We start from the raw sequence: 56,604 nt of genomic DNA, 5'->3' as shown, positions 1-56,604 counted from the left end.
CGTGACCGAGCCGATCGGCACCTCCGCCGTCTCGAAGCCGGGCCAGAGGCTCGAGAACATCGAGCGGCTGACCTCGCCGTGCAGCGTCGAGACGCCGTTGGAGCGCTGCGCGAGCCGCAGGCCCATGTACGCCATGTTGAACGCCGTCCCGGAGTCCCCCGGCTCGGCGCCCAGCGCGAGCACGTCCTCGACCTGCACGCCCGGCAGCAGCTCCGTCGAGAAGTACTCCTCGATCATCCCGCGGTCGAAGCGGTCGATGCCCGCCGGAACCGGAGTGTGCGTGGTGAAGACCGTGCTCGCCCGCACCACCTGGAGAGCCTGATCGAAGTCCAGGCCCGCCCCGATCAGACCGGAGATGCGCTCCAGCCCCTGGAAGCCGGCGTGCCCCTCGTTGGTGTGGAACACCTCCGGAAGGACGCCTCCCGAGACCTCTGCCCAGAGCTCGAGCGCGCGGACCCCGCCGATGCCCAGCAGCAGCTCCTGCAGCAGGCGGTGCTCGCCCCCGCCGCCGTAGAGGCGGTCGGTGACGGAGCGGAGCGAGTCCTCGTTCTCGGGGATGTCGGTGTCGAGCAGGAGGAGGGTCACCCGGCCGACCTCCGCGCGCCAGACCCGGGCGTAGAGCGCGCGGCCCTCGGGGAGCGCCAGCACGATGCGGGCGGGCGAGCCGTCGGCGAGCCGGACGACGCGCAGCGGCAGCCCGTCGGGGTCGAGCGAGGGGTAGGACTCGAGCTGCCAGCCGTCGGCGGAGAGCTTCTGCGAGAAGTAGCCCGACCGGTAGAAGAGGCCCACGCCGGTGAGCGGCACGCCCAGGTCCGAAGAGGCCTTCAGGTGGTCGCCGGCGAGGATGCCGAGTCCGCCGGAGTACTGCGGCAGCGCCGCCGCGATGCCGAACTCCGGCGAGAAGTAGGCGATCGAGCGCGGGGCCGACTCCGCGAGCGACTGATACCACCGCGGCTCGGTGCGATAGCGCTCCAGCTCGTCGCGGAGGCGCCACGCCTCGTCGACGAAGCCCTGGTCCCCCGCCAACTCGGAGAGGCGCTCCGGGCTCACCGCTCCGAGCAGAGCAGTGGGGTCCGCTCCCCCGCGCCGCCACAGCTCGGGATCGACCCGCTCGAACAGCCGCCGGGCGGGCTCGTGCCAGGCCCAGCGCAGATTGCCCGCCAGATCGCCCAGAGCCGAGAGCTCGGGCGGGAGGACGGAGCGGACGATGAAGCGGCGGATCGCCTTCACGGCACCCCTCGACTCTCTGCGGACCCCGGAGCGCCCGGTCGCGGAGCACCGGGGCGGTCGCGCTCGGTCACCCTAGCGGACCCCGGCCACCGCGGATCGGCGGGACGCGGACCCGCCCCGACGCTCCGGGACGCGCTCCCCTGGTCCGTTCGCACAGGCCCGAGCGCGGGCGCAAGCGTCGTGTGCGAGCCGCCGCCGGTCGCTACTGTCGTGACGTGGCTCAGATACCTTTCGGCAAGGCTCAGAACGGCAAGGACGCACGGCGAGCGGGTCGCGGACGCGCACCCCAGGAGGCGTCGGCGCCTCCCGAGACGGCCGCTCCGGCCCCCGCTGCCGCCCCCGAGGCGACTCCTGCTCCCCCGGCGGCCGACAGCGCACCGGCCGCCCCGGTGACCGCCGACGCACCCGACGCGTCGCCGGCGCCCGCGACGACCGGCAGCGGCTACCGCGTCCGCGCCGAGCGCCTGCCGATCATCGACCCGCAGCCGCGGCTCGAGGACGACCGCTGGCCCGCGAAGGCGTTCGTCGGCGAGGTCGTCCCGTTCGCCGCCACGGCCTTCCGGGAGGGGCACGACCTGATCGGTGTCGACCTCCTGCTGAGCTCGCCGTCCGGGGCCGAGTCGGAGCACCGCATGTCGCTCCTCGCGACCGGCACCGACCGCTACGGGCGTCTCGTGGCCCTCGACGAGGAGGGCGATTGGAGCTACCGGATCCGCGCCTACGCCGACGACTGGGCGACCTGGCTGCACACCGCCGAGGTCAAGATCCCGGCCGGCCTGGACATCGACGTCACCTTCGCCATCGGCGAGGGCCTGCTGCGCAGCGGCGCCGACGACGCCTCGCGGCCCGACGGCGAGCGCGGCCTGCTCTCCGACACCGCCGCCCGCGTCGGCGACACCTCCCTGAGCGCCGAGGAGCGCCTCGCTGCGGCGACCGATCCCGCCGTCCACGGCGCGCTCGACGCCCGCCCGGTGATGAGCCTCAGCAGCGTCTCGGAGCCGCGCACCGTGCACGTGGAGCGCACCCGCGCCGGCGTCGGCGCCTGGTACGAGTTCTTCCCCCGCTCCGAGGGCGCGGTGCGCCACGAGGACGGGACCGTGACCAGCGGATCCTTCCGCACCGCGATCGACCGCCTCCCCGCCGTGGCCGCGATGGGCTTCGACGTGCTCTACCTGCCGCCGATCCACCCCATCGGCCGCTCCTTCCGCAAGGGCCCGAACAACACCCTCGACGCCGGCGAGAGCGACCCCGGCTCGCCGTGGGCGATCGGCTCGGCCGAGGGCGGGCACGACGCGATCCACCCGGACCTCGGCACCGAGGACGACTTCCGCGCCTTCCACGCCGCGGTCGAGGACGCGGGCCTCGAGCTCGCCCTCGACTTCGCCCTGCAGGCCTCGCCCGACCACCCCTGGGTGACCAGCCACCCCGAGTGGTTCACGACACTCCCCGACGGCTCGATCGCCTACGCCGAGAACCCGCCGAAGAAGTACCAGGACATCTACCCGATCAACTTCGACAACGACCCGGAGGGCATCCGCCAGGAGTCGCTGCGGGTCCTGCGCCACTGGATCGACCTGGGCGTGCGCATCTTCCGCGTCGACAACCCCCACACGAAGCCGCTCGACTTCTGGGAGTGGATCATCCACGAGGTCAACGCCGAGCACCCCGAGGTCGTCTTCCTCGCGGAGGCGTTCACGCGCCCCGCGATCATGCGCGCGCTCGGCAAGGTCGGCTTCCAGCAGTCGTACTCGTACTTCACCTGGCGCAACACGAAGGAGGAGCTCGGCGAGTTCTTCACGAGCATCTCCCACGAGACGGCCGACTACATGCGGCCGAACCTCTTCGTGAACACCCCGGACATCCTCACCGAGTACCTCCAGTACGGCGGCCGCTCGGCCTACAAGGTGAGGGCGGCCCTGGCCGCGACCGCGTCCCCGCTGTGGGGGGTCTACGCCGGCTACGAGCTGGTCGAGAACGTCGCTCGGCCCGGCGCCGAGGAGAACATCGACAACGAGAAGTACGAGTACAAGACGCGCGACTGGGCCGGCGCCGAGGAGTCGGGCCGCTCGCTGGCGCCGTACATCACGCGCCTCAACGAGATCCGGCGCTCGCACCCCGCGCTCGGGCAGCTGCGGAACCTGCACGTGCACGGCAGCGACGACGACGCGATCCTCGTCTACTCCAAGCACCTGCAGGCCGCGTTCACGGGCACCGGGACCGACGACACGATCATCGTCGTCGTCAACACCGACCCGCACTCGGCGCGCGAGACCACGGTCCACCTCGACCTGCCCGCGATCGGCCTCGACTGGAGCGCGACCTTCGAGGTCGAGGACCTGATCACCGGCGCCGTCTGGACCTGGGGCAGCGACGACTACGTGCGGCTCGACTCGTTCGTCGAGCCCGTGCACATCCTGAGCGTGAAGGCGGACGAGCGATGAGCGGAAACACTCCCGAGGGCACGAACCCCGCCGAGGAGGCGGGCCTCGGCGCGCACGCCGAGACGGTCCCGACGACGGGCACCAGCTCGGCGACCACCTCCGGCCACGGCGCGCACGTCGCCGACGCGGCGCCGGACGCTCCTCAGCACCCCGGAGCGGACGGCGAGAACGCGCGGAGCTACGCGGTCGAGACGGTCCCGGAGGCGCCGCAGCCGGTCGCGGCCGACGACGCCGAGGGCGAGGAGCCCGACGCCGACGAGGACGCGGTCTCCGCTCCGGTCGGCAGCGCCGCCGAGGACGCGGTCCACGACCACACGGACTCCGTCGCCGCCGACAGCGCCGCTCCCGTCGAGAGGACCGCCGGCAGCGTCGAGTCGACCGCGGATCCCGCGTCCGCCTCGGGCCCCGTCGACGGCACCGCGGCGATCGCGCTGCCCGACATCCCCGAGTGGGTGCTCCAGCAGCTCGCCACCGGCAGCAACGCGCTCCCCCACGACGTCCTGGGCCAGCACCTCGTCGCAGCGCCCGGGGTCTCCGACCCGGTGACGGTCGTCCGCGTGCGCCGCCCGCTCGCCGAGAAGGTCGCCGTGGTGCTCTCCACCGGCGCGCGCGTCGAGCTCAGCCACCTCAGCGACGGGATCTGGCAGGGCTTCCACGTCCTCGGTCCGCAGGCCTACACCGTCGAGGCCCGCTACGACGGCGGCGGCGAGTGGACCGCGGAGGACCCCTACCGCTTCTCGAAGACGGTCGGCGACTTCGACCTCTACCTCATCGGAGAGGGCCGCCACGAGCGGCTCTGGGAGGCGCTCGGCGCCCGCCACCGCGAGCACGAGGGGGTCTGGGGCACGAGCTTCGCCGTCTGGGCCCCGCACGCCCAGGCCGCTCGGGTCGTCGGCGACTTCAACGACTGGAACGGCGAGGGCCACTCCCTCCGCAACCTCGGCACGACCGGGGTCTGGGAGATCTTCGTGCCGGGCGTCGAGCCCGGAGCCTCCTACAAGTTCGACCTGCTGTCGCGCGACGGCCACTGGGTCCGCAAGGCCGACCCGATGGCCCGCGCCACAGAGGTGCCGCCCGCGACCGCCTCGAAGGTCCCCGTCTCGCACCACCAGTGGGGCGACTCCGGCTGGATGGAGAAGCGCGCCTCGGTCGATCCGCACACGCAGCCGCTCAGCGTCTACGAGATGCACCTCGGCTCCTGGCGTCCCGGACTGGGCTACCGCGACCTCGCGGACCCGCTGATCGAGTACGTCACCGAGCTCGGCTTCACGCACGTCGAGTTCATGCCGCTCGCCGAGCACCCGTTCGGCGGGTCCTGGGGCTACCAGGTCACCGGCTACTACGCCGCCTCGAGCCGCTTCGGCACGGCCGACGACCTCAAGTACCTGATCGACCGCCTGCACCAGGCCGGCATCGGCGTCATCGTCGACTGGGTGCCCGGGCACTTCCCCAAGGACGACTTCGCCCTCGCCCGCTTCGACGGCGAGCCGCTCTACGAGCACCCGGACTGGCGGCGCGGCGAGCAGATGGACTGGGGCACCTACGTCTTCGACTTCGGGCACACCCAGGTGCGCAACTTCCTCGTCGCGAACGCCCTGTTCTGGCTCGAGGAGTTCCACGTCGACGCCCTGCGCGTGGACGCCGTCGCCTCGATGCTGTACCTCGACTACTCCCGCAAGGAGGGCGAGTGGCTGCCGAACCAGTACGGCGGACGCGAGCACCTCGAGGCGATCAGCTTCCTCCAGGAGGTCAACGCCACGGCCTACAAGCTCCACCCGGGCATCATGATGATCGCCGAGGAGTCGACGAGCTGGCCCGGCGTCACCCAGCCCACCAGCTCCGGCGGCCTCGGCTTCGGGCTCAAGTGGAACATGGGCTGGATGCACGACTCGCTCGACTACATGGCGAACGACCCGCTCTGGCGCCAGTACCACCTGGGCGAGATCACCTTCTCGTTCGTCTACGCCTTCAGCGAGAAGTTCGTCCTGCCGATCAGCCACGACGAGGTCGTGCACGGCAAGGGCTCGCTGATCCAGAAGATGCCGGGCGACCACTGGCAGCAGCTCGCCAACGTGCGCGCCTACCTCGCCTTCATGTGGGCGCACCCCGGCAAGCAGCTGCTCTTCATGGGCCAGGAGTTCGGCCAGTACTCCGAGTGGAGCGAGGAGCGGGGTCTGGACTGGTGGATCCTCGACCAGCCGAGCCACCGCGGCCTCTGGAGCCTCGTCGGGCAGCTGAACCGCGTGTACCGCGACTCCCCGTCGCTCTGGGAGCTCGACCACGAGCAGTCGGGCTTCGAGTGGATCGACGGCGGCGCGGCGGCGGCCAACGTCGTCTCGTTCCTGCGGAAGGACAGCGAGGGGCGCCCCATCGCCGTCATCGCCAACTTCTCGGGATCGCCCGTGCACGGCTACCGCGTGAGCCTGCCCACGGCCGGCCGCTGGGAGGAGCTCGTCAACACGGACGCCGAGATCTACGGCGGCAGCGGAGTGGGGAACTTCGGAGCGGTCGAGGCGCGCGAGGAGCCGTGGGCGGGCCGCCCCGCGTCCGCCGAGCTGGTGCTCCCGCCGCTCGCCGTGCTCTATCTGCGCCCCGCCGACTGACCGGTCCCTGCACGGAAGAGGCCGCCCGCCGCGACGATCGTCGCGAGCGGGCGGCCTCTCGGCGTTCCGGCCGGGCTCAGTAGAGCAGGCCGGTGAGGCGCGCCCGCGCCTTGTTCACGCGCGGGTCGGTCTGGCCGACGATCTCGAAGAGCTCCAGGAGTCGCGCCCGGACAGCGGCCTTCCCGTCCGCGTCCAGTCGCGGGAACATCGAGAGCAGCCGATCGAAGGCGTCCTCGACGTGTCCGCCCGAGACGTCCAGATCGGCGACGGCGAGCTGCGCGTCGAGGTTCGACGGCTCGGCCGCGGCGGTCGAGCGGATGTCGTCGAGCGTGCGGCCCTGGAGGCGGGCCAGCAGCCGCACCTGGGCGAGCCCGGCGACGGCGAGGTCGTCGCGCGGGTTCTGCGCGATGGCGGTCTCGTACTCGGTGATCGCCGCGGCGTAGTCGCCCCGGTCGATCGCGTCGTAGGCCTCCTGGTGGTGCGGCGGCAGCGGCTCCGGCTCGGGCTCCGCGCCCTCGGCGGCAGCGGCTCCCTCCACCGGGACCGTGCCCGTGACGCCGTTCTGAGCGGCGAGCTGGAGGACCTGCTCGAGCAGGTCGCGCAGCTGCTCCTCGGCGACGAGACCGCTGAACAGGGGCACCGGGCGGCCGCCGATGATCGCGGCGACCGTCGGCACGGACTGCACCTGGAACGCCTGCGCCAGCTGCGGACTCGACTCCACGTCGACCCCGACGAGCACGAACGCGCCGGCGTACGAGACGACGACCTTCTCGAGCAGCGCGGTCATGCTCTGGCTCTGGTCCGACCAGGAGCCGCGCAGGTCGACGAGCACCGGCACGCGCGAGGAGAGCTGGACCACCTGGTCGAACTCGGCGTCGCCGGCGGTCAGCAGCAGCGGATTCGTGCCGGGCGCGCCTCCGGGAGCGGCGGGTGCGGCAGACGCGCCGGCCTCGGCGGCAGGCGGGGTCCGGCGGTTCACCAGCGACGAGAGGTCGACGGCGCCGCGGAGGTTTCCGGGCAGGGGCGGGACGGTGCTCACGGCAGCTGCACCACCGAGACGAGTCCCTGGCTCCATCCGAGCATCACGATCTTCTCCTCCGATCCGACGGGCGGTACGTAGAACAGCAGTTGGTAGCCGTAGGTGGTCTCGATGCCGGTCGTCGACTTGTCCGTGCCCAGCAGGGTCTGCGAGGCGCCGGAGGTCGAGACGGTCGAGCCCTCGGCGGTGGGGCGGACGGTCGACGTCTCGGCGATGCTCGCCGCGACGAGGGCCCCCGAGTCGTTCGTCGCGAGCGCGATCGTCGGCGACGTGCCGGCGGCGTTCGAGAACTCGATCGAGGCGGTGTCCGGCAGCGCCTCGCGGTCGGCGTTCTTCTTGTCGACGCCGACCTGGCCCCGGAGGGTGTCGCCGTCGGCCGCGAAGAGCTCGGCGTACTGGCTCGAGTCGCCGTTGGCGAGCACGTCCGCGTACGCGGAGCCGACCGTCTGCGGGGCGAGCTTCATCAGGCGCGAGTCCGGCGCGACGATCGACGTGCCGACGGTGACCGGCGCGACATCGGGGATGCGCGCGTTGGCCTCGAGCGAGATGGCGTAGTCGACCTTGTAGTCGACGCGCGGGCTCGCCTGGCTCATCATCAGCGCGATCGGGGCCTGGGTGGTGTCCGACGAGTTCTGCACGACGGCGGTCACGAGGCGCGGCCACGACTCCGTGTCCTGCGGGAGCACCAGGCTCACCGGGGAGGCCGGGATCGTCTGCGGCGGGTCGATCGTCCCGCCCTTGGTGACGACGTCGTAGTTGGTGGTGCGCTCCGTCAGCGCCTCGCCCTGGAAGCGCTCGGCCAGGATCCCGGCGTCCCGGGCGGCGTCGGCACGCGACGCGACGTCGGCGACCTCGGCGACGATGGCCTCCGCCTGCTGCGTGGTGACCACGGGCGTCGGCTCGGCCGAGACCGGCTCGGCCCCCGCGGTCGCCGTGGCGGACGCCGTCGGCGCCTCGCTCGCGCCCGCGGCCAGATCCGGCCAGTAGTCGGAGCTGCAGCCGGAGAGGAGGACGGTCGTCCCGAGGACGACGGGCAGCACCAGGGCCGCCCTGCGCCGCGAGGGTGCCGGCGACGCCGTGGAGGCCTGGATCCCGGCTCGCGGCCGGGGGCGGCGGGCCCCGCGCGGGATCCGGCCCTGCGGTCCCTTCCGACGCGGGCCGTGCTGGCGACGCAGGTGGACGAAGGCCCAGATGTAGAGGACGAGTCCGAGCAGGAGGAACACGGCGCCTCCGAGGAGCAGCGGGCCGGCGAGGGGCGTCGCCGTGTCCACGGGCCAGCTGACCCGCACGGAGTCGGCGGCCGGCGCGGTGCCGTCGCTCGCGATGAGGATGGAGACGTCCTCCGGCACGTCGAGCGCCAGGGTCACGCTGCCGCTGCCCTCGAACTGCTCGAGCCAGAGGTCGGAGCCGCGGGGGTCGACGACGGCCGCATCGGCGGTCTCGACGTCCGAGGAGAGCTGGACGCGCTCCCCCGTCTCCTCCGCGGAGGTGAGGGTGTCGTCGGCGCGCTCGTAGCCGATGGCGTCGTAGCTCGAACCGCCCACCCAGCCCAGCACGTCGGAGGTGGGGGCGTAGGCGACGACGAGGTCGCCGCCGCCCTCGACCGTGATCGTCTGGCGGCCCGGGTTGGCGCCCAGGGTGCTGCCGTCGATCACCGCGTAGGGAGCGGACGAGTCGAGCGCGGTCTCGGCGGTGAGGGACTCCGGAGGAGCCCAGACCGTCCGCTGACCGATGCCGAGCACGATCATCGCGGCAGCGATGACGGTGGCGATGATGGCGAAGACGAACCGCACGAAAGAACTCCTCCTGCGTTGCCGGATCGGGGTGACGGCCGGGGCCGGCTCGGGGTAGGGAGCCGGACCGGGGCGCGACGGCAACAGACAAAGACAGTCCACGATAGCCGATGCCCTCGCTCCGATGCCCGGGAGAAGCCGAGAGTGCGGGCCGAGAGGCGCGCGGTGCGGGTGTCGCCCCGGCCGCGGCCTCCGCGCTGAATACACTTTCCGAGTGCCGCGAGCCCCACCGCGGTCCTGCTCTGAAGGAGACGACGTGGCGAACGACGAGGCCGAATTCACCCAGGTGTTCCGTGGCTACGACCGGGACGAGGTCGACAAGGCCGTCCAGGGCCTGCGCCGCGAGCTCATCCACTCGAACACCCAGGCGGCCGAGAGCGGCCGCGAGGTGAAGCGCCTCTCCTCCCGGATCGAGGGACTCGAGAAGGAGCTCCAGCAGGTCGGCACTCCCACCTACGCGGGCCTGGGCGCCAAGCTCGAGCACACCCTGCGCGTGGCCGAGGAGCAGTCCGAGCGGATCATCGCCCAGGCCGAGAACGACGCCTCCGCCCTGCGCCGCTCCACCCGCGACGACGGCGACCGCCTGCTCCAGGAGGCGCGCGACGAGGCCGAGCGCCTGGTGACCGAGGCGCGCCGCCGTGCGGACCGGACCCGCGACGAGTCCGAGGCGCAGGCCGCGGCGACGCTCGGCAAGGCCGCCGACGACCGCGACGTGATGACCCAGGACGCCGTCCGCGAGGCCGCCGCGATCCGCGGAACGGTGGCGACCGAGGCCGCCGAGACCCGCGCCACCGCCAAGCGCGAGGCCGCCGCGATCCGCTCCGAGGCCGAGCGCGAGGCCGCGGAGATGCGCGCCGTCGCCGCCCGCGAGATCGAGGTCGCCCGTGCCGAGGCCGCCCGTCTCGCTCAGGCCAACGAGCTCCTGCGGGCCGAGGTCGCCTCCGAGGTCGACCGGCTCCGGGCGGCCGTCGAGGCCGAGGTCGCCCAGGCCCGCGCTGCGGTCGAGGCCGAGGTGCTCTCGACCCGCGCCGCGCTCGACGCCGAGGTCGCCGCCGTCCGCGCCGAGGGCGCGCGCGAGATCGCCGACCAGCGCACGCGGCTCACCCAGGAGCGCGCCGAGGCCGTCGCCGTGCTCGACGCCGAGCTGGCGGGCCTGCGCGCCGCGTCCGCCGACGAGGCCGCTGCGCTCTCGCGCGAGGTCGAGCAGGCCCGGATCGACCTGGTGGTCGAGCTCGCCGCGCGCCGCGAGGAGGCCGACCGCGACGACCTGCTCCGCCACCAGGAGGCCGTCGCGCAGACGCAGCGCTACCTCGACGAGTCGAACCTGCAGCTCGCCGACGCCATCCGACGCGCGAACGACAAGCGCCTCGAGGCGGACGCGCTCCGCAGCGACGCCCTCGACGACACCACGCGACTGCGCCGGAAGGCCCAGGACGACTCCGACGCCCTCCTCGACGACGCGCGCGACCAGGCGCAGAAGCTGGTCGCGGACGCGGAGCGCCGCAGCCGAGAGCTGATGGACACCGCCGAGCGGCGCCTCGACGAGATCCGCACCGAGCGCGACGCGATCGCCGGCTACGTGTCCGGACTGCGCGGGCTCATCGGCCACATCGACGGGCTCGCGGACGACAGCGACGGCGACGACTCCGACGGCAGCGGCTCGGACGGCGGCAGCGGATCCGACGGCGGCTCGTCCGGCCGCTAGGCGGTCGCTGGGCGGTCGGGCTCAGCCGAGCTCGCCCGCCCACTCCGTCGGCAGCGGGGACGAGGCGGGCGCGACCACGCGCACGATCTCGTCGAGGACCCGGCGGGTCTGCGCCTCGCCGACCCAGAGGTGCTTCCCGCCCTCCACGGCCACGAGGTCCAGCTGCGGCACGCTCGCGAAGCGCTCGGCGGCCGCCTCGGGACGCAGGTAGTCGTCGAACTCCGGGACGAGCGCCACGAGCGGGCGGCCGTCCTCGCCCCAGGCGGCGACCTCCTCCGCGCTCGTGCGGTGCAGGGGCGGTGAGAGCAGGATCGCTCCCTCGACCGGGTGCTCCCTCCCCCACTTCAGCGCCAGCTCCGTCCCGAAGGACCAGCCGACCAGCCACGGGTGCGGCAGCCCGCGCTCCGCGACCAGCGTCATCGCGGCGGCGACGTCCGCGCGCTCCTCGGTGCCATGCCCGAACGCGCCCTCGCTCGTCCCGCGCGGGGACGCGGTCCCGCGGGTGTTGAAGCGCAGGACCGCCAGATCGGCGAGGGCGGGCAGCCGAGCGGCGGCCTTCCTCAGGATGTGGGAGTCCATGAAGCCGCCGTGGGTGGGCAGCGGATGCAGAGTCACCAGCGTCGCGACGGGCTCGCGCTCCAGCGGCAGCGCGAGCTCCCCCACCAGGGTCAGCCCGTCGGAGGTGTGCAGCTCGACGTCCTCGCGGCGGGCGGGGAGGACGACGCCTCCGCGGATCTCGTGGGTCATCGTGCTCCTCGGATTCTCCAGCAGTGCGTGTGCCAGTGGCGGCGGCCGGCCAGGTCGGCCGCGTCGCCGAGGGCGCCGTCGGCGCGCCAGGTGACCAGGTGCGGCTGGCCGATGTCGATGGTGAGCCCGCAGCCCGGGCAGAGGTAGTTCTTCACGGCCCGTGCGGCGGAGACGGGCTGGACGTTCCACTCCCGGCCGGCGTGGGACTCGGTGCGCCGGAAGCCGGCGAGCATCTGCGAGAGGTCGCGCTGCTCGTCGTCGTCGTCTCGGCGGCTGCCCCGGGGTCTGTTGCTGCGCGGCATCCCCCCAGTCTAGGAGGCCGCCGCCGGGCCCCTCCCGTCAGTGGGAGCTGTCGTCCATCTCGAGCCGGGTCTCCTCGGCGTCGAGCATCAGCTGTGCCCGCCGGAGCGTCCGCGAGGAGTAGACGCCGCGCCCGCGGGCGTCCAGCAGCGCCTCCCGCTCGGCGAGCAGGACCGCCCGGCGCAGCCGCAGGTACTGCGCGTGCGGGCCGAGGGGCGCGTCCTCCGCGCGCCCGACCTGCTCCCACGCCACCTGCGAGCGCGTCAGAGTGTCGCGGCGCACGCGCTCGAGGACGCGCTCGCCCGCCTCGCCGTCGGGCAGCTCCGCCACCGCCTCGGGGAGGGCCTGGATGCCCGTGGCCGCGACCTCGTCGAGCAGCGTCGCGAGCTCGCGGCGGTCGGCCTCGCCGTCGGTGCCCTGGATGCCGGTGAGCCGGATCAGGGCGGGGAGCGTCGCACCCTGGAGGAGCAGCGTCACGACGGCGACGGTGAAGGCGATCAGGATCAGCTGGGAGCGGTAGGGAGTCTCGTCCGGCAGCGACTGGGCCGCGGCGAGCGTGACCACGCCGCGCATCCCCGACCAGGACAGGACGACTCCGCCGCGCCAGCCGAACGCCTCGCTCGTGGTCGCGGCCAGATCGGTCTCGCGCCGGAGGTAGAGCCGCTCCGCTCGCACCTGCCGCCGCCGGAAGCGCTCGTCGCTGGTGGCGCTGTTGCGCAGTCGCATGAGGCCCACCGCCAGGCGCCGGTTGATCCGCTCCGCCCGCCGACCGGAGCTGCGCAGCCACAGGAGCAGCGGCCACACGAAGAGGGTCCGCAGCACGATCAGGATGACCACCGTCGCCAGACCCAGCAGCACGGCGGTGCCCACTCCGAACTCGCCCGGGTCCACGACCCCCGAGACGATCGCCTTGATCTCGGCGCCCATCAGCAAGAAGACGCCGTTCTCGAGCAGGAACTGCGCCGTCCGCCAGTTCACCCGCTCGCTGATCCGCGACTGCGACGAGAGGAAGCGCGCGCTGTTGTGCCCCGTGTAGATCCCGGTGACCACGACGGCGAGCACTCCGGACGCGCCCAGCTCCTCGGCCGGGATGTAGGCCAGGAACGGCACGGCGAAGGACACGGCGGTGTCCAGCACCGGATCCCGCAGCTTCGAGCGCACGAAGACGGTGAGCACGCCCATCACCAGTCCGAGGGCGATCGCCATCAGGACGGAGTAGACGAAGAGGACGCCCACCTCGCCCACGTCGATCGCGTCGGTCGTGACGGAGGCGCCGACCACGGCCGCCGCGGCCGTCGCGGCCCGCAGCAGCACCAGCGCCGACGCGTCGTTCACGAGGCTCTCGCCCTCGAGCACCGTCACCAGGCGGGGCGGGAGTCCGAGCTTCTTGCCGATCGAGGTCGCCGCCACCGCGTCGGTCGGACTCACGACGGCGCCCAGGGCGATCGCCGCGGGCAGGCTCAGATCGGGGAACACGAGGTAGAGGAAGCCGCCGACCACGAGCGCGGTCACCACGACCAGCAGCACCGAGAGCCCGAAGATCGAGCGCAGGTTCCGACGGAAGTCGGTGAGCGGCACCTGGATGGCCGCCGAGTAGAGCAGCGGCGGCAGCACGCCCGCGAGGATCAGCTCCGGCTCGACCTCGATGTCCGGGACACCGGGAAGATACGACGCGCCGATCCCGATGACGACGAGGAGGAGCGGTGCGGCGATCCCGAGGCGGCTCGAGAACCGCGCGACGGTGACGACAGTGATGATCCCGACGACCCCGAGCAGCGCGTAATCCACGGCACCAGGGTAGCGAGACGCTCAGCCCGCCGGACGCGGTGCCGAGCGGAGGGGAACGATCAGTACCAGCCGACCGACTCGGAGTGCGCCCAGGCGCCGCAGGGCGAACCGTAGCGGCCGGAGATGTAGCCGAGGCCCCAGGTGATCTGAGTGCTCGCGTTGGTCGCCCAGTCGGCGCCGGCCGTGGCCATCTTGCTGCCGGGGAGCGCCTGCGGGATGCCGTACGCGCCGCTGGACTTGTTCTCGGCGTAGACGTTCCAGCCGGACTCGCGGTTCCAGAGCAGGACGAGGCAGTCGTACTCGCTGTCGGCCCAGCCGCGCTGCACGATCATGTCGTACGCGATGGCCTTCGCCGAGCCGGGATCCGGAGCAGCGGCGCGCTGGACGGGAGCGGCGGTCTCGGCCTCGGCGGAGCCCGACTCCACCTCGTCGGCCGTTGCGGAGGCGGTCTGCGTCTCGGTGGGGGTGGGCGTCGGGGTGGGAGTGGGCGTCGGCTTCGCCTCGGCGCCGAACGAGTCGCGCTGGACGGTCCGCTCGACGGCGTCCGCGACCACGAGCCGCTGTGCGGAGTCGCCGTTGAAGCGCGCCGGCGCCTGGTAGTACGGGGACGCGACAGCGCCGCTGGAGGGATCGACGACGTTCACCATGGCGAACGCGATCGAGGCCGTGAAGGCCAGCACCGTCACCGGGATCCGAGCCCAGGAGCGCCGCACCGGGGTCTGGTGCGGGACCGCCGGGCGACCGCTGGTGCGGTTCGCGGGCGTGTGGGCGACGGAGGTCTGAGGATGCTGAGCCACGATTACGAAAGCATAACGGACGATGACCTGATCGGCCAGCAGATCCGGCTCCGGTCAGCGGACCGCCAGCATGACGTCGACGACCGTGTCGAGCAGCAGGTCGACCTGCGCCTCGGCGTAGCCTCCGCGCTGCGGGGCGAAGGAGACGGTCCGCACGTCGTCGACGGTCAGCACCGATCCGTCGCGGAAGTAGCCCGAGATCCTGTCGGCGAAGGCGTCGACCTGGCGGATGTTGTAGCCCGTCGTGAGAGCGCCGGCCCGGGTGAAGCGCTCGCGGGGAGCACGGGCCAGCCGGTTCACGATCTCCTGGGCGGTCGCCCGCGCGTCGGCGAGCCACGCCTCCTCGCCCCGGGCCGCGATCGCGTACTGGCGCTCCCGCAGGGCGAAGGCGTCCTCGAGGCGCTCGAGCGCCGCATCGACGTGGGGCGCGGAGTAGCCGCCCTTGCGCAGGCTGAAGGCGGTGTGACGCAGGTCGGCGGCGCGCAGGTCCGCCGGCCCCCCGGAGAGCTGCGAGTAGGCCTCGCGCGCCGACGCGAGGAAGGAGTCGACCTCGGCGGTGTCGTAGCCGGGACGGGACTCGCGGGCTCGGGGGAAGGGAGCGGTCATCCCGACATCATGCCAAGCCGCGCGCCGGGAGCGGAATCGGCACGCCCCGGGAGGCGCCTGCTCAGTGGGCGAAGAGGAAGTAGAGCACGTAGGCCGCGGCGGCCGACGGCAGGATCGAGTCCAGCCGGTCGAGGACTCCCCCGTGGCCGGGCAGCCAGGAGCTCATGTCCTTGATGCCGATGTCGCGCTTGATCAGCGACTCCGCGAGGTCGCCGAGCGTCGCGGTGAGCAGCACCACGACCCCGAACACCGCGCCGACCCACCAGGGCTGGCCCAGCATCAGCAAGGCGAGCAGGACCCCGACGACGATCCCCGCGACGGCCGCACCGGCGAAGCCCTCCCAGGTCTTCTTCGGGCTGATCCGAGGTGCCATCGGGTGCTTGCCCCAGGTGAGTCCGCTCACGTAGGCGCCGGTGTCGACGACGATCACGAGCACCAGGAACGCGAACGCCCAGAGCTGGCCGCCGGGCTCGGCGACGAGGCGGATCGCGAAGGCGCCGAGGAAGGTCGTGTAGCCCTGGACGAACGCGCCGAGGCCGATGTCGAGGGCGAGGTCTCTGCGGCTGGAGGCCGTGCGCCGGAAGAGCTGCTCGCCCAGGCGCCAGAGGCCGACGAGGACGGATCCGCCGAGGACCGTGGCCCACGCGGCGCCCAGGCCGCCGTAGTAGGCGGCGGGAACGGCGACGACCGCGACGATCCCGGTCGGGATGCGCGGGATGTCGCGGCCGGCGTGACGCAGGGCGTTCGAGAGCTCCAGCGCCGCGAGCAGCACCACCACCCCCGCGAGCACCATGAAGAGCTCCTTGACCAGCAGCAGGCTGACGACCATCGCGCCGCCGCCGAGCAGGCCGATCGCGGTCGCGGACACGAGGTTCCGGCCGCTGCGCGCGGTCAGACGGTCGTTCGTCGCCTCGAGCTGGGCGCGGGTCGCCTCGAGCTGGCGCTCGACGTCGGCCCGGCCCTGCTGGGCACGCGCACGCAGCGCGTCGCGGGTGACCATCCGGGATCCCCGGGCACCCGGGACGTGCGGAGACGGTCTCTTCTCGCCGCCCTCGGGTCCTTCGGGGATCTCGGGCACCGCTACACCTCGAGCAGTTCGGATTCCTTGCGCTTGAGCGCCTCGTCGATCGCGTCGACGTGCTGCTTCGTGAGCGCCTCGAGCTCCTTCTCGCCGCGGGCGAGCTCGTCGTCTCCGACGTCGCCCTTCAGCGCGTCGAGGTCGTCCTTGCCCTTGCGGCGGATGTTGCGCACCGCGATCTTGGCGTCCTCGGCCTTGGTGCGGACGATCTTGACGAACTCCTTGCGGCGCTCGGCGGTGAGCTCGGGCAGAGTCACGCGGATGATCGTGCCGTCGTTGGTCGGGTTGGCGCCGAGGTTCGGCATGTCCCGGATGGCCTGCTCGATGTCGCGCAGCGAGCCCTTGTCGTAGGGCGTCAGGACGAGCGTGCGGGCCTCCTGGTTCTGCATCGAGGCGAGCTGGGACAGCGGCGTCGGGGTGCCGTAGTAGCTCACCAGCACCTTCTGGAACATGCCGGGGTTCGCGCGTCCGGTGCGGACCGTGGAGAAGTCCTCCTTGGCGACCTCGACGGCCTTGCCCATCTTGGTCTTCGCGTCGGCCAGTACATCCGAGATCACAGGGAGCTCCTTAAGAGAGGGAAGTGGTCAGTCTAGTTCGAGACGAGCGTGCCGAGCTCGGCGCCGCGGATGGCCTTCGCGACGTTGCCCGAGGGCTCCATGCCGAAGACCTGCATCGGCATGCCGTTGTCCATGCAGAGGCTGAACGCGGTGGAGTCGACCACCTTGAGGCCCCGCTGGAGCGCCTCCTGGTAGGTCAGCGCGTCGAGCTTCTTCGCGTCGGGGTTCGTCCGCGGGTCGGCGTCGTACACGCCGTCCACGCCGTTCTTGGCGACGAGGACCACGTCGGCGTGCGTCTCGAGCGCGCGCTGCGCGGCGACCGTGTCGGTCGAGAAGTACGGGAGTCCGGCGCCGGCGCCGAAGATGACGACGCGGCCCTTCTCCATGTGCCGGATCGCCCGGCGGGGGATGTAGGGCTCCGCGACCTGCGTCATCGCGATCGCGGACTGCACGCGCGTCTCGGCGCCCGCCTGCTCGAGGAAGTCCTGGAGGGCGAGGGCGTTCATCACCGTGCCCAGCATGCCCATGTAGTCGGCCCGGCCGCGGTCCATGCCGCGCTGCGAGAGCTCGGCTCCGCGGAAGAAGTTGCCGCCGCCGACGACCACCGAGATCTCCACCTCGGTCGCGGCATCGGCGATCTCGCGCGCCAGAGCGCTGATCACATCCGGGTTCACGCCGAGCGTGCCGGCTCCGAACGCCTCCCCCGACAGCTTCAGAAGCACCCTGCGGCGCTTGCCCGTCGTCATCGCATCCGTCTCCGTCATGGACGTTTCCTCCCGTAGACCCGTACAAACCTATCCCGCGCGGAGCGGGCCCCGCGACCACGCCCGGGGCCGCGCCGGGCAGAACGAAGGGAGCCCGGGTCGACTGAACGACCCGGACTCCCCCCTGCAGTGCTGTTAGGCGCCGACCTTGAAGCGGGCGAAGCCCGACACGGTCAGGCCCGCGTCGCTCAGGACCTTGCTGACGGACAGCTTGTTGTCCTTCGCGTAATCCTGGTCGAGCAGGGCGACCTGCTTGAAGTACGCGTTCACGCGTCCCTCGATGATCTTCGGCAGGGCGGCCTCGGGCTTGCCCTCGCCGCGCGAGATCTCCTCGACGATGCGGCGCTCGTTGTCGACCTCGGACTGCGGCACGTCCTCGCGCGAGAGGTAGGACGGGTTCGCGAACGAGATGTGCTGGGCGACGGAGCGCGCGGTCTCGGCGTCCTCGCCCGCGTAGCCGACGACCACGCCGACCTGCGGGGGCAGGTCCTTGTTGGTCTTGTGGAGGTAGATCGCGAAGTGCTCGCCCGAGACGGAGGCCACGCGACGCAGCTCCACCTTCTCGCCGAGGATCGCGGCCTCGTCGTTGATGAGGTCGGCGACGGTCTTGCCGTCGGCGGGGGCCGCGAGTGCCTCCTCGACCGTGGTGGAGCCGGCGGCGACGACCGCGGCGAGCACGGCGTCGGCGAGGGCGATGAACTTCGTGCCCTTGGCGACGAAGTCGGTCTCGCAGGCGAGCTCGATCATCGTGGCGACGCCGTCCTTCTCGGCGGCGGCGACGAGGCCCTCGCTCGTGGAGCGGTCGGCGCGCTTCGCGTTGCCCTTGGCGCCCTTGAGGCGGAGGATCTCGACCGCCTTGTCCAGGTCGCCGTCGGCCTCGACGAGCGCGTTCTTCGTGTCGACCATGCCGGTACCGAGCTGCTCGCGCAGCGTCTTGACGTCAGCGAGGCTGAAATTTGCCATGTTCTCGGAACTCCTCTTGGTTCGGAAACCCTGTGGCGCCGTCACTCGCGGCGGCGGGCTCACGAAAGGAGCCCAGCACGCCGAGGTGACGGCGGTTCTTACTCGTGGTGAACGTGCACCGACCGAGCGGGGGCCGGACGACCGCGGGCGCGGCGTCCGACCCCCGTCACGGAACGGGGTGTCAGGCGGTGGCGGTCTCGTCGGTCGAGGTCGCGGTGGCCTCGGCCTCGTCGGTCGAGGTCGCGGCGGTGTCGGCCTCGGGGGCCTCCTCCGCGGCGGGGGTCTCGGCCTCGACGACGGCCTCGTCGGCGGTCTCGGCCTCGGCGTCGGCGACCTTCTCGGTCTCCGCGCCGGCCTGCTCGTTCGGCTCCTGCACGTCGGCGGCGGGCGCACCGGTGGAGAGCAGCTCCTGCTCCCACTCGGCCAGCGGCTCGACGGCGGAGACGTTGCCCTCGGCCTCGGGCTTCTGGTGGCGCTGGATGAGGCCCTCGGCCGCGGCGTCGGCGACGATGCGGGTGAGCAGGCTCACCGAGCGGATCGCGTCGTCGTTGCCCGGGATCGGGTACTGGACCTCGTCCGGGTCGCAGTTCGTGTCGAGGATGCCGATGACCGGGATGCCCAGCTTCTTGGCCTCGTCGATCGCGAGGTGCTCCTTCTTGGTGTCGACGACCCAGAGGGCCGACGGCGTCTTCGAGAGGTTGCGGATGCCGCCGAGCGACTTGTGCAGCTTGTCGAGCTCGCGCTTCTTGATGAGGAGCTCCTTCTTGGTGAAGCCGCTCTTCGACGTGTCGTCGAAGTCGAGCTCCTCCAGCTCCTTCATGCGGGCGAGGCGCTTCGAGACCGTCTGGAAGTTGGTCAGGAGGCCGCCGAGCCAGCGCTGGTTCACGTAGGGCTGGCCGACGCGGGTCGCCTGCTCCGAGATCGCGTTCTGCGCCTGCTTCTTGGTGCCGACGAAGAGGATGGTGCCGCCGTGGGCGACCGTCTCCTTGACGAAGTCGTAGGTCTTGTCGATGTAGGCCAGCGACTGCTGGAGGTCGATGATGTAGCTGCCCGAGCGCTCGGTCAGGATGAAGCGCTTCATCTTCGGGTTCCAGCGACGGGTCTGGTGCCCGAAGTGGACGCCGCTGTCGAGCAGCTGGCGCATGGTGACGACTGCCATGAGTCGTTCTCCTTGTCTCGGGGCCCGGGCGCACGACGGCGCCGAACTCCCGTTCGGTTGTCTGCGACGGCCGGTCGGCACGTCGCCCTGGCGCCCGGCGCACTCCCGCCCCGGCCGCGTGAGCGGAGAGGGACCGTGGGGAGCGGAGGCCGAATGGGCGCGCGTAGTCACCCCGACGAGCGAGGTGCTCCGTGGAGTCTAGCACCAGGACGGCCGCCTCTCCCGCTGCTGCGGGAGGGCGGCCGTCGGGGCACGGGAGGCCGGTGCTACTTGCGCGCCGACTTCATCACGGTGCGGATGTGCAGGGTGTCCATCTCCTCCAGCGAGCGGCCCTTGGTCTCGGGCACGAACATGAAGACGAAGACGAACGAGATCGCCGCGAAGGCGGCGTAGAGGCCGTAGGCGAGGGTGAGCGACACGTCCTGCGAGAGGATCGGGAAGGTCACCGTGATGGCGAAGTTCGCGATCCACTGGGCCGAGGCGGCGAGGCCGAGCGCGGCCGCGCGGATCCGGTTCGGGAAGATCTCGCCGAGGAGGACCCACACCAGCGGGCCCCAGGTCGCGCCGAAGAAGACGACGAACGCGTTCGCCGAGACGAGGGCGATCGGCCCCCAGGCGCCGGGCAGCGAGACGTCCTCGCCGCTGATCGTCGACTGGCTGAAGGCGATGGCCATCAGCGCGAGCGAGACCGCCATGCCGGCCGAGCCGACCAGCAGCAGCGGCTTCCGGCCGACCTTGTCGACCAGGAAGATCGCCACGAAGGTGACGACGACGTTCACGACCGAGGTGAAGACCGAGATCGCGAAGGAGTTGGACTCGTCGAATCCGACCGCGCTCCACAGAGAGGTGGAGTAGTAGAAGATCACGTTGATGCCCACGAACTGCTGGAACACCGACAGCAGGATGCCGACCCAGACCACCGGGAGCAGGCCGAGCGCGGGGCCGCGGAGGCTGGAGCGTTTCGCGTTCTCGGAGTCCTCGTCGATCTTCTTCTGGATGTCCGCGAGGGCCTCGTCGACCTCGTCGCGCGGCGTGACCGTCGCGAGGACCGCGCGGGCGTCCTCGGAGCGGCCTCGGGTCGCGAGGTAGCGGGGCGACTCCGGCAGGGTCAGGGCCAGGAGGCCGTAGACGACCGCCGGCACGGCGCAGGCGATGAACATCCAGCGCCAGGCGGCGACGCCGAACCAGAAGGGCTCGGAGGCGCCGTCCGCGCCGTTCGCGATGAGGGTGTCCGAGAGCAGTGCGGCGAAGATGCCGAGCGTGATCGCCAGCTGCTGCAGCGACGCGAGGGCTCCGCGGATGGCCTTGGGCGCGATCTCCGAGATGTAGGTCGGAGCGATCACGGAGGCGATGCCGATTCCGAGGCCGCCGACCACGCGCCAGAGCACGAGGTCCCAGACCGCGAACGCCGCGCCTGCGCCGATGGAGGAGATGAAGAAGAGCCCGGCGCCGAGCAGCATGACCTTGATGCGGCCCCAGCGGTCGGCCAGGCGGCCCGCGAGGTACGCGCCGAGCGCGCAGCCGAGCAGGGCGGAGGCGACGGCGAAGCCGATCAGGGCGGCCGAGAGCTGGAACTCGCCCTGCACCGCCTCCACGGCACCGTTCACCACCGACGAGTCGAAGCCGAAGAGGAAGCCGCCGACCGCCGCCGCGATCGCGAGGCCGATCACCTTCCTCTTCAGCTTCGCCGCCGAGGGGTTCGGGATGTCCGCTCTCCCGCTGGTCGTGTCAGATCGTCCGCTGGTCATGGTCGTCTCCGATTCTCGCCGCCGGTGGGGGCGGGGTGCCGCTCCCGAGCCGGATCACCGGCACGCTACTCCTCTCCGAGGGACCGCCGGGACGGGTTGCGCTCTCCCCCTGCCGGATGTCCTCCCTCCACAGCCGGGCCGGTAGTGCTCTCCTCCCCTGATCCGCTCGGCCGACCGCCGGTCCTGACTCGGCTCCGGGAGGGTGGCCGCATGCTCCGATCCCCGCTCCTGCGCCCGGGCGTGTTCGCCCTCGCCGCTCTGCTCGTCGGGGCGCCCCTCGGCGCCTCGCCCTCCGGCACCTCGTCTCCCGTCCGGTCCGACCCGCGGTGGACCCCGCCCGTCGCGGGCTTCTCCGTCGTGGAGCCGTGGGGCGCACCGGCGCACCGCTACGCCCCCGGGCACCGCGGGATCGACCTCGCGGCAGCGGTCGGGCAGCCCGTGGTCGCGGTCGCGGCGGGCACCGTGTCGTTCTCGGGCAGGGTGGTCGACCGGTCCGTGGTGAGCATCGTGCACGCCGACGGACTGGTCTCGACGGTCGAGCCGGTCGACGGATCGGTGACGGCGGGGCAGGTCCTCACTGCGGGCCAGCCCGTCGGAGCAGTGGGTGCGGGCGGCCACTGCGACGGGAGGTGCGTGCACCTCGGCGTCCGCGAGGGCGGCGACTACGTCTCGCCGATGCGGTTCTTCGGCGGGATCCCCCGGGCGGTGCTGCTGCCGCTGGACGAGGTGCAGGGTGGGGAGCGCGTGACGCAGAAGGCTGCGTCCAGCGACTCGCGGATCCGGTCAGGCGCGGGGGTGGGCGAGGCGGTACGCGTCGCGGACGCGCTCGGTCGAGACGTGGGTGTAGATCTGCGTGGTGCCCAGGCTCGCGTGGCCGAGCAGCTCCTGGACGGCGCGGAGGTCGGCTCCCCCGTCGAGCAGGTGGGTCGCCGCGGTGTGGCGGAGGGTGTGCGGGCCGGACGGGCCGGAGCCCTGCCCGCCGTCGAGCAGCCTCGCCACGACGCCGTAGACCGTGCGCGGGGTGAGGCGCGCGCCCCGCCGTCCCAGCAGCAGGGCCCGGCTCCCGTCGGCGGTGGCGAGAGCGGGTCGGGCGCGCTCCAGGTAGTCGACGAGCGCCTCCTTCGCGGGCACGCCGAACGGGACGACCCGCTGCTTGGCGCCCTTGCCCGTGACGAGCACGGTGAGGCGGCCGAGGTCGAGGTCGCCCACGTCGACGGCGACCAGCTCCGAGACCCGGATCCCCGAGGCGTAGAGCAGCTCGACGATCGCGAGGTCCCGCAGCGCGACCGGGTCCTCCGTCGCGCCGCGCGCCGCGACCGTGTCGAGCAGCTGCTCCGCCTGCGGGAGCGTCAGGACCCGCGGCAGGGTCCGACCGGACTTGGGCGTCTTGAGGCGTGCGGCGACGTCGATCGGCAGCCGCTCGGTCCGCTGCGCCCACGAGGAGAAGGAGCGGACGGCGGCGGTGCGCCGGGCGAGGGTCGCGCGGGCGATCCCGGACTCGGACTCCCGCCACAGCCAGTCGCGCAGCAGCTCGAGGTCGAGCTCGGCGGTGCGGGGCCGCCCTTTCTCCTCCGCGTGGGTGACGAGACCCGCGAGGTCGGAGCGGTAGCCCTTCGCCGTGGCGGGCGAGAGAGAGCGCTCGTCGAGGACATAGCGGAGGAAGTGCTCGATCGAGTCGGCGAGCGTCTCGCCGGTCATGATCCGTCCGGCATCCGCGACCAGAGGTCGATGCGCCCCTGCTCGTCGAGCCCCTCGAGCCGCTCGATCAGGTCCGTGCCGAACCGAGTCGCGATCGGGGCCGGCGCCGTCGGCACGAACGAGGCGGCCACCGTCTCCGGGTGGACGTGGACGAGCGAGAGGCTCTGCGCCCCGTCGATGCCGGCGAGCTCCCGCTCGGGCGCCCCGAGGTCCATCGTGTAACTGGTGGCGCCGGCGACGAACACGGGCACGCCCGCGAAGGCCGCGGCAGTGGGGTAGTGCAGGTGCCCGCCGAGGATCGCGCGGACGTCGGTGCCGCGCACCACCTCCTCGAGGCGGTCGATCCCCCGCAGCTCGAGCACGGTCATCGCGCCGAGCGGTGTGGGCAGCGGAGGGTGGTGCAGGGCGAGGATCGTCCCGAGCGGCGCCGGCGCGGCGAGTTCGTCCTTCAGCCAGGCCAGCTGGGCGTCGGTGAGATCGCCGTGGTGGAAGCCGGGCACCGCGCTGTCGAGCGCGATGAGCCGGAGCCCGCCGAGGTCGACGACCTGGTCCACGGGTCCCGCGCCCGCCGGGTCCTGGTCGAGGAGCACCCGCCGGAAGGCTCCGCGCTCGTCGTGGTTGCCCATCACCCAGACGATCGGGCAGCCGAACCTCTCGCCCACCGGATCGAGCTGCGCGCGCACGCGCCGGTAGGCGTCCTCCTCGCCGCGGTCCGCGACGTCCCCGGTGACCACGATCGCGTCCAGGCGCCCGCCGCGCTCGGCAAGCCGGCCGACCGCCTGCGCGAGCCGGGCGACCGTGTCGACCTTCCCGTAGAGCGGAGCCCCGTCGGCCAGCAGGTGCGTGTCGCTCAGGTGCGCGATGACCCTGTCGGCCGCGCGGAAGTGCCCGAGCTGCGGGCGCTCCCCGCCGTGTCCTGCTGCCGTGGCGTCCATGCCGCTCCCCTCGCCGATGCCCCCTCAGCGTAGGGCGGACCGCCGACAGCGCCGCGGCGGCGGGGCCGCTCATCCTGGTGACCGCTCCCAGTCCCCGTCCTCGGAGCGGTGGACGCGTCCGTCGGCGAGGAGCGCACCCAGAGCCGACAGCGCCGAATCGAGCGATTCACCGGCGAGGCGGGCGACGGTTGCGGCGTCACAGCCTCCTTCGGAATCGACGACGGCCAGGACTCGCGTCTCAGCCGCGGTCAGCGCTCGGCGCGTTCCGTCCTCGTCACCGACTCCGAGCAGTTCGAGCACGTCCGGCGGCGAGGTGACACAGGTCGCCGCGTATTCGCGGAGGAGCCGGTGGCAGCCGGCGGAGGAGGCGCTGGTGACCGGGCCCGGGACCGCGCCGAGGGGGCGGCCCAGGGCGGCCGCGTGGCCGGCGGTGTTGAGGGAGCCGGAGCGGGCGCCGGCCTCGACGACGACGGTGCCGGCGGTCGAGGCGGCGATGAGGCGGTTGCGCTGCAGGAATCGCCAGCGGGTGGGAGTCGTGCCCGGCGGGACCTCGGTCGCGACGCCGCAGCCGGGGGTGGCGATGATGCGGTGGAGGAGGTCGGCGTGGGCCGTCGGGTAGAGGCGGTCCGCTCCCCCGGCGAGGAACGCGACCGTGCGACCTCCCGAGCCGAGGGCGGCGCGGTGGGCGACGGCGTCGATCCCGAAGGCGCCGCCCGAGACGACCGAGACGCCGCGGGTCGCGACGCCCGCGGCGAGTTCGGCGGCCACGTGCTCGCCGTAGCCGGTCGCAGCGCGTGCGCCGACGAGGGCCAGCCGGTGCGGCGGAGCGAAGGCCGCGGGATCGCCGCGCAGCCAGAGCAGGAGCGGCGCGTGCGGCCCGAGGTCGTCGAGCGACTCGGGCCACTCGGGAGCCCCGGGAAGCAGCAGCCGGGCGCCGAGGCGCTCAGCGATCTCGAGACGGCGGAACAGGAGCCTGCGGTCCAGGCGCGGCCGCCAGCGGGTCAGCCCCGACTGCAGCGCGGCGACCTCGGAGCCGAGCAGCGCGCTCGCCGGGTCACCCTCCTCGGAGGGAGCGCGATGCGGAGGCGCGAGGATCTCCTCCGCGGAGGAGGACGACACGACGTGCGCGAACGCCTCCGCCGGCCCGACCCGCTCGATGAGGAGGGCTGCGACGGAGTCGCCGGGCTCGGTCAGCGAGTTCCAGGCGCATCGAGCGGCGGCGTCCACGAGCTCGCTCCGCGCGCCGTCCGACTCGCCCGTCCTCTCGGCAGCTGACCCCGGATCGGCTGCGCTGCTCGGCAGCAGACGGCGGACGGCATCGAGCTCCGCGGCGTCGAAGAGGGAGTCGGGCCGGATCACGCGGCACCTCCTCGGAGGACGAGCGCGCGTGCCAGGTGGGCTGCGGTCGGCCGGTCGGCCGCGTCGAGGTCCGCGAGAGTCCAGGCCAGCCGCAGGACCCGGTCGTAGCCGCGCATGGTCACCAGACCGCGCTCGAGGGCCCGGTCGAGCGTGCGGGACTCGGCGCTGGTCGGGCGCACCGCGTCCGAGCGCAGCCACGCGCCGGAGACCTCCGAGTTGAGCGTCCACGGAGTGGAGGCGAGGCGGGCGCCGGCCAGGGACCGAGCAGCAGCGACACGGGCGCGGGCCTCGCCCGTCGACATCCCCGGCGAGTCGCGGCGCGCCGCCAGCTGAGCCGCGCTGATGCGGCGGACGGTCAAGCGGATGTCGACGCGGTCGAGCAGCGGGCCGCTGAGCCGCGCCAGGTACCGGCGGCGGACCGCGGGGGCGCAGGTGCAGGTCTCACCGGGAATGCCGAAGCGGCCGCACGGACACGGGTTGGCCGCGAGGACGAGCTGCACCCGCGCGGGGAACTCGGCGACAGCGTTCGCCCGGTGGATGCGGATCACTCCGGACTCGAGCGGCTGGCGCAGCGCGTCGAGCGCGACGGAGGAGAACTCGGGGGCCTCGTCGAGGAACAGCACGCCGCGGGTGGCGCGGGCGACCGCACCGGGACGGATGCGGCCGCTGCCCCCGCCGACGATCGCCGCGGATGAGGCGGAGTGGTGCGGACTCTCGAACGGCGGCCTGCGCACCAGCGCGCCACCGGTCGGCGCTCCGACGAGCGAGCGCATGCAGGTCGCCTCGAACGCGGCGGCGTCGTCGAGATCGGGGAGGATGCCCGGCAGGCGCGAGGCGAGCATCGTCTTCCCGGCGCCGGGAGGCCCGAGCAGGAACACGTGGTGCCCGCCCGCCGCCGCGACCACCATCGCCTCGGCCGCCTCTTCGTTGCCCACCACGTCGGACAGGTCGAGGCGGGCCTCCGGCTCGGCCAGCGTCGCGGGCGGCGGCGCGGCCTCGGGGAGCACCGGCACCTCCCACTCCGCTCCGTGCCAGACGGCGGCCGCCGCCAGCGAGGAGACCGCGATCACCTCGACGCCGTCGACCAGCTCCGCCTCGAGCCGGTCCTCGACGGGGACCATCACACGGCGCCTGCCCTCGCGAGCGGCCGCGAGCACCGCGGGCAGCACGCCCGGGACCGAGCGCAGCCGGCCGTCCAACCCGAGCTCGCCGATGTGGACGACCGCGGCGACCGACTCCGCGTCGACCTCCCGGAGTGACGCGAGAGCGGCCAGCCCGATCGCGAGGTCGAAGGCGGAGCCGTGCTTGGGCATCGCGGCCGGCGAGAGGTTCACCGTGATCTTGTACTCGGCGATCGTGCTGCCGGAGTTGATCGCGGCCGAGCGGACCCGCTCCTTCGCCTGCGCGAGCGCCGCGTCGGGCAGGCCGATGAGCACCATGCCGGGCGTGCCGTCTGCTGAGTGCGCCTCCACTCCGACCACGGCTCCGGCGAAGCCGACGAGGCCGACGGCGGACGTCCTTCCCAGGCCCATCACGCCACCGCCCGCAAGTGCCGGATCTGCGACGGGACTCCCCCGGGCGCGACGATGCCTACCGCGTCGATCCGCAGGTGGCGGGAGCGCTCGTGGTGCTCGTCGGCCCACGCGTAGGCGAGCCGGCGCAGGCGCTGCGCCTTGGCCCGCGTGATGGCCTCGACCGGCAGTCCGAAGCGCGTCGACGAGCGCGTCTTCACCTCCACCACGACCAGTGCTGATCCGTCGCGGGCGACGATGTCGAGCTCGCCCTCGCGGATCCTCCAGTTGCGGTCGAGGATCTCGAATCCGCTGTCTCTCAGGTGCGCCGCCGCGATCTCCTCGCCGCGCCGCCCCAGTTCGTCCTTGTCCATGCGTCCTCCTGCCGGAAGCGTGCAGGAGCAGGCGGGCGCGGCGGAGTGGAGGGTGACGGTTCCGGGGAGAACGTGCCAGATCGACGGCTGTGGAGGGAGGCCGGGCACCGGCAGGACGGCGGACGGCGGCTGCTCGACCTGCACGTGGCGGGACCGGGGGTCTCGATACGCCGCCGGAGGCGGCTACTCGACCAGCAAGGAGTTCAGAGGCGGCTGCTCGACCGGCGAAGACGGGCGGCTACTCGACCAGCACCGGGGCCGGAGCCTGCGACGACAGAGCCCTACTCGTCGAGTGCGAGCTCCTTGGGGAGCTCGAACTCCTTGCGGGACAGCTCCTCGACGTTGACGTCCTTGAACGTCAGCACGCGCACCGACTTCACGAAGCGGTCGGAGCGGTAGACGTCCCAGACCCACACGTCGCGCATGGTCAGCTCGAAGTAGAAGTCGTGCTCGGTGTCGCGGCGGACCAGGTCGACCTCGTTCGCCAGGTAGAACCGGCGCTCGGTCTCGACGACGTACGAGAACTGCGAGACGACGTCGCGGTACTCCCGGTACAGTGCCAGCTCGACCTCGCGGTCGTAGTCCTCGAATTCGTCCTCATCCATCGTTGGACAATCCTACGCCGCGCCGACGGGCCCGGACGCCGGGACCGCCTCGTCGGCGCTCTCCCGCGACTTCGACAGCCAGGTCACCCGGTGCAGCGGGGACGGGCCTACCCGCTCGATCCCCGCCCAGTGCGCCGCGCTGCCGTAGCCCTTGTTGCTGTCCCAGGCGTAGTCGGCGAAGTCGTCGTGGTGGCGCACCATCTGGCCGTCCCGTCCCACCTTCGCGAGCACGGAGGCGGCGGACACGGCGGCGCAGTCGCGGTCGGCCTTCACGCGGGTGACGATCGTCAGCTCGGCCGCCCACCCGCCCAGCGCGGGCGTCAGCCAGTCGTGCGCGCCGTCGAGGAGGACGACGGCGGTGGCGAGGTCGACGCCCTGGTCGGCGAGGCGCTCGATGCCCCTGGACGCGGCGCGGCCGAGGCCGGCGATGATCCCGGTCTCGTCGATCTCGTCCGCGGAGGACTCGCCGATCGCCCAGGCCGAGACCCACTTCGCCACTCCCGGCAGGAGGGCCTCGCGGCGGGCGGGCGCGAGCATCTTGGAGTCGCGGAGCCCCTCGGGGAAGCGCCCGCAGCGGCTCCCGATCGATACGACGCCGACCGAAACCGGACCGGCGATCGCCCCGCGGCCGACCTCGTCGCAGCCGATCACCGTCTCGTAGCCCTGCCGGAAGAGGCGCCGCTCCTGCGTCAGCGTCGGCTCGGCGACGACCACCTAGCCCTGCCCGCTCTGCGTGTCGTCCGAGCCCTCCTCGGAGGCCTCGGTGTCGACTCCGCGGAACACCGACGGGTAGTCGTCGAGCCACGCCCACTGCTGCACGGGCCAGGTGACGAGGATCGCGCGGCCCACGACGTTGTCGATCGGCACGAAGCCGCCGCCCGGCTTGTCCGTGTTGTAGCGGGAGTCGGCGGAGTTGTAGCGGTTGTCGCCCATCACCCAGAGCGAGCCCTCGGGCACCACGACGTCGAACGGGGTGGCCGAGACGGCCTGCACTCCGTCCGGGAGCTTCACGTAGGGCTCGTCGATCGGGTTGCCATTGATCTCGACCTGGCCGAGCGGAGTGCAGCAGGTCACGTGGTCGCCGGGCAGGCCGATGACGCGCTTAATGAGGTGGTCGTTGCTGTCGGGGGCGGTGAGGCCGACGAGCGCGAGAGCCGAGTCGACCGCGGCCTGGAACGGCGGCACGGAGGGCTCGGAGCTCGGCGAGAGCCAGCCGCCGGGATCGCGGAAGACGACGACGTCGCCGCGCGAGATCGGCACGACTCCGGGCACGAGCTCGTTCACGAGGATCCGGTCGTTCTCGACGAGCGTCTGCTCCATGGAGGAGGAGGGGATGTAGAAGGAGCGGATCAGGAAGGTCTTCACGAGGAAGGAGACGAGCACCGCGACCACGAAGATGATCAGCACGTCGCGGAGGAAGAGCAGGACGCCCCGGCGCTTGCGCGGGCGCTTCTCGGACGGATCCGCCGAGTGGCGGGCGTGATCCTCCCCTCCGGGGAGGCGGACCGGGGCCGTGCTGTCTGTCATCGCTCGCCGTCGCCCCTACTGTGCATCACCGGGTGGACTCCCCGGACGGATCGCCCCCGAGAAAGGGAGGAACCCCGGTCCATCATAGGTGGACCGGGGTTCCCGAGAAGTCGTGAGGATGCCGCTCAGGCGTCGCGCTTCTCCTTGATCTTGGCCTTCTTGCCGCGCAGGTTGCGCAGGTAGTAGAGCTTCGCGCGACGGACGTCACCGCGGGTGACGACCTCGATGTGGTCGATGACCGGCGAGTGCACGGGGAACGTGCGCTCGACGCCGACCTGGAAGCTCACCTTGCGGACGGTGAAGGTCTCGCGGACGCCCTCGTTGGACCGGCCGATGACGACGCCCTGGAAGACCTGGATGCGCGAGCGGGAGCCCTCGACGATGTTGACGTGGACCTTGACGGTGTCGCCGGCGCGGAAGTCCGGGACATCGCTGCGGAGGGACGCCGCATCGACGGAATCGAGGATGTGCATGCTGTATCGCTCTCCGTGCCCGCCACAGGTCGAACACCGTTTCGTTGATGGAAGTCGGTCGTGCCCACGTCGTCGCGGCTCCCCTGTGGCAGAGCCTGCGCGAGGCACAAGCGCTCATTCTGCCATGCCGCGTCGATCCGCGTCAAAGCAGGGTGTTCCACGAGCAAGGCCCCGCAGCGGAACGACCCCTCGCAGGAGGCCTGTGCCCTCAGAGGACGATGGTCTGCCCGTCCTGGGGGCGCTCCGGGTCGAAGCCCTCGCCGGCGACGGGGCAGTGAGCGCCCTCGGCCTGCTCGGACGCCGCCTCCGAGAAGGCGAGGAGAGTGGCGCGCGCGTCGGCGAGGAACCGCCACGCCGAGTGCCAGAAGGCGGCCACTCCGAGGACCACCGAGAGCAGGCCCAGCGCCCAGGCGCCGGGCGGGAAGAAGCCGAAGGCGATCAGGGAGAGGTGCCACGCGCCGACCACGGCCACGTCGCCCCACGCGGGGGTGCGCGTGGGCCGCACGGTCACCCGGAATGCGACGATCGCGGCCACAGCCGTGAGTGCGACCGCCAGAATGGGAAGGGCGATCACCAGGCCGAGCACGGTCCAGCCGCTCGATCCTCCGAAGACCCCGTACCCGAAGAGGATCCAGAGGGGCAGCACGATCGCCGCCGGGAACTGCCAGGAACCGAATGCCCGTCGCGTGCGCATGCACCGACCGTACCCACCACCGCTGAACAACGGCTCAGCGGACCCCGAGAGGATCAGGATGATCGAGCTACGCACCCCCGCCGAGATCGAGGAGATGCGTCCCGCCGGCCGCTTCGTCGGCGAGGTACTGAAGGCCACCTCCGCCGCCGCCGCCGTGGGCGTGAACCTGCTGGAGCTCGACCGGCTCGCTCACGACATGATCCGCAGGGCCGGCGCCGAGTCCTGCTACATCGACTACCACCCCTCCTTCGGCGCGAGCCCCTTCGGCAAGGTCATCTGCACCTCCGTCAACGACGCGGTGCTGCACGGCCTGCCCTTCGACTACCGCCTGAAGGACGGCGACCTGCTCACCCTCGACTTCGCCGCCTCCGTGAACGGCTGGGTCGCCGACTCGGCGATCAGCGTCGTGGTCGGGACGCCGCGCGAGGAGGACCTCGCCCTCATCGACACCACCACCCGCGCGCTCGAGGCCGGCATCGCCGCCGCGCAGCCCGGGAAGAAGATCGGCGACATCTCCGCGGCCATCGCGGCCGTCGCGCGCGCCGAGGGCCTGTCCATCAACACCGACTTCGGCGGCCACGGCGTCGGCCGCACGATGCACGGCGACCCGCACATCCCCAACGACGGACGCGCCGGCCGCGGCTACCCGCTCCGCCCGGGCCTCGTCGTCGCGATCGAGCCGTGGTTCCTGCAGACGACCGACGAGATCTACACGGACAAGGACGGCTGGACCCTCCGCAGCCGCGACGGATCGCGCGGCGCGCACATGGAGCACACGATCGCCATCACCGAGACGGGGAACATCGTCCTCTCCGCTCGGGACTGACCGAGTAGTGGACAGCGGCGCTATCCGATAGCGATACTGTCCGTGTGCGAATCTCGGAGCTCAGCCGCAGCAGCGGCGTCAGCCTGCCCACGATCAAGTACTACATCCGGGAGGGGCTGCTGCCGCCGGGCGACGCCGCCGGCCCCCAGCGGGCGGAGTACGGGGACGCCCACGTCGCCCGCCTGACGCTGCTCCGGGCGCTCATCGAGAGCGGCGGCGTCGGCATCGCCGGCGCGAAGCGGATCGCGGCCGCGCTCGACGCGGGCATCGGCCCGACTGCGGCGTTCGAGGTGGCGCAGGACGTGGTCTCCGTGAGCGCCGACTCGACGGCGTCCGCCACCGAGGCGTCGGTGCGGCGGATCGCCGAGGCGGCGGGCGCCGACCACTGCGGCCACCCCGCCGTGGCGACGGCGGCCCGGGCGCTCGACGCGCTCGAGCTCTCCACTGGACCGATGAGCGCCCGCTGGCTCGAGGCCTACGCCCGCGCCGCCGCCCTCGTCGCCTCCGCCGACCTCGACGAGCTGCAGGCCCGCGAGAGCGTGAGCGAGCAGGCGGCCGTCGCCGCGGTCGGCACCGCGCTCGGAGACGTGGTGCTGCAGTCGCTCCGGCGCGTCGCCCAGGCGCGCGAGACGCAGAACCGCTTCGGCGGCGGGGCGGAGGCGGTCCGATGAGCACGGCGACCGAGACGCCCGCGAGCACAGCCTCCGCCGCCCCGCATCGGCCCCTCCTGGTGCTCGCTGCCGCGATGGCGGTCGGCGCCCTCCTCTGTGTGATCGCACTGGTCGTCGATCCCCGCGAGCTCGGCGGGCAGCCGCTCTGGGCCAAGCCGCTGAAGTTCTGCCTGTCGATCGCGCTGTACGCCGTGACGCTCGCCTGGCTGATCGGGCTCGTGCCCCGCCGACGCCGCCTCGCCCGAGCGCTGGGCACGATCGCGGCGGTCGGCCTGGCGGTCGAGATGGTCGTGATCGGAGGCGCCGCCCTGGTCGGCGAGCGCAGCCACTTCGACGTCTCCACTCCCCTGCACGCCGCGCTCTGGGCCTCGATGGCCGTCTCGATCGTGGTGGTCTGGCTGGCGACGCTGGTCCTCGCCGCCCTCCTGGCGCGGGTGCCGCTCGGCGACCCGGCGCTGACGCTGGCCGTACGCGCCGGACTCGTGATCGGGCTCGTCGGGATGGGCCTCGCGTTCCTGATGACGGGACCGTCGCCCGGCCAGATCAGCGACTACCAGGGCGTCGTCGGCGCGCACGCCGTCGGAGTCGCGGACGGCGGACCGGGACTCCCGCTGCTGGGCTGGAGCACCACCGTCGGCGATCTGCGCATCCCGCACTTCGTCGGGATGCACGCCCTCCAGGGGCTCCCGCTGCTCGCGCTGCTGCTCGGACGGCTGGCACCCCGGATCCCCGTGCTGCGCCCTGGATCGATCCGGCTGCGGCTCGTCGCACTGGCCTCGGCGGCCTGGGCGTCCGCCGTCGGCCTCACCTGCTGGCAGGCACTGCGCGGACAGGCGCTGACCGCACCGGATGCGATGACCCTCGCCGTCGCTACTGTGGCGGTGGTCGCCCTCGCTGGAGGCACGATCCTCACCCTCGCACGAATGGAGGCCCGCGCATGAGCCGGCTGCACCGCGGCTGGACGCCGCTCGGGATCGTCTACCTCGTCCTCGCCCTCGCCGGGCTGATCGGAACGTGGACCTGGAACGTGCGGGCGATGCAGGAGGGCGCGGACGTGCTGGCCGGCCTCGCCGCGGGCGGGCCGTGGGTGTCGTCGTTCTCGACCGACCTGCTGGTCGTCGCGATCGCGGCCGTCGCCTTCATGGTGGTGGAGGGCCGCCGGATCGGGATGCGCCGCGTCTGGATCCTGGTGCTGCTCGCGCCGCTGGTCGCCCTCGCGTTCGCGTTCCCGCTCTTCCTGGCCCTCCGCGACCGGCACCTGGCCCTCGCGACCCGGTGATCGCCGCCGCGAGATGCCACCTGTGAGGACGACACGCCGCGGCGCCGCGTCAGAGGTGGCATCTCGCAGCGGGGGTCAGGGCAGCAGTTCGGGACGGACGCGGCGGGTGCGCTCGACGCTCTGCTCGTGGCGCCAGGCGGCGATCGCCCCGTGGTTGCCGCTGAGGAGCACCGGAGGGACGTCGAGGCCCCGCCAGGAGGCCGGCTTGGTGTAGCTCGGGTACTCGAGCAGCCCGTCGGAGTGGCTCTCCTCGACCAGGCTCGCCGGGTTGCCGACCACGCCCGGGACCAGGCGCCCGACGGCCTCGATCATCGCCATCACGGCGACCTCTCCTCCGTTGAGGACGTAGTCGCCGAGGCTGATCAGACGCACCCGCGCGCGCTCGGCCGTGTGGTCGACGACGCGCTGGTCGATGCCCTCGTAGCGGCCGCAGCCGAAGACGAGGGACGACTCCTCCGCGAGCTCGCGAGCGGTCGCCTGGGTGAAGAGCTCGCCCGCCGGCGAGGGGAAGATCACTACCGGATCCTCCGCCGAGGCGAGGATCGAGTCGAGCGCCTCGCCCCACGGCTCCGGACGCATCACCATGCCGGCTCCGCCGCCGTAGGGCGTGTCGTCGACGGTGCGGTGGCGGTCGTGGGTGAAGTCGCGGAGGTCGTGCACGCCGAGTTCGATCAGCCCGCTCTGCCGCGCACGGCCGAGCAGGCTGATGTCGAGCACGCCGAAGAACTCCGGGAAGATCGAGACGATGTCGATCCTCACGACCGGGGCTCCTCCTCGGAGGTGCCGACGGCGGCGGGCGCGTCGAGGTCGTCGCCCGCAGGAGCTTCCGCGGTCTCGACGGCGTGCGTCTCGGCGGCGTCCGGCTCGTCGGCGTCCGCGGGCGCGCTCAGCGCCGGGTCCGCGAGGTCGACACCGCTGAGGTCGACCGCGGCGGGCTCCTCCTCGGGAGCCTCCTCGAACAGGCCGATCGGCGGCGTGACCGTGACGATCCCCGCGGCGGCGTCGACGGAGGGGACGATCGCGTTCACGAACGGCACCATCACCTCGCCGGAGGGGGTGCCGACGATGAGCAGGTCCTGTGCGGGGAAGTGGTCGACGCGGCGGACGGTGCCGACCTCGACGCCGTCGCGGACGACCTTCATGCCGACCAGCTGGTAGTCGTACCAGGAGTCGTCCTCGCCCGGCTGGGTCTGCACCTCCTCGTCGATCCAGAGGATCGCCTTCAGGAGGGTCTCGGCGGCGTTGCGGTCGTCGACACCCCGGAAGAACGCGACGGGGTGGCTGTTGTACCAGCGCAGCTCGACGAGCTCGAGCTTCTTGCCGTGCCACTCGGAGGTGCGGGGCACCTGCAGCGTGAACGTGGATCCGGGGGTGAAGCGCTTGTCGGGCTCGTCCGTGTACAGCTCGAGCTTGATGGCGCCCTTGAGCCCGTGGGCCTTGGTGAGTCGGGCGACGCGGAGCTGCGTCGTGCCCGGTCCGGTGACCGACACCTCTACTTGTCGGTGTCGACGACGTCGACGCGCACGCGGCGCCCGTCGGCGAGCGCGGCGACGAGAGTGCGGACAGCCTTGGCGGTGCGACCGGAGCGTCCGATCACGCGGCCGAGGTCCTCGGGGTGCACGCGCACCTCGAGGACCTCTCCGCGCGGGGAGCTCGTGGCCACGACACTGACCTCATCGGGGTTCTCGACGATCCCCTTGACGAGGTGTTCGACGGCGGGAGCGAGCACTGACTACGCCTCGGTGGAGGTCTCGTCGGCGGTGTCCTCGACCGGGGCGGCCTTGGCCGGAGCCTCGGACTTCGGCTTGAGGACGGGCTTCTTCTTCGCGTCGACGACGAACGGAGCCTTGGGCTCCTTCACCTGGACGGTGCTGACGGCGTCGGCGTCGCCCTTGTAGCGGCCCCAGTCGCCGGTCAGCTTGAGGATCGCGGCGACCTGCTCGGTCGGCTGCGCGCCGACTCCGAGCCAGTACTGCGCGCGCTCCGAGTCGACCTGGATGAACGAGGGCTGCTCGGTGGGGTGGTACTTGCCGATCTCCTCGATCACGCGGCCGTCGCGCTTGGTGCGCGAGTCGGCGACGACGATGCGGTAGTAGGGCGCCCGGATCTTGCCGAGGCGCTTCAGACGAATCTTGACAGCCACAATTCTCCTGTGTGGTCGTTGACCGGTGTCCGGTCGATGATGGATGAACTGAGCCGTGAGCGTGGGGGCACACCCGGCGGAAGCTCGAGGGGGTTTCGTCGGCGGTGAGTAGAGGGTCGACCGCCTCGGACCCGACGGATCATTCTGCCAGAAAAACCGCCCCGGTGCGGGCCCGGCACGCCGCCGCCGTCCGGCGCCCGCACGCGAGCGGGCCGGGCGGTGCCGGGAGAGCCGCCGCCGGGGGCTCGGCGTCCGCCCCGGCCGCAGGTGGCAGGATGGCGAGGCGCGTCCCGATCGGCGGACGCCCGGATCCGATGAGGACCACGCCATGGAGATCAGCTTCGCCGCATCAGACCGCTCCACGCTCGGGATCGAGTGGGAGGTCGCGATCGTCGACCGCCAGACTGGCGATCTCGCCAACGTCGCCGACGTGGTGCTGGAGGCGCTCCGCGGCGACGACGGTGCCCCGCACCCGCACATCACCGGCGAGCTCCTGCGCAACACGGTCGAGCTGGTCTCGGGCGTGCACACCTCCGTCCGCGACGCCGTCGCCGACCTGCAGGACCAGCTGCGGCAGGTGCGCGAGATCACCGACCCGATGGGACTCGACCTCGTGTGCTCGGGCACGCACCCGTTCGCGCAGTGGTTCGACCAGGCCATCACGGACAAGGAGCGGTACCACCGTCTCATCGACCGGACCCAGTGGTGGGGCCGGAACATGATGATCTGGGGCATCCACGTGCACGTCGGCGTCGAGCACCGCGACAAGGTGCTGCCGATCCTGAACTCGCTGCTCGACTACTACCCGCACCTGCAGGCGCTCTCGGCGTCGAGCCCGTTCTGGGGCGGAGTCGACACCGGCTACGCCTCGAACCGCGCGCTGATGTTCCAGCAGCTGCCGACGGCGGGCCTGCCTCCGCAGTTCGGCGCCTGGGCGAACTACGAGGAGTACGTCGACGACATGATGCGCACCGGCGTCATCGACGACCACACGGAGGTCCGCTGGGACATCCGTCCCTCACCGCAGTGGGGCACGCTCGAGATGCGCGCGTGCGACGGCCTCTCCTCCGCGGAGGAGATCGGAGCGGTCGCGGCGCTGATCCAGTGCCTCGTCGAGCACCTCTCGTCGCGGCTGGACGCCGGCGAGGACCTGCCGACGATGCAGCCCTGGTACGTGCGCGAGAACAAGTGGCGCGCGGCCCGCTACGGCCTCGACGCCGAGATCATCCTCGACGCCGCCGGAGCCGAGCGGCTGGTCACCGACGACATCCGCGACCTGCTCGTCACCCTCGCGCCGGTCGCCGAGCGCCTCGACTGCGTGAAGGAGCTCGCCGACGTCGAGCTGATCCTGGTCGCGGGAGCGAGCTACCAGCGCCAGCTGCGCACGGCCGCGGCCAACGACGGCGACCTGAAGGCGGTGGTCCGGGCGCTCGCGGGCGAGCTGCGCGACGGGCTCCGGGATCCCCGCTCATGACGCGTCCCGTCCTCCTCGCCGCCGCCGCGATCGGCGCGCTGGCCCTCGGCCTCGCCGGCTGCTCGTCCTCGACGACGACCGGCCCGGCGACCGCGTCTCCCGCCGGCACCGCCACTCCCCTCCCCACCGTCACCGCAGATCCGCTGCCGCTCTCGATCGGCGGCTCCCTGCCCGCCGGCTCCCGCGTGACGATCGTCGGCGACAGCATCGTGCGCGGTCTGACGGTCGACCCCGAGCAGGCCTGGCCCGCTCTCGTCGGCGACGACCTCGGCTGGGAGGTCACGAACCTGGGCTGCGACGGCGGCGGATTCATCGAGCCGGGCGACTGCGGCGTCGCGATCGGCGACCGCGCGGAGGAGATCGCCGACACCCGGCCCGACGCGATCGTGCTGATCGCCAGCAGCAACGACCTGGGCTGGGATCCGGAGGACGTGGACGCCGCGATCGGGCCGGCAGTGGACGCGATCGTGTCCGCCTCGCCCTCGGCCCGGCTGATCGCGCTCGACTCGGTCTGGGGCCCCGACCCGCGCCCCTCCGATCTCGACGAGTACGACGCGGCTCTGGTCGAGGCCGTGACGGCCGCCGGCGGCGGTGCCCTGGAGTACCCCGACCCGCTCCGCGAGGACGGACTGCTCGGCGAGGACGGCGTGCATCCCACGGTCGAGGGCCAGCGGGCCCTGGCCGACGCTTTCGAGGTGGCGGCCGAGAAGTCCGGCCTCGCCAGGGCCGTGCCGACCGGCCAGCGCGCGACGGACGCTCCGGCGGCCTGACTCCGACGCGGGGCGCCGCCGTACCGGCGCCCCGACGGGTCAGCGCGCGGTGCTGTTCCGGCCGTCGCGCCAGCCGAGCAGGTCGCGCACGGGCGCGAGGTCGATGTCCGGACCGGTGATGCCGAGCGTGAACAGGCGGGCGCCCAGGTCGTACTGCTGGTCGAGCACGTCGAAGGAGGCGTCGCCGACTCCGCCGCGCACGCTCGCGCCGGTCGAGATCTCGATCGCCGCCGGATCGCGGTCGACGCGGCCGCACCACTCCGAGAGCACACCGAGCTTGCGCTCGAGCGTCGGGACGTCCGAGAAGCTGTGCCAGATGTCGGCGTGCTCGGCGACGATCCGCAGCGTCTTCTTCTCGCCGCCGCCGCCGATCATCACCGGGATGTCGCGGGTGGGCGCCGGGTTGAGCATCGACCACCGGCTGCGGATGCGCGGCATCGCCTCGGAGAGCTCGTCGAGGCGGGAGCCGGGGGTGCCGAACTCGTAGCCGTACTCCTCGTAGTCCCGCTCGAACCAGCCCGAGCCGATGCCGAAGATCAGACGGCCCTCGGCGCCCTTGGCGCTGATGTGGTCGACCGTGCGCGCCATGTCGGCGAGGAGGTCGGGGTTCCGGTAGCTGTTGCACGTGACCAGCGGGCCGAACTCGATGCGGCTGGTCTGCTCGGCCCAGGCCGCGAGCATGCTCCAGCCCTCGAAGTGCAGGCCGTTCGGCTCTCCGGAGAGCGGGAAGAAGTGGTCCCAGTTGAAGGCGATGTCGACGCCGAGGTCCTCGAGCTCGGCGAGCGTGTCGCGGATGACCTCGTAGGGGACGTGCTGCGGTGCGATCTGGACGCCGATGCGGACGGGGCGCGCGTGTGCGGTTGTCATGCCCTCACGCTAGCGAGCGGTGCGCGCCCTGGGGATCCCCGGCGTCGCTCCGAGCAGCCCCGCTACTCCCCCGCCGGATCCGGCGAGGCGGTCGGGGCCTCGTCGCTCGTGGAGCGCGCGAGCTTGACGACCGTGGCGCCGTCGTCGTCGAACAGGCGGAGCCGCCCGCCGTCGAGCGAGGCCATCGCCGCCCCCGAGAAGATCCTCGGCAGGGCGACGCCGTCGCAGGCGATCTCCGTGCTGGGCCCCTCCGAGACGGAGAGCGCGCCCTCTCCGTCGATCGACCACTCGCCCTGCGCGCCGTTGCAGCCGTCGGAGCCCGTCCAGGTGCCGTCCTCCGCGATCAGGAGGAACGGCACGTCGGGCGCGTCGTAGGACACGCCCGTCACCCAGCGGCCGACCAGGTCCTCCGGGGAGGGCGCGGTCATCGCGTCGACCCCGGAGCCCTCGGCGCAACCGGTGAGCCCGAGCACGGCCGCGAGGACGAGGACACCGCCCGCGCGTCCGGCCGAGACCCGCCTCATCGCCCGAGGAGCTTCTGCAGCTGCTCGAGCTCCTCCGGCGTGGGCTGGGCGCCCTTGCCGGCACCGCCGCCCAGGCCGAAGCCGGAGCCGCCCGCCTCGCCCGGGCGGGGCCCGGAGGTGATCGCGGCGTTCTCGGCGGCCCGCTTGGCGGGGTTGCCGGACTTGCTGCTCTTCTTCTTCTGCGGCTTCGGACGGCCCTGGTAGCCGGCTCCGGGCACGGGACCCATGCCGGGGACGGAGGGCATCCCGCCCTTGGCGACCGTCTTCATCATCTTGGCGGCCTGCTCGAAGCGCTGGACGAGCTGGTTGACGTCCGTGACCGTCATGCCGGAGCCGCGCGCGATGCGCAGGCGGCGCGAGCCGTTGAGCAGCTTGGGATTGACCCGCTCCGCCTTCGTCATCGACTGGATGATCGCCTCGGTGCGCACGATCTCGCGCTCGTCGAACTGGTCGAGCTGCTCGCGCATGCCCTTCGCGCCGGGCAGCATGCCGATCATCTTCTTGATCGAGCCCATGTTGCGCAGCTGCTGCATCTGGCCGAGGAAGTCGTCGAGGGTGAACGTGTCCCCCATGATCTTCTCGGCGATCTTGCGCGCCTCGTCCTCGTCGAACGCGGACTGCGCCTGCTCGATGAGGGTGAGCACGTCGCCGAGGTCGAGGATGCGGCTCGCCATGCGGTCGGGGTGGAACTGCTCGAAGTCGTCGAGCGACTCGCCCGTGGAGGCGAAGAGGATCGGGCGGCCGGTGAGCGAGGCGACCGAGAGCGCCGCGCCGCCGCGGGCGTCTCCGTCGAGCTTGGAGAGGACGACGCCGGTGAAGTCGACGCCCTCCTGGAAGGCCTTCGCGGTCGCGACCGCGTCCTGGCCGATCATCGCGTCGATGACGAACAGCACCTCGTCGGGGTTCGTGACGCGGCGGATGTCGGCGGCCTGCTTCATCATGTCGGCGTCGACGCCGAGGCGTCCGGCCGTGTCGATGATGACCGTGTCGTACTGCTTGTCGGTCGCGAAGCGGATCGCGTTCTGGGCGACCTTGACCGGGTTGCCGACGCCGTTGCCCGGCTCGGGCGCGTAGACCGCGACTCCGGCCTGCTCGCCGACGACCTGCAGCTGCTGCACCGCGTTGGGGCGCTGGAGGTCGGCCGCGACGAGCAGCGGGGTGTGGCCGTCCTTGCCGAGGTACTTGCCGAGCTTGCCCGCGAGCGTCGTCTTGCCCGCGCCCTGGAGGCCGGCGAGCATGATGACGGTCGGCGGGCGCTTGGCGAACTCAAGGCGGCGCGACTGCCCGCCGAGGATCGCGACGAGCTCCTCGTTGACGATCTGGACGACCTGCTGGGCCGGGTTGAGCGCCTTGTTGACCTCGTCGCCGAGGGCGCGCTCGCGGACCTTGCCGGTGAACTCCTTCACGACCTCCAGCGCGACGTCGGCGTCGAGCAGCGCGCGCCGGATCTCACGGACGGTGCCGTCGACGTCCGACGCGGAGAGCTTGCCCTTCGTGCGGAGGTTCTTGAAGGTCTCGACGAGTCGATCGGAGAGGGTGCCGAAAGTAGCCATGATGCCCGGAATTCTACCGGAGGCCCGGAGGGTCGGCGGGCGGGGACGCCGATCGGGCCGCGATCGGCGCGATCACGGCGGCCCGGATTAACTGGTCCCGGTCCAAGAACCGGGTTAGGGTGGCCCGGTGATCGAGACACTGGTGGCGGGCGACTCCGCGGACCCCCTGGACTACCGCGACGGCTGGGAGCTCCAGCGACGCCTGCACGCCGAGGTGGTGGCGGGCCGGAGGCCGGACACCCTCGTGCTGTGCGAGCACTCCTCCGTCTACACCGCCGGCAAGCGGACCGAGGCGCACGAACGCCCGGACGACGGCTCGCCCGTGGTCGACGTCGACCGCGGAGGTCGCATCACCTGGCACGGCCCGGGCCAGCTCGTCGGCTACCCGATCGTGCGGCTCGGCGAGCCCGTCGACGTGGTCGCCTACGTCCGCTCGCTGGAGGGCGTGCTGATCGCCGCGCTCGACGACCTGGGCGTGCAGGGGCAGCGCGTCGGCGGGCGCTCGGGAGTGTGGATCCCGAGGGACGGCGGCGCCGACAAGATCGCCGCGATCGGCATCCGCGTCGCCTCGGGCGTGACGATGCACGGCTTCGCCCTCAACGTCTCGAACAGCCTCGAGCCCTACGCCCGCATCGTCGCCTGCGGCATCGCCGACGCCGGGGTGACGACGCTCGAGCGCGAGCGCGGCGAGGCTCCTCCCATGGAGGCCGTGCGGGCGCGAGTGGCGGCGCGCTTCTCGGAGGCGGCCCCCGCCTTCTCCGCACGGGTCGAGGAGGTCGCCGCGTGAGCGCCGAGGCCGGCGGCCGCAAGCTCCTGCGGCTGGAGATCCGCAACGCCGAGACGCCGATCGAGCGCAAGCCCGAGTGGATCCGCACGAAGGCCTCGATGGGCCCGGAGTACCGGCAGCTGCAGTCACTGGTGAAGAGCGAGGAGCTGCACACGGTCTGCCAGGAGGCGGGGTGCCCCAACATCTTCGAGTGCTGGGAGGACCGGGAGGCGACCTTCCTCATCGGAGGCGCCCAGTGCACCCGCCGCTGCGACTTCTGCCAGATCGACACCGGGAAGCCCGCGGACTACGACGCGGACGAGCCCCGGCGGGTCGGCGAGTCCGTGGCCCGGATGAACCTCCGCTACGCGACCGTCACCGGAGTCGCCCGCGACGACCTGCCGGACGAGGGCTCCTGGCTCTACGCCGAGACCATCCGCCAGATCCACGCCCAGGCCCCGGGCACGGGAGTCGAGATCCTGGTTCCGGACTTCACCGGCCGCGCCGAGCACCTGCAGCGGGTGTTCGACGCGGAGCCGGAGGTGTTCGCCCACAACGTCGAGACGGTGCCGCGGATCTTCAAGCGCATCCGACCGGCCTTCCGCTACGAGCGCTCGCTCGACGTGCTCACCCAGGGCAGGGAGGCGGGGCTGATCACGAAGTCGAATCTCATCCTCGGCATGGGCGAGGAGCGGGAGGAGATCTCGCAGGCGCTGCAGGACCTCTACGACGCCGGCACCGACATCGTGACCATCACGCAGTACCTCCGCCCGACGCCGCGGCACCTGCCGGTGGACCGCTGGGTGCACCCGGAGGAGTTCGTGGCGATCAAGGAGGAGGCCGAGGACATCGGCTTCCTCGGTGTCCTCGCCGGGCCCCTGGTCCGCTCCTCCTACCGGGCCGGTCGGCTCTGGGCGCGCTCGATGGAGTCGAAGGGGCTGCCGGTTCCGGAGCACCTGCGCCACCTCGCCGACGCGGCGCTGGGCTTCTCGCAGGCGGTGTAGCCCGTCACCGGGACGGCTCCGGCGCGTCGTCCCGGACGGAGCCGCTCAGCTGACGAGCTGCTGGGCGAAGACGTGGGGGGTGAAGCCGGTGAGGTCGCCGATGCCCTCGCCCTGGCCGACGAGCTTGATCGGGATGCCGGTCTTCTCCTGCACGGCGAGGACGAAGCCGCCCTTCGCGGATCCGTCGAGCTTCGTGATGACGAGGCCGGTGACGCCGGCGTGCTCGATGAACGCCTCGGCCTGGCTCAGCCCGTTCTGACCGGTCGTCGCGTCGAGCACGAGCAGGATCTCGGAGATCGGCGCCTGCTTCTCGATGACGCGCTTGATCTTCGTGAGCTCGTCCATCAGTCCGCCCTTGGTGTGCAGGCGGCCGGCCGTGTCGATGATGACCATCTCGACGCCGGTGTCCTTCGCGAACTGCACGGTCTGGAAGGCGACGGACGCCGGATCCTGGCGCTCCTGCTGCGGGCGGACGATCTGAGCGTCGGCGCGCTGCGCCCAGGTGGCGAGCTGGTCGACCGCCGCGGCGCGGAAGGTGTCGGCCGCACCGACCACGACGCTCCGGCCGTAGTTGCGGAGGAACTTGGCGAACTTGCCGATGGTCGTGGTCTTGCCGACGCCGTTCACGCCGACCACGAGGATCACAGCGGGGCGCTCGCTGAGCTTGAGGGTCGTGTCGTACTTCGACAGGCGCTCCTCGAGGGACTCGCGGAGCATCCGCTGCAGGTCGCGCGGGTCGGTGGTGGAGTAGCGGGCGACCTTCGCGCGGAGGTCGTCGACGATCTCCTCGGTGATGTCGGGGCCGAAGTCGGCGGTGATCAGGGCCGTCTCGAGGTCGTCCCAGGTCTGGTCGTCGATCGTGCGCTTCTCGAACAGGCCGCGCAGTGCGCGACCGAGCGACCAGGAGGTGCGTTCTGCCATGGGTCCAGGCTACCGGCGGGCGCGGGCGGGTGCCGGCTGGACGGGCAGGTGCCGGCGGGCCGGAGCGGGCTGCGCACGTGCGATCTGCAGGACCGACGAGCCCTCCGCCGCCGGTCTCGCGGAGGAGAGCGCTCTCCTTCTCGGAACCCCTGCAGATCGTCCCTGCACACCGCACGAGGTCCTGCAGACGGCACGAGGTCCTGCAGACGGCACGCGGGCCTGCAGACGGCAGGAGGTCCTGCAGACCGCACGAGGTCCTGCAGACGGCACGAGGTCCTGCAGACAGCACGCGGGCCTGCTGACAGCACGCGGGCCTGCAGATCGCACGGCGCGCCGCCGCCTCAGGCCGGCGGAGCGGCCACGCGCTGGCCGACGACGGCCGAGACGCCGTCCTGGCGCATCGAGACGCCGTAGAGGGCGTCCGCGATCTCCATGGTCCGCTTCTGGTGGGTGATGACGATCAGCTGGCTCGACGTGCGCAGGTCCTCGAAGATGCTGAGCAGCCGGCCGAGGTTGGCGTCGTCGAGGGCGGCCTCCACCTCGTCCATGATGTAGAAGGGGCTCGGCCGCGACTTGAAGATGGCGACCATGAACGCCACGGCCGCGAGCGAGCGCTCCCCTCCGGAGAGCAGCGACAGCCGCTCGATCTTCTTGCCCGCCGGCCGCACCGCGACCTCGATGCCCGTGGTGAGCAGGTTCTCCGGGTCGGTCAGCCGGATGCTGCCCGTGCCGCCGGGGAAGAGGACGGGGAACACGTCCGCGAACGCCGCCTGGGTGTCGTCGAAGGCGGAGGCGAACACCGTCTGCATCGTGTCGTCGAGCTCCTCGATGATGGTGAGCAGATCGCGGCGGGTCCCGGTGAGGTCGGCCAGCTGCTCGGTCAGGAACGCGTGCCGCTGCTCCAGCGCGGCGAACTCCTCCAGCGCGAGTGGATTGACGCGGCCCAGCTGCCCGAGCTGCTTCTCGGCCTTCTCGAGGCGGCGGCGCTGCTCCTCGCGGACGTAGGGCCGCGGCTCCTGCTCCTCGTCCGTCTCGTCGGGGACGCCGACTCCGGGACCGTACTCCTCCACCAGCACGTCCTCGGCGAGCCCGAGCTCGGACGCGGCGCGCTCGAGCAGACCGGTGAGCTGCAGCTTCTTCTCGTAGATCTGCAGCTCGAGGCCGTGGACGCTCTCGGTGACGGACTGGAGCCGGTCGCGTACGCTCCCCTCCTCGCGACGGAGCCCCTGCAGCTCGGCGTTCTGCTGCGAGCGCGCCGCCTCGGCCGCGACGAGCTCGCCCCGGGCCTGCTGGACGGAGCGATCGACGGAGGCGAGGACGGCGGGGAGCGCGGCGGTCACCTCGGCCGCCGCGTCGCGCCGGCGGCGGCGGATGACGGCGCGGCGCGCGGCCTCGTCGGCGGCGGCGCGGTCGGCGGCCAGCTGGCGGGCCAGCGCCTCCCCGCGGGACTGCTCCGCCCGCACCCGCTCCTTGGCGGTCTCGACGCCGAGCCGCGCCTCGATCTCGCGCTCGCGTGCGGTGTCGACGTCGCGCTGCAGGCCGTCGCGGGCGCTCGCGTCGAGCACCGGCCGGGGTCGGGCACGCGCGGCGTCGAGCGCCGACCTCGCCTCCTGGGCCGCGCGCTCGGCGTCGCCGACGCGCTCCGACGCGACCGTCAGCGCCTTGGAACCGCGGCCGTGCTCGGCGGTGGCGGCCCCGAGCTGGGCTCGCACGCCGCCCAGCCGCTCGGTGTGCGCGGCGCGGGCGGCGTCGTGCTCGCGGAGGGCCGAGAGGGCGCTCGCGGCCTGCTCCTTGGCCCCGCGGAGCGCGCCGGTCTGCTCAGCGACCTCGAAGCGGAGCCGGTCGATCCCGCCCTCGACCTCCTCCAGCCGGCCCGCTGCCGAGTCGCGCTCGGAGACGAGCTCGATGCGGCTGCGCTGCCCGCCGGAGCCGGCGCTCTGCACGACGTCCGACACGACGGCGCCGTCGCGGGTCACCAGGAGCGTGCCGGGACCGGCTTCCGGGCGCAGCCGCCGCGCCGCGGCGAGGTCCTCCACCACGAGCACGCGCTCCAGGAGCGAGAGGACACCGGTCGGCGCCGTGACGAGGTCGACGGCGCGGACCGCTCCCTCGGGGACGGCGAGCTCGACCGGCGGGCGGGCGGCGTCGGCGACGAGCAGCTCGACGCGTCCGAGATCGCGCTCCAGAGCGGCGTCCAGAGCCGCGTCGGCCCGGTCGGCGGATTCGACCAGCACGGCGTCGGCGACCGCGCCGAGGGCGGCGGCGATCGCGGCCTCGGAGCCCGGTCGCACCTGGATCCGCTCGGCGACCCGCCCGCGCACCCCGTCGATTCGCGCGGCGATCAGCTCGGCCGAGCCGTCCGAGACGTCCAGGGCCAGGGAGAGAGCGCTGGTGCGGGCCGCCAGCGCCTCGCGCTCGCGCTCCAGGGCGTGCAGCTCCTCGCGCAGCCGCTCGATCTCGCTCTCGGCGGCCGAGACCGCGGACTGGGCGTGCTCGTAGCCCTCGTCGAGGCTGCCGTCGGGACCCCGGCCCGCGTCGTCCAGCTCGGCCTCGAGAGCGTCGAGCGCCCGCCGCGCCGCCTCCTTCCGCCGGTCGGCCGAATCGAGGGTGTTCTGCGCGCGGAGGACCTCGCCCCGCACGGAGGCGAGACGGGAGGAGGCGGTGTCGGCCTGCCCGGAGAGGGTGGAGAGCTCGAGGTCGTAGCGCGAGACGAGGGCCGCCTGCGCGGCGATCTCCTCGTCGACCCTGTCGAGGGCTGCGCGGGCCTCCACAGTCCCGCGCTGCGCCTGCACCCAGGCGGCCTCCGAGTCGAAGACCGACTGGCGCAGGCGCTCCAGCTCGACCCGCGCCTCCTCCACCTGCGCCGGCGTGACGCGCGGCTGGATCTGCGGCTGCTCGGACTCCAGCTCGAGCATCGCGAGCCGCTGCCCGGCGAGCGCCGACAGGTTCCGCAGCCGCTCCTGCACCGACTCCAGCTCGAAGGAGGTGCGCCGCGCGTCGTCGACAGCGTCGCCGACCGCCTCCGCCTCGATCCTCGCGCGCCGCAGCGTCGCCTGCTCGAGCCGCTGCTGCAGGACGACCCGCTCGCTGTGCCGCTCGCTCTCGGAGCGCGCGAAGCCGCCCAGAGCGGTCCGGAGCGCGACGACGTCGTCGGCGAGGAGGCGCGCGCGGGCGTCGCGGACCACGGCCGCGATGGTCTGCGCCTGGCGGGCCACCGCGGCCTGCCGCCCGAGGGGCTTGAGCTGGCGCCGGATCTCGCCCGCGAGGTCGGACAGGCGGGTGAGGTTCGCCTGCATCGCCTCGAGCTTGCGGAGCGTCTTCTCCTTGCGGCGGCGGTGCTTGAGGATCCCGGCCGCCTCCTCGATGAAGCCGCGCCGCTCCTCGGGGGTCGCGTGCAGCACCGCGTCGAGCTGCCCCTGCCCCACGATGACGTGCATCTCGCGCCCGAGACCGGAGTCGCTCAGCAGCTCCTGCACGTCGAGCAGCCGGCAGCCGCGTCCGTTGATCGCGTACTCGCTGCCCCCGTTGCGGAACAGGGTCCGGGTGATCGTCACCTCGGTGTACTCGATCGGCAGGGCGCCGTCGGAGTTGTCGATGGTCAGTGCGACCTCGGCCCGGCCGAGGGGTCCACGGGTGGAGGTGCCCGCGAAGATGACGTCCTCCATCTTGCCGCCGCGGAGGGTCTTCGCTCCCTGCTCCCCCATCACCCAGGCGAGGGCGTCGACGACGTTGCTCTTGCCCGAGCCGTTGGGTCCGACGACGCAGGTGACCCCCGGCTCGAAGGCGAACGTGGTCGGCTGAGCGAAGGACTTGAACCCCTTGAGGGTCAGGCTCTTCAGGTACACCCGGCCGCCTCGCTCCCGTCCACAACGCCTCCACGGTAGCCGACGGCCGCCCCGGGACCGGGAGGCGGAGCCCGATCGGGCCGCGACGCCGGGCGGACGGAACGGGCCGGACGGGCCGCTCCCGGCGCTCGGGAGTGCACACTGGGGTGGTGAACCGCTCCTCCGACCCGACGCTGCGCGTCCGCGAGCTCGTGATCCCGAAGCGAGTGGAGGCGGCCGGCTGGGGCGACTTCCTCGCCTTCACCGCCATCGGCGACGCCGTCGAGGCGGAGGGGACCGGCACCGCGGATCTGGCGTTCCCCGCCGAGACGGGCCTCGGGGAGTGGCAGCAGCGCGAGCACTCCCCCCGCCGCGCCTTCCTCGCGGAGTCCGGCGGACGTCCGGTCGGCAGCGGCGAGCTGCACTGGAGCACCGCCCCGGACGACGAGGCGGCCTGGGTGTCGATCTCGGTCCTCCCGGCCGAGCGCGGGCGGGGAGTCGGCACAGCGCTGATGGAGCACCTGAGCAGCGAGGCGGCCGCGCTCGGCCGCCGGGTCCTGCAGACCTGGACGGCCCACCGGGCTGATGCGGCCGGCCCGCGGATCGCCGCTCTCTCGGGAGCCGGGTCCGTCCCCTCCGGCGACCCCGGGTCGCGCCGGCTCGCGGCCCGCGGCTGGACCCTGGAGCAGGTGGAGCGGGTCAGCGTCGTCCGGCTCCCCCTCGACGACGCGCGGACGGCCTCGCGACGGGCTGCCGCGGAGGAGCACTCCTCCGGCTACGAGCTGCTGCACTGGCGGGGCGCGACGCCCCGGGAGCGGATCGAGGACCTCCTCCTCCTGCGCACCCGGATGTCGGTGCAGGCCCCGTCCGCGGGCCTGTCGGTCCCCGAGGAGACGTGGACGCGGGCGAGGCTCGCCGCCCACGAGACCGGCGCCGCGGCAGGAGGGCGCATCGAGCTGACCTCCGCTGCGCTCGAGCGCGCGAGCGGCCGCCTGGTCGGCTACTGCACGGTCGACGTGATCCCCGGCCGTGCGGCACTCTGGGGCGACACCCTCGTCCTGCCCGAGCACCGCGGCCACCGGCTGGGGATGCTGCTCAAGCTCGACGCCCTCGAGCAGCTCGCGCTCACCGCTCGGGACTGCCGGGCCGTCTACACCTGGAACGCCGAGGAGAACCGCCCGATGCTCGCCGTGAACGAGGCCGTCGGCTTCACCCCCGTCGCCCACGAGGGCCAGTGGAGGAAGGAGCTCGCATGACCCCGCTCGTCGAGCCGGGACCACCGCTGACCGCCGCCGAGCGCGAGCGGTTCGCGCGGCAGATCCGCCTGGGGCCGATCGGGGAGCTCGGGCAGCGACGCCTCCGGAACGCACGGGTGCTGATCCTCGGGGCGGGCGGCATCGGGTCGCCTGTCATCACGGCGCTCGCCGCCGCCGGAGTCGGTCGGCTCGGCATCGTGGACGGCGACGTCGTCGAGCTCTCGAACCTGGCGCGGCAGACCGCCCACGACGACTCCTCTGTGGGCCGGTCGAAGGCGGAGTCCGCTGCGGCGACCGCGCGGCGGCTGTCCCCGGGGATCGACGCCCGCGCGTTCCCCGTCTCGCTGACCTCGGCCAACGTCGACTCGCTCGTCGCCGAGTGGGACGTCGTGGTGGACGGCTTCGACACCTTCGGCGCCCGCTACCTGGCCTCCGATGCGACGACCCGAGCCCGGGTCCCGCACGTCTGGGGGTCCGCGCTCGGCTTCGACGGCCAGCTGTCGACCTTCTGGGCCGCGGCTCCGGGCGGCGGAGTGACGCTGCGGGCGCTGCACCCCGAGGCCGAGGACGCGGGCGACAGCTGCGCGAGTGTCGGCGTGCTGGGCGCGCTCTGCGCGATGATCGGCTCGGCGATGGCGGCGGAGGTCGTGAAGCTCGTGACCGGGGCGGGCGAGCCGCTCTTCGGCCGCGTGCTGGTGCACGACGCCCTCGACGCCTCCTGGGCCGAGCTCCCCCTCGAGCGGCGGGTGCCCCCGGTGCCGGAGCGTCGGGCTGCGGCCGGGTCGATCACGGCGGCCCAGCTGCGCGAGCGGCTGGCCGGACCGACGCCCCCGACCGTCGTGGACCTCCGCGAGGACGACGAGGACCGCTCGGTGGCGGTGCCGGGAGCGGTCCGGATGCCGATGTCGCGCTTCGATCCCGCGGCGCTGCCGACGGGTCCGCTCGTGCTGCACTGCGCCTCCGGCGTGCGGTCGCGGCTGGCGGCGGAGCGGGCGGCAGCGGCGGGCGTGGCGTCCGATTCGCTCGACGGCGGGATGGCGACATGGGCGCGCTGAGCGCCCTCTGACGCGCAACGGCCTCCGGGTCGTCGACGGGGCCGTGTGCTCCGTCGCGGTCGACCGGGATCGGCGATGTCCGGTGCTCGTCCCGACGAGGAATCGTGCTTCCTCGCGGGATCTCGTCGAGCGCCGTCGGATGCTGAGAGGTGGCGCCGTGGTCACGGCCGCCGTTCCGAGGAGAGCATCGATGTCGTCCCACACCCTCCGCTCCGCACGGCGCGCGGCCCTCCTCGATCCGTTCGACCCCGTCCCGAGGCGAGCGGGGCGGTGATGCCGCAGTCCTGGAGCGCCGCCGAGAGACGGCTCCGGCGCCTCGGCTGGATCCCGCGGCGGCCACTCCCCCACGGTGCCGTCGTCGATGCGATCACCTCGCCCCGGCTCAGCCTCAGCCGTGCGTGGCTGCAGAGCGGGGAGTTCGAGATCCTCCCCCACCCCGGCCGGCTCCGCGTGCTGTTCAGCGCCGACGGGATCGGTCGCGTGAGGATCGGGGACGTCGACCACCGGCTTCCGCCCGGCAGCGCCCTGATGACCCGCGCCTCGACCGTCCAGTACGCAGCGGCGGTGAGCCCCTGGGCCCGCTTCGAGTGGCAGCTGCGTCCGTCCGTGCTCCAGGGCAGCGGGTTCTCCTCGATCATGGACACGGTGCTGGATCTGCCCGAGCCCTACTGGCGGGCTCTCACGGGTGCTGCGAACACGGTCCTCAACTTCGACGTCGAGCCGTCCGACGCGGCCTTCGAGCACTTCGAGATCGCGAGCGAGCACCTCATCGCCTCGGCGTTCTCGGCGCTCCTGCCCGCTCTCGACCGCGAGGACCGTTCCGCGGCGGGCGTCCTCGCCGCGGGCACGCGACTGATCGAGCGCCATTACCGCGACCGCTCCTTCACGGTGGAGACGCTGGCGGAGACCCTCGGAGTGTCGGTCAGCCACCTGCACCGCGCGTTCTCCTCCGCCGGCACCACCCCGCGTCAGCAGATCGAGCGGTGGCGCGCCTTCGAGGCGCAGCGCCTCCTCGACGAGCTCGGCTCCCGGTCGGGGGCGGACCTGGACCGCGTCGCGCAGTCGGCCGGGTTCAGCTCGCGCGTCCACATGCAGCGGACCTTCCGACGGATCGACGACGCGGGATGACGCCGACGGCGACGGAAACTCCACGGGCGGGCATCGAACGTCGTCGCACCCCGTTCCTCGTCGATCAGAGGTCCGGTCTTGGGCAGGATCAGCGCGTCGGACACCCCTGACACCTCCGACAGAGACGGACACCCCATGACACACATCGACTCAGTGGACCCGAGCGCAGAGCACTCCGGCACCCCGGACTCCTGGACCGTTCCGACCTCGGGGCGGCCGGCCCGCCGGACGATCGTGCAGGGCGCGGCGTGGACCATCCCGGTGGTCGCCGCCTCCGTGGCCACGCCCGCCTTCGCCGCTTCGACCCCCCTCGCGCTCGCCTTCGACGCCCCCGCCTACACCTTCGCCGCGTGCACGACGCGCAGCGTGTCGGTCCTGGCGACGACCGGTGGCACCCCGGCGGCGGGAGCCGCGGTCACCATCACGCTGCCCGCGGGCCTGACCAGCGGCGGCGCGCAGACCGTCTCGGCGACGACCGGCTCGGACGGACGGGTCAGCATCCCGGTCACGGCCGGCAACGTGGCCCAGACCGGCCTCACCCTCACCGCCGTCGCCGGCGCCACGACCGCCGGCGCGACGGCGAGCACCACGGCGACCGAGGGGAGTGCCATCCGGTACGTCCTCAACAACGAGGGGGCGTCGACGACGTCCAACGGCAGCGTCCCCTCGGGAGCCTCGCCCGTCGGACCCCGGCTGTACCTGACGGCGTCCGGCGATCTCTACCACAGCTCGACGAAGCTCGCGAGCGGCGTCACCAGTGCCCAGGGCTTCCGGGACCAGCAGAACCGCGACGTCGCCGATTTCGTCGCCGACGGGGTGTTCTACCGATTCGTCTCGGGAGACCCGGCACTGAGGGTCATCGGCACGGGCGTCCCGGCCGGCTCGACGGTCCACGCCCCGGCGTACTACGTCACTCCGTCCGGCGAGCTGCGGATCCCCGACGGAACCCTCGTCACCACGGGAGTGACGAGTGCGGACTCCTTCCGCGACGCGAGCAACCTGGACGTGATCGACGTCCTGACCGGAACCGAGATCGTCCGCTACATCGGCACGACGAAGAACCAGGTCGTCGCCACGGGTGTTCAGGCAGGATCGACCGTCCTGACGCCCGGGTACCACCTGACGCCGGACGGACGCCTCTTCAACGGCGGCCTCCTGATCACCACCGGGGTGACCAGTGCCGACGCGTTCCGCGATCAGCAGAACCGCAACATCGCCGACGTGATCCAGAACGGCGCGCTCGTCCGGTACGGCGTGTTCGCGGACGTGACCGCGCCGCAGACGCGGATCGCGTCCGGCGTGCCCTCCGACGCGACCGCCTACGCGCCGGACTGCTACGTGACGAAGGACGGCCGCGCGTTCAACGGCGGGCAGCTGATCGCCACGGGAGTGGCGTCGGCGTTCAGCTTCCGCGATGTGCAGGGCCGCACGGTCTTCGACACGATGACCAACGCGATCTGCCCGTGATCCGGTCGGTCGGCCGCTGAGCCGAGCCGAGGCCGCGGGGCCGGCGACGCGCAGGTGGGACGCGTCGGATCGTCGCGGTCCCCCGCTCTCGAGACGCGCTCGCCGTCGGCGGTCGAGCCGTCCGCAGCTGCGCCGGGGCGCCTGGATCACTCCGGGAGTCCCGGCGCAGCCGCGACCGATCACCACGATCTCGGTCCGCCTCCAGAGGATGGCGACGACCGTACGAGCGCCGGTGTCGGCGGGTCAGCCGCCGGCGAACGGCGGCAGGACGTCGACCGCGGAGTCCGGGCGGAGCGGGGTCGCCCGGTCCGCCGTCGACACTCCGTCGACGAGGTACGTGCACCGCGCGAGCACGTCGGCGGCCGTGGGCGCGGAGGCGACGAGGCGCTCCTCGAGCGCGCCGAGATCGGGCACCTCGTCGAGCTCGTCGGAGGGGCGGCCGAGGGCGGCCTTCGCCGCGGCGAAGTAGCGGACCCGCACGCTCACCCGCCGATCGCGCTCATCGTGCGCTCGGGCTGGACGAAGCCCACGACGTTCATCTCGTGGCCCGCGGGCTTGGCCCACATGGCGCCGCGCCAGAGCTGGGCGACCTCGTGGTCGTCCGCCCCCGCTCGCATCGGGCCGAGCAGATCGGTCTCCTCGTTCGAGAAGAGGCAGCTCCGGACGCCGCCCTCGGCGGTGAGCCGGGTGCGGCGGCAGTCGCCGCAGAAGTTCTCGGTGACGGAGGCGATGATCCCCACCTGGCCGAGCACGACGGATCCTCCGGCCTCGCGCACGTCGAAGAGCTCGGCCGGCGCTCCGTCGCGCGGGGCCGCGTGGGGGCTGAGGGTGAAGCGCTCCGAGAGCAGGGCGCGGATGTCCGCCGCCGTGATCATGGTCTCCCGGTCCCAGCCGTGGTCGGCGTCGAGGGCCATCTGCTCGATGAAGCGGAGCTGGTGGCCGCCCGCGAGGGCCCAGGCGAGCAGCTCCGGAGCCTCGAGGTCGTTGATCCCGGGCAGGAGCACCGCGTTGATCTTCGTCTGATCCAGGCCCGCAGGGCCGAGCGCGTCGATGCCGGCGAGCACGCGGTCGAGGAACGGCCGCCGGGTGACCTTCGCGAACGTCTCCGCGCAGATCGAGTCCAGCGAGACGTTGACCCGGTTCAGGCCGGCCTCGGCGAGCGCCACCGCCCGACCTGAGAGCCCGATGGCGTTCGTCGTGAGTGAGATCTCGGGGCGCGGCTCGAGCGAGGCCACGTCGCGGATGATGTCGACGAGGTCCTTCCGCAGCAGCGGCTCCCCGCCGGTGAAGCGGATCTGGCGGACGCCGAACTGCTCCACGGCGATGCGCGCCAGTCGGAGGATCTCCTCGCGGCTGAGGAGGGAGGCGGGCGGCTGGAACGGCAGGCCCTCGGCCGGCATGCAGTAGGTGCAGCGCAGATTGCACTTGTCGGTCAGCGAGATCCGCAGGTCGTCCGCGACACGCCCGTAGCTGTCGAGGAGGAGCGGGGTGGCGGGGCGGTCGGCCGGAAGGACCGCGCTGCGCTGACGGGGCCGGAAGCCGGGGATCCCCAGTGCTGTGCTCATCCGCTCACCCTACGCCGCGGAACCGGGCGCGACCCGGCAAGATGGACTCGGCCCCGCCGCCGGTCGGGCACCGCCGCTCGCGAGAGGACACGATGACCTCGATCGACCTGCACGCCGCCCGGGTGCGGGCGCTGCTCGCGCCACTGGCCACGCGGGGCGCCCGCGAGACGCTGAGCCTGGATCCGGTCGCCGTCGCCGCCGATCCGGGCGCGTACGACCGCCGGGTCCTCGCCCGCTCCGTCGACTCCCCGCTCGACCTGCCGCGCTTCGACAACTCGCAGATGGACGGGTTCGCGGTGCGGGCGGCCGACCTCGACGCGGCGGCCCCGGAGCATCCCGTCGCCCTGCCCGTCTCGGCGCCGATCCCCGCGGGCGACCGTGCGCCCCGGCACGAGCCCGGCACCGCGACCCCGATCATGACCGGCTCGCCGCTGCCGGAGGGGGCCGACGCCGTCGTCCCGGTCGAGCGCGTCGATCCTCCGCGCTTCCCCGCAGAGGGCAGCGTCGCCTTCGCGCACCCGGTGGTGCCGGCGACCTTCGTCCGCGCCCGGGGCAGCGACGCCCGTCGCGGCGAGCTCGCCCTCCCGGCCGGCACGGTCCTCCGCGCGGCCCACTACGGACTCCTCGCCTCCCTCGGGCTGACCGAGGCGGAGGTGCTGCCGCGCCTCCGGGTGCTCGTCGTGCCCACCGGGAACGAGATCCGACCGGCCGGCGCAGTGCTCGAGGAGGCGCAGATCCACGACGCCAACGGCGCCCTGCTGGCCGAGGCCGTCCGCGAAGCAGGTGCGCTGCCGACCGTCGCCGCTTGCACGAGCGACCGGGCCGGGGACCTCCTGGCGCTGCTCGAGGAGCACGCGGGCGCGGCCGACCTGGTGATCACGGTCGGCGGCGTCAGCGCGGGCGCCTACGAGGTCGTCCGCGACGCGCTGGGGCCGGCGGGCTCGGAGTTCGGCCACGTCGAGATGCAGCCGGGCGGCCCGCAGGGCCTCGGGCTCGTCCGCGTGGCCGAGGGCCTGCACCTGCCGATCGTCTCGCTGCCCGGGAACCCGGTGAGCGCCCTGGTCTCGTTCGAGGTCTTCCTCCGTCCCGAGCTGCGCTCTCTCGCGGGACGCGTGCCCGCCGAGCGGCCGCGGCTCCGTGCGCGCCTGGGCACGGCCCTCGATTCGCCCGCCCACCTGCACCAGATCCGCCGCGGGGTCCTCGACGACGAGGGCCTCGTGCACCCGGTGGGCGGGCCCGGCTCGCACCTGCTGGCGTCCTACGCCCGCTCCACCGTGCTCATCCACGTCCCCGTCGGGACGGACCACGCAGCGACCGGCGATGCGGTCGAGATCTGGAGGATCGATGACTGAGAGCGACCGGCTCACCCATGTGCGCGGCGACGGAGCCGTGCACATGGTCGACGTGAGCGCGAAGGAGGTGACGGCGCGCACCGCCGTCGCCGAGGGGTACGTCGAGACCTCGCCCGAGGTGGTGCGGCTGCTCGAGCAGGGCGAGCTGCCCAAGGGTGAAGCGCTCGGCGTCGCGCGGATCGCCGGGATCCTCGGCGCGAAGGCGACCTCGACGCTCATCCCGCTCTGCCACCCGCTGGCGCTGGACGGCGTCGACGTCGACCTCGAGCCGCAGGACGGCCGCGTCCGGATCGAGGCGCGCGTGCGCACGACCGGGCGCACCGGCGTCGAGATGGAGGCGCTGACCGCGGTCAGCGTGGCCGCCCTCACGGTCTACGACATGATCAAGGCGGTCGATCGCGGTGCCGTGATCACCGGTGTCCGGGTGCTCGCGAAGGCGGGCGGGAGGAGCGGCTCGTGGACGAGCGAATGAGTCCCGTGACGCGGCGGGCGGTGGCGGTCGTCGCCTCCACCCGTGCCGCCTCCGGCGTGTACGAGGACCGGACGGGACCGGCGCTCGAGGCGTGGTTCGTCAGCCGCGGCTGGGAGTCGCGGGTGGTCGTCGTGGCCGACGGCGACGCGGTGGGCGAGGCGATCTCCGACGCGATCGGCAGCGGAGTCGACGTGGTCGTGACCACCGGCGGGACGGGGGTCGCCCCGAGCGACGTCACCCCGGAGCAGACCGCCCCCCTCCTGGAGCGGCCTCTGCCCGGCCTGGCCGAGGCGGTGCGGGCCACGGGCGCCGCCCACGTCCCGACCGCCGTGCTCAGCCGCGGACTCGCCGGCGTCAGCGGCCGCACCGTCGTGGTCAACCTCCCCGGCTCCCCCGGCGGCGTCCGCGACGGGATCGACGTGCTCGACCCGGTGATCGGACACCTGCTCGACCAGCTCGGAGGCGGCGACCATGCCCGCTGATCCGGTCGCCCTCGCCCGCCTCGCGGCCGAGGCCATCACCGTCGACGAGTGCGAGCAGGCGGTCGACTCCCCGACGCACGGGGCCGTCGTGACCTTCGCGGGCGTCGTCCGCGACCACGACGAGGGCCGCGGCGTGCTCCGCCTGTCCTACGAGGCGCACCCGGACGCCCCCGCCGCACTCCTCGCATCCGCCCGCCGCATCGCCGAGCGGTGGCCGGACGTCCGGATCGCCGCCGTGCACCGGGTCGGCGACCTCGTGGTCGGCGACCTCGCCCTCGCCTGCGCCGTGGCCTCGGCCCACCGAGCGGCGGCCTTCGAAGCCTGCGCGGCACTGGTCGACGACATCAAGGCGTCGGTGCCGATCTGGAAGGAGCAGTCCTTCGTCGACGGCAGCTCGGAGTGGGTCGCGAGCCTCGGCTGACGGTGCTGGTCTCCGAGCCCGCCCTTGTCGGGCTCGGCGCGGTCGGCCTCTCGAGGTGGTTGCGATTCGTGGAGCGGGGAGCGAACGCCTAGATCGATCCGCTGACACGCGGATCGACCGTTCGGCTCGGGGGTGCGAGCGGAGGGTGGCTGCTCGACAGCGGGAGCATCCAAGCGGTTCCGAAGCATGAGCGGCTGCGGGAACGGGCGTCGGATGGCGGATCCGCCGGGGGGACGAGGGATGGGGCCGCGGAAGGACGGGGTGGGGAAACACGGGCGTCACACGGGTGG

The 56,604-nt window shown here is 72.8% G+C and carries 54 protein-coding genes and 1 pseudogene (1 of these 55 only partly in view); 20 read left to right on the top strand and 35 right to left on the bottom strand.

Annotated features, from left to right (window positions below; genetic code table 11):
* Positions 1-1,230, bottom strand: the beginning of a protein-coding gene (gene glgP, locus C5D08_RS04445; protein ID WP_104276010.1) for an alpha-glucan family phosphorylase. It extends 1,344 nt beyond the left edge of the window; 1,230 of the gene's 2,574 nt are visible here — the first part of the coding sequence; the start codon lies at positions 1,228-1,230; its stop codon lies beyond the left edge, outside the window.
* 470 nt (positions 1,231-1,700) lie between these two features.
* Between glgP and C5D08_RS04440 the strand changes: the two genes are divergently transcribed.
* Both C5D08_RS04440 and glgB read left to right on the top strand, forming a co-directional pair.
* Positions 1,701-3,671, top strand: a complete 1,971-nt coding sequence (locus C5D08_RS04440; RefSeq protein ID WP_258067319.1) for an alpha-1,4-glucan--maltose-1-phosphate maltosyltransferase — start codon at positions 1,701-1,703, stop codon at positions 3,669-3,671.
* Positions 3,668-6,274 carry a 1,4-alpha-glucan branching protein GlgB gene (glgB, locus tag C5D08_RS04435; protein WP_104276009.1) on the top strand — a complete coding sequence of 869 codons (2,607 nt, stop codon included), beginning with the start codon at positions 3,668-3,670 and terminating at the stop codon, positions 6,272-6,274. The genes C5D08_RS04440 and glgB overlap by 4 nt, the downstream gene beginning before the upstream one ends.
* Positions 6,275-6,350: 76 nt before the next feature.
* Here glgB and C5D08_RS04430 read toward each other — a convergent pair whose 3' ends face one another.
* A complete protein-coding gene (locus C5D08_RS04430; protein WP_104276008.1) occupies positions 6,351-7,313 on the bottom strand; it encodes a tetratricopeptide repeat protein in 963 nt (320 codons plus the stop codon).
* Complete coding sequence (locus tag C5D08_RS04425) at positions 7,310-9,106, bottom strand: hypothetical protein (RefSeq protein WP_104276007.1); 1,797 nt, start codon at positions 9,104-9,106, stop codon at positions 7,310-7,312. Before C5D08_RS04425 ends, C5D08_RS04430 begins: the two co-directional genes overlap by 4 nt.
* Before the next feature lie 256 nt (positions 9,107-9,362).
* Between C5D08_RS04425 and C5D08_RS04420 the strand changes: the two genes are divergently transcribed.
* Complete coding sequence (locus tag C5D08_RS04420) at positions 9,363-10,811, top strand: DivIVA domain-containing protein (protein WP_104276006.1); 1,449 nt, start codon at positions 9,363-9,365, stop codon at positions 10,809-10,811.
* 21 nt (positions 10,812-10,832) lie between these two features.
* On the opposite strand, the gene C5D08_RS04415 is transcribed toward C5D08_RS04420, so the two are convergent.
* From C5D08_RS04415 to C5D08_RS04365, 11 genes are all read right to left on the bottom strand, one after another.
* Positions 10,833-11,558, bottom strand: coding sequence for an alpha/beta hydrolase (locus C5D08_RS04415; RefSeq protein WP_104276005.1), 726 nt, complete (start codon positions 11,556-11,558; stop codon positions 10,833-10,835).
* Positions 11,555-11,860, bottom strand: coding sequence for a hypothetical protein (locus C5D08_RS04410; RefSeq protein WP_181110258.1), 306 nt, complete (start codon positions 11,858-11,860; stop codon positions 11,555-11,557). The genes C5D08_RS04415 and C5D08_RS04410 overlap by 4 nt, the downstream gene beginning before the upstream one ends.
* A gap of 37 nt (positions 11,861-11,897) precedes the next feature.
* Complete coding sequence (locus C5D08_RS04405) at positions 11,898-13,646, bottom strand: sodium:proton antiporter (protein WP_104276004.1); 1,749 nt, start codon at positions 13,644-13,646, stop codon at positions 11,898-11,900.
* A gap of 59 nt (positions 13,647-13,705) precedes the next feature.
* A complete protein-coding gene (locus C5D08_RS04400) occupies positions 13,706-14,443 on the bottom strand; it encodes a lytic transglycosylase domain-containing protein (RefSeq protein ID WP_258067296.1) in 738 nt (245 codons plus the stop codon).
* 54 nt (positions 14,444-14,497) lie between these two features.
* Positions 14,498-15,049, bottom strand: a complete 552-nt coding sequence (locus C5D08_RS04395) for a DivIVA domain-containing protein (protein WP_104276002.1) — start codon at positions 15,047-15,049, stop codon at positions 14,498-14,500.
* Positions 15,050-15,110: 61 nt separating this feature from the next.
* On the bottom strand, positions 15,111-16,049 hold the full coding sequence (locus tag C5D08_RS04390; RefSeq protein ID WP_104276001.1) for a phosphatidate cytidylyltransferase: 939 nt from the start codon (positions 16,047-16,049) through the stop codon (positions 15,111-15,113).
* Positions 16,050-16,129: 80 nt separating this feature from the next.
* On the bottom strand, positions 16,130-16,684 hold the full coding sequence (gene frr / locus C5D08_RS04385) for a ribosome recycling factor (RefSeq protein ID WP_104267270.1): 555 nt from the start codon (positions 16,682-16,684) through the stop codon (positions 16,130-16,132).
* A gap of 32 nt (positions 16,685-16,716) precedes the next feature.
* Positions 16,717-17,430: a UMP kinase gene (gene pyrH / locus C5D08_RS04380; RefSeq protein WP_374952923.1), complete on the bottom strand. Its 714-nt coding sequence runs from the start codon at positions 17,428-17,430 to the stop codon at positions 16,717-16,719.
* A gap of 153 nt (positions 17,431-17,583) precedes the next feature.
* Positions 17,584-18,411 (bottom strand): translation elongation factor Ts, encoded by an 828-nt coding sequence (tsf, locus tag C5D08_RS04375; protein WP_104223895.1) that lies wholly within the window; start codon positions 18,409-18,411, stop codon positions 17,584-17,586.
* A gap of 181 nt (positions 18,412-18,592) precedes the next feature.
* A complete protein-coding gene (gene rpsB, locus C5D08_RS04370; protein WP_104276000.1) occupies positions 18,593-19,570 on the bottom strand; it encodes a 30S ribosomal protein S2 in 978 nt (325 codons plus the stop codon).
* Positions 19,571-19,836: 266 nt separating this feature from the next.
* The gene (locus C5D08_RS04365; RefSeq protein ID WP_104275999.1) at positions 19,837-21,318 is read right to left on the bottom strand and encodes a sugar porter family MFS transporter; all 1,482 of its coding nucleotides are present in this window, start codon (positions 21,316-21,318) and stop codon (positions 19,837-19,839) included.
* A gap of 210 nt (positions 21,319-21,528) precedes the next feature.
* On the opposite strand from C5D08_RS04365, the pseudogene C5D08_RS17525 reads away from it, so the two are divergent.
* Positions 21,529-21,981: pseudogene (locus C5D08_RS17525) on the top strand (murein hydrolase activator EnvC family protein); the annotation flags it as partial.
* 120 nt (positions 21,982-22,101) lie between these two features.
* On the opposite strand, the gene C5D08_RS04355 reads toward C5D08_RS17525, so the two are convergent.
* From C5D08_RS04355 to C5D08_RS04310, 10 genes are all read right to left on the bottom strand, one after another.
* The gene (locus C5D08_RS04355; protein WP_104275998.1) at positions 22,102-23,016 is read right to left on the bottom strand and encodes a tyrosine recombinase XerC; all 915 of its coding nucleotides are present in this window, start codon (positions 23,014-23,016) and stop codon (positions 22,102-22,104) included.
* A complete protein-coding gene (locus C5D08_RS04350; RefSeq protein ID WP_104275997.1) occupies positions 23,013-23,951 on the bottom strand; it encodes a phosphodiesterase in 939 nt (312 codons plus the stop codon). The genes C5D08_RS04355 and C5D08_RS04350 overlap by 4 nt, the downstream gene beginning before the upstream one ends.
* A gap of 69 nt (positions 23,952-24,020) precedes the next feature.
* Positions 24,021-25,310, bottom strand: coding sequence for a DNA-processing protein DprA (gene dprA / locus C5D08_RS04345; protein WP_104275996.1), 1,290 nt, complete (start codon positions 25,308-25,310; stop codon positions 24,021-24,023).
* Positions 25,307-26,842 carry a YifB family Mg chelatase-like AAA ATPase gene (locus tag C5D08_RS04340; RefSeq protein WP_104276077.1) on the bottom strand — a complete coding sequence of 512 codons (1,536 nt, stop codon included), beginning with the start codon at positions 26,840-26,842 and terminating at the stop codon, positions 25,307-25,309. Before C5D08_RS04340 ends, dprA begins: the two co-directional genes overlap by 4 nt.
* Complete coding sequence (locus C5D08_RS04335) at positions 26,842-27,195, bottom strand: YraN family protein (protein ID WP_104275995.1); 354 nt, start codon at positions 27,193-27,195, stop codon at positions 26,842-26,844. The genes C5D08_RS04340 and C5D08_RS04335 overlap by 1 nt, the downstream gene beginning before the upstream one ends.
* Before the next feature lie 281 nt (positions 27,196-27,476).
* Positions 27,477-27,800, bottom strand: a complete 324-nt coding sequence (locus C5D08_RS04330; RefSeq protein ID WP_055792576.1) for a DUF2469 domain-containing protein — start codon at positions 27,798-27,800, stop codon at positions 27,477-27,479.
* A gap of 12 nt (positions 27,801-27,812) precedes the next feature.
* Positions 27,813-28,514 (bottom strand): ribonuclease HII, encoded by a 702-nt coding sequence (locus tag C5D08_RS04325; protein WP_104275994.1) that lies wholly within the window; start codon positions 28,512-28,514, stop codon positions 27,813-27,815.
* Positions 28,515-29,327, bottom strand: coding sequence for a signal peptidase I (lepB, locus tag C5D08_RS04320; protein ID WP_104275993.1), 813 nt, complete (start codon positions 29,325-29,327; stop codon positions 28,515-28,517).
* Between the two features lie 125 nt (positions 29,328-29,452).
* A complete protein-coding gene (gene rplS, locus C5D08_RS04315) occupies positions 29,453-29,800 on the bottom strand; it encodes a 50S ribosomal protein L19 (RefSeq protein ID WP_104223904.1) in 348 nt (115 codons plus the stop codon).
* 208 nt (positions 29,801-30,008) lie between these two features.
* Positions 30,009-30,494, bottom strand: coding sequence for a hypothetical protein (locus tag C5D08_RS04310; RefSeq protein WP_104275992.1), 486 nt, complete (start codon positions 30,492-30,494; stop codon positions 30,009-30,011).
* Positions 30,495-30,552: 58 nt separating this feature from the next.
* Here C5D08_RS04310 and map point away from each other — a divergent pair, with 58 nt between their 5' ends.
* From map to C5D08_RS04290, 4 genes are read left to right on the top strand one after another with little or no spacing between them, the layout of a single operon-like run.
* Positions 30,553-31,320, top strand: a complete 768-nt coding sequence (map, locus tag C5D08_RS04305; RefSeq protein WP_104275991.1) for a type I methionyl aminopeptidase — start codon at positions 30,553-30,555, stop codon at positions 31,318-31,320.
* Positions 31,321-31,364: 44 nt separating this feature from the next.
* Positions 31,365-31,991 (top strand): MerR family transcriptional regulator, encoded by a 627-nt coding sequence (locus C5D08_RS04300; protein ID WP_104275990.1) that lies wholly within the window; start codon positions 31,365-31,367, stop codon positions 31,989-31,991.
* A complete protein-coding gene (locus C5D08_RS04295) occupies positions 31,988-32,932 on the top strand; it encodes a hypothetical protein (protein WP_104275989.1) in 945 nt (314 codons plus the stop codon). The genes C5D08_RS04300 and C5D08_RS04295 overlap by 4 nt, the downstream gene beginning before the upstream one ends.
* Positions 32,929-33,270 carry a DUF2834 domain-containing protein gene (locus C5D08_RS04290; RefSeq protein WP_104275988.1) on the top strand — a complete coding sequence of 114 codons (342 nt, stop codon included), beginning with the start codon at positions 32,929-32,931 and terminating at the stop codon, positions 33,268-33,270. The genes C5D08_RS04295 and C5D08_RS04290 overlap by 4 nt, the downstream gene beginning before the upstream one ends.
* A 75-nt stretch (positions 33,271-33,345) precedes the next feature.
* Here the strand turns inward: C5D08_RS04290 and trmD are convergent, their stop codons facing one another.
* From trmD to rpsP, 4 genes are read right to left on the bottom strand one after another with little or no spacing between them, the layout of a single operon-like run.
* The gene (gene trmD, locus C5D08_RS04285) at positions 33,346-34,029 is read right to left on the bottom strand and encodes a tRNA (guanosine(37)-N1)-methyltransferase TrmD (RefSeq protein ID WP_104275987.1); all 684 of its coding nucleotides are present in this window, start codon (positions 34,027-34,029) and stop codon (positions 33,346-33,348) included.
* Positions 34,026-34,760 carry a ribosome maturation factor RimM gene (rimM, locus tag C5D08_RS04280; protein ID WP_146087946.1) on the bottom strand — a complete coding sequence of 245 codons (735 nt, stop codon included), beginning with the start codon at positions 34,758-34,760 and terminating at the stop codon, positions 34,026-34,028. Before rimM ends, trmD begins: the two co-directional genes overlap by 4 nt.
* A gap of 2 nt (positions 34,761-34,762) precedes the next feature.
* Positions 34,763-34,999: an RNA-binding protein gene (locus tag C5D08_RS04275; RefSeq protein WP_068210678.1), complete on the bottom strand. Its 237-nt coding sequence runs from the start codon at positions 34,997-34,999 to the stop codon at positions 34,763-34,765.
* 3 nt (positions 35,000-35,002) lie between these two features.
* A complete protein-coding gene (gene rpsP / locus C5D08_RS04270; RefSeq protein ID WP_104275986.1) occupies positions 35,003-35,413 on the bottom strand; it encodes a 30S ribosomal protein S16 in 411 nt (136 codons plus the stop codon).
* Between the two features lie 328 nt (positions 35,414-35,741).
* On the opposite strand from rpsP, the gene C5D08_RS04265 reads away from it, so the two are divergent.
* Positions 35,742-36,887, top strand: a complete 1,146-nt coding sequence (locus C5D08_RS04265; RefSeq protein ID WP_104275985.1) for a glutamate--cysteine ligase — start codon at positions 35,742-35,744, stop codon at positions 36,885-36,887.
* On the top strand, positions 36,884-37,657 hold the full coding sequence (locus C5D08_RS04260) for an SGNH/GDSL hydrolase family protein (protein ID WP_104275984.1): 774 nt from the start codon (positions 36,884-36,886) through the stop codon (positions 37,655-37,657). The genes C5D08_RS04265 and C5D08_RS04260 overlap by 4 nt, the downstream gene beginning before the upstream one ends.
* A gap of 39 nt (positions 37,658-37,696) precedes the next feature.
* On the opposite strand, the gene C5D08_RS04255 is transcribed toward C5D08_RS04260, so the two are convergent.
* The 3 genes from C5D08_RS04255 to ffh form a co-directional block, all read right to left on the bottom strand.
* Entirely contained in the window at positions 37,697-38,524 is an 828-nt protein-coding gene (locus tag C5D08_RS04255) for an LLM class F420-dependent oxidoreductase (RefSeq protein ID WP_104223915.1), read from the bottom strand.
* Between the two features lie 62 nt (positions 38,525-38,586).
* Complete coding sequence (locus tag C5D08_RS04250) at positions 38,587-39,048, bottom strand: META domain-containing protein (protein ID WP_104275983.1); 462 nt, start codon at positions 39,046-39,048, stop codon at positions 38,587-38,589.
* The gene (ffh, locus tag C5D08_RS04245) at positions 39,045-40,601 is read right to left on the bottom strand and encodes a signal recognition particle protein (protein WP_104275982.1); all 1,557 of its coding nucleotides are present in this window, start codon (positions 40,599-40,601) and stop codon (positions 39,045-39,047) included. Before ffh ends, C5D08_RS04250 begins: the two co-directional genes overlap by 4 nt.
* Before the next feature lie 127 nt (positions 40,602-40,728).
* Between ffh and lipB the strand changes: the two genes are divergently transcribed.
* Together lipB and lipA are read left to right on the top strand one after the other, a co-directional pair.
* On the top strand, positions 40,729-41,388 hold the full coding sequence (gene lipB, locus C5D08_RS04240) for a lipoyl(octanoyl) transferase LipB (RefSeq protein WP_104275981.1): 660 nt from the start codon (positions 40,729-40,731) through the stop codon (positions 41,386-41,388).
* The gene (lipA, locus tag C5D08_RS04235; protein ID WP_104226884.1) at positions 41,385-42,371 is read left to right on the top strand and encodes a lipoyl synthase; all 987 of its coding nucleotides are present in this window, start codon (positions 41,385-41,387) and stop codon (positions 42,369-42,371) included. The genes lipB and lipA overlap by 4 nt, the downstream gene beginning before the upstream one ends.
* Positions 42,372-42,416: 45 nt before the next feature.
* Here lipA and ftsY read toward each other — a convergent pair whose 3' ends face one another.
* Together ftsY and smc are read right to left on the bottom strand one after the other, a co-directional pair.
* Entirely contained in the window at positions 42,417-43,292 is an 876-nt protein-coding gene (ftsY, locus tag C5D08_RS04230) for a signal recognition particle-docking protein FtsY (protein ID WP_068253475.1), read from the bottom strand.
* A gap of 341 nt (positions 43,293-43,633) precedes the next feature.
* The gene (smc, locus tag C5D08_RS04225; RefSeq protein ID WP_104275980.1) at positions 43,634-47,137 is read right to left on the bottom strand and encodes a chromosome segregation protein SMC; all 3,504 of its coding nucleotides are present in this window, start codon (positions 47,135-47,137) and stop codon (positions 43,634-43,636) included.
* A 149-nt stretch (positions 47,138-47,286) separates the two neighbouring features.
* Between smc and C5D08_RS04220 the strand changes: the two genes are divergently transcribed.
* From C5D08_RS04220 to C5D08_RS04205, 4 genes are all read left to right on the top strand, one after another.
* Positions 47,287-48,372 carry a GNAT family N-acetyltransferase gene (locus tag C5D08_RS04220; protein WP_146086116.1) on the top strand — a complete coding sequence of 362 codons (1,086 nt, stop codon included), beginning with the start codon at positions 47,287-47,289 and terminating at the stop codon, positions 48,370-48,372.
* Complete coding sequence (locus C5D08_RS04215; protein ID WP_104275978.1) at positions 48,369-49,427, top strand: ThiF family adenylyltransferase; 1,059 nt, start codon at positions 48,369-48,371, stop codon at positions 49,425-49,427. The genes C5D08_RS04220 and C5D08_RS04215 overlap by 4 nt, the downstream gene beginning before the upstream one ends.
* Before the next feature lie 273 nt (positions 49,428-49,700).
* Positions 49,701-50,555, top strand: coding sequence for an AraC family transcriptional regulator (locus C5D08_RS04210; RefSeq protein WP_181110194.1), 855 nt, complete (start codon positions 49,701-49,703; stop codon positions 50,553-50,555).
* 135 nt (positions 50,556-50,690) lie between these two features.
* On the top strand, positions 50,691-52,022 hold the full coding sequence (locus C5D08_RS04205) for a hypothetical protein (RefSeq protein WP_104355580.1): 1,332 nt from the start codon (positions 50,691-50,693) through the stop codon (positions 52,020-52,022).
* A 243-nt stretch (positions 52,023-52,265) separates the two neighbouring features.
* On the opposite strand, the gene C5D08_RS04200 is transcribed toward C5D08_RS04205, so the two are convergent.
* Positions 52,266-52,508, bottom strand: coding sequence for a MoaD/ThiS family protein (locus C5D08_RS04200; protein ID WP_104275975.1), 243 nt, complete (start codon positions 52,506-52,508; stop codon positions 52,266-52,268).
* Positions 52,505-53,587, bottom strand: a complete 1,083-nt coding sequence (moaA, locus tag C5D08_RS04195; RefSeq protein ID WP_104275974.1) for a GTP 3',8-cyclase MoaA — start codon at positions 53,585-53,587, stop codon at positions 52,505-52,507. Before moaA ends, C5D08_RS04200 begins: the two co-directional genes overlap by 4 nt.
* Positions 53,588-53,679: 92 nt before the next feature.
* On the opposite strand from moaA, the gene glp reads away from it, so the two are divergent.
* The 4 genes from glp to C5D08_RS04175 are packed head-to-tail and all read left to right on the top strand — an operon-like array spanning position 53,680 to position 56,314.
* Positions 53,680-54,939, top strand: a complete 1,260-nt coding sequence (gene glp / locus C5D08_RS04190) for a gephyrin-like molybdotransferase Glp (RefSeq protein WP_104276076.1) — start codon at positions 53,680-53,682, stop codon at positions 54,937-54,939.
* Positions 54,932-55,411, top strand: a complete 480-nt coding sequence (gene moaC, locus C5D08_RS04185) for a cyclic pyranopterin monophosphate synthase MoaC (protein WP_104275973.1) — start codon at positions 54,932-54,934, stop codon at positions 55,409-55,411. The genes glp and moaC overlap by 8 nt, the downstream gene beginning before the upstream one ends.
* Positions 55,396-55,893, top strand: coding sequence for a molybdenum cofactor biosynthesis protein B (locus tag C5D08_RS04180; protein ID WP_258067286.1), 498 nt, complete (start codon positions 55,396-55,398; stop codon positions 55,891-55,893). Before moaC ends, C5D08_RS04180 begins: the two co-directional genes overlap by 16 nt.
* A complete protein-coding gene (locus C5D08_RS04175) occupies positions 55,883-56,314 on the top strand; it encodes a molybdenum cofactor biosynthesis protein MoaE (protein ID WP_104275971.1) in 432 nt (143 codons plus the stop codon). Before C5D08_RS04180 ends, C5D08_RS04175 begins: the two co-directional genes overlap by 11 nt.
* The last annotated feature ends 290 nt before the right edge of the window (positions 56,315-56,604 follow it).

It is taken from the genome of Rathayibacter sp. AY1B6 (genome assembly GCF_002932755.1).
In the GTDB taxonomy this organism is placed as follows: Bacteria; Actinomycetota; Actinomycetes; order Actinomycetales; family Microbacteriaceae; genus Rathayibacter.
The sequence above is the reverse complement of the archived record's forward strand: the minus strand, read 5'-3'. Positions and strand labels throughout refer to the sequence as shown.

Bases quoted from the DNA above. Each gene is read 5' to 3' on its own strand.
- C5D08_RS04365 (WP_104275999.1), bottom strand. From the start codon at position 21,318: ATGACCAGCGGACGATCTGACACGACCAGCGGGAGAGCGGACATCCCG.
- C5D08_RS04295 (WP_104275989.1), top strand. From the start codon at position 31,988: ATGAGCACGGCGACCGAGACGCCCGCGAGCACAGCCTCCGCCGCCCCG.
- C5D08_RS04255 (WP_104223915.1), bottom strand. From the start codon at position 38,524: ATGACAACCGCACACGCGCGCCCCGTCCGCATCGGCGTCCAGATCGCA.
- C5D08_RS04260 (WP_104275984.1), top strand. From the start codon at position 36,884: ATGACGCGTCCCGTCCTCCTCGCCGCCGCCGCGATCGGCGCGCTGGCC.
- C5D08_RS04415 (WP_104276005.1), bottom strand. From the start codon at position 11,558: ATGACCCACGAGATCCGCGGAGGCGTCGTCCTCCCCGCCCGCCGCGAG.
- C5D08_RS04395 (WP_104276002.1), bottom strand. From the start codon at position 15,049: ATGACCGCTCCCTTCCCCCGAGCCCGCGAGTCCCGTCCCGGCTACGAC.
- C5D08_RS04215 (WP_104275978.1), top strand. From the start codon at position 48,369: ATGACCCCGCTCGTCGAGCCGGGACCACCGCTGACCGCCGCCGAGCGC.
- map (WP_104275991.1), top strand. From the start codon at position 30,553: ATGATCGAGCTACGCACCCCCGCCGAGATCGAGGAGATGCGTCCCGCC.
- C5D08_RS04310 (WP_104275992.1), bottom strand. From the start codon at position 30,494: ATGCGCACGCGACGGGCATTCGGTTCCTGGCAGTTCCCGGCGGCGATC.
- moaA (WP_104275974.1), bottom strand. From the start codon at position 53,587: ATGAGCACAGCACTGGGGATCCCCGGCTTCCGGCCCCGTCAGCGCAGC.
- C5D08_RS04265 (WP_104275985.1), top strand. From the start codon at position 35,742: ATGGAGATCAGCTTCGCCGCATCAGACCGCTCCACGCTCGGGATCGAG.
- ftsY (WP_068253475.1), bottom strand. From the start codon at position 43,292: ATGGCAGAACGCACCTCCTGGTCGCTCGGTCGCGCACTGCGCGGCCTG.
- glgB (WP_104276009.1), top strand. From the start codon at position 3,668: ATGAGCGGAAACACTCCCGAGGGCACGAACCCCGCCGAGGAGGCGGGC.
- C5D08_RS04290 (WP_104275988.1), top strand. From the start codon at position 32,929: ATGAGCCGGCTGCACCGCGGCTGGACGCCGCTCGGGATCGTCTACCTC.
- C5D08_RS04350 (WP_104275997.1), bottom strand. From the start codon at position 23,951: ATGGACGCCACGGCAGCAGGACACGGCGGGGAGCGCCCGCAGCTCGGG.
- rpsB (WP_104276000.1), bottom strand. From the start codon at position 19,570: ATGGCAGTCGTCACCATGCGCCAGCTGCTCGACAGCGGCGTCCACTTC.
- C5D08_RS04330 (WP_055792576.1), bottom strand. From the start codon at position 27,800: ATGGATGAGGACGAATTCGAGGACTACGACCGCGAGGTCGAGCTGGCA.
- ffh (WP_104275982.1), bottom strand. From the start codon at position 40,601: ATGGCTACTTTCGGCACCCTCTCCGATCGACTCGTCGAGACCTTCAAG.
- C5D08_RS04335 (WP_104275995.1), bottom strand. From the start codon at position 27,195: ATGGACAAGGACGAACTGGGGCGGCGCGGCGAGGAGATCGCGGCGGCG.
- moaC (WP_104275973.1), top strand. From the start codon at position 54,932: ATGACTGAGAGCGACCGGCTCACCCATGTGCGCGGCGACGGAGCCGTG.
- tsf (WP_104223895.1), bottom strand. From the start codon at position 18,411: ATGGCAAATTTCAGCCTCGCTGACGTCAAGACGCTGCGCGAGCAGCTC.
- C5D08_RS04390 (WP_104276001.1), bottom strand. From the start codon at position 16,049: ATGGTCACCCGCGACGCGCTGCGTGCGCGTGCCCAGCAGGGCCGGGCC.
- pyrH (WP_374952923.1), bottom strand. From the start codon at position 17,430: ATGACGACGGGCAAGCGCCGCAGGGTGCTTCTGAAGCTGTCGGGGGAG.
- C5D08_RS04205 (WP_104355580.1), top strand. From the start codon at position 50,691: ATGACACACATCGACTCAGTGGACCCGAGCGCAGAGCACTCCGGCACC.
- C5D08_RS04340 (WP_104276077.1), bottom strand. From the start codon at position 26,842: ATGGGCCTGGGAAGGACGTCCGCCGTCGGCCTCGTCGGCTTCGCCGGA.
- rplS (WP_104223904.1), bottom strand. From the start codon at position 29,800: ATGCACATCCTCGATTCCGTCGATGCGGCGTCCCTCCGCAGCGATGTC.
- C5D08_RS04410 (WP_181110258.1), bottom strand. From the start codon at position 11,860: ATGCCGCGCAGCAACAGACCCCGGGGCAGCCGCCGAGACGACGACGAC.
- C5D08_RS04210 (WP_181110194.1), top strand. From the start codon at position 49,701: ATGCCGCAGTCCTGGAGCGCCGCCGAGAGACGGCTCCGGCGCCTCGGC.
- C5D08_RS04250 (WP_104275983.1), bottom strand. From the start codon at position 39,048: ATGAGGCGGGTCTCGGCCGGACGCGCGGGCGGTGTCCTCGTCCTCGCG.
- glp (WP_104276076.1), top strand. From the start codon at position 53,680: ATGACCTCGATCGACCTGCACGCCGCCCGGGTGCGGGCGCTGCTCGCG.
- lepB (WP_104275993.1), bottom strand. From the start codon at position 29,327: ATGACAGACAGCACGGCCCCGGTCCGCCTCCCCGGAGGGGAGGATCAC.
- C5D08_RS04355 (WP_104275998.1), bottom strand. From the start codon at position 23,016: ATGACCGGCGAGACGCTCGCCGACTCGATCGAGCACTTCCTCCGCTAT.
- C5D08_RS04175 (WP_104275971.1), top strand. From the start codon at position 55,883: ATGCCCGCTGATCCGGTCGCCCTCGCCCGCCTCGCGGCCGAGGCCATC.